The following is a 56776-nucleotide window of genomic DNA, read 5'->3' as shown; positions in this document are numbered from 1 at the left end:
GGCCGCTAGGCGACGGATCACGTCCAGCGGGTCGCCACCTCCCTGCAGGAAGCGGGCGATGTAGAGGAGGGCGGCGTCCGTCCGCGAGGAGCGTACCGACTTGTGGATCGCCGAGAGCAGGTCGTAGAAGTGGTCGCCCTGCTTGTCGAAGGCGCTGGCCTGGTGGCCAATGACGTCTTCCAGTGCCTGGCGAGGCAGTCGCTCGCCATCGCCCTTGGCCACGGTAAAGTCACAGGCAGTTTCCAGCAGGCCCAGGGCGCGGCGGGCATCGCCGGCGGCGGCCCGGGCCAGCAATTCCAGCACCCCCTCGTCGGCGCGGATATGTCGAGCTCCCAGGCCACGCGCCTCGTCGGCCAGTGCCCGTCGCATTACCTCCACGAGTTCTTCCTCGGAGAGCGACTTGAGCACGTGCACCCGTGCCCGGGAAAGCAGCGCCGAATTGACCTCGAAGGAGGGGTTCTCCGTCGTGGCGCCGATCAGCGTCAGCAGCCCCGATTCCACGTGGGGCAGCAGGGCGTCCTGCTGGCTCTTGTTGAGACGGTGGATCTCGTCGAGGAACAGCAGGGTGGGACGCTCGCGGGCCTGCATGTCGCGGGCGCGATCGACGGCGGCACGGATTTCCTTTACACCGGCCATCACCGCCGAAAGGTTTTCCAGATGCGCACCGGATACCTCGGCGAGGATCTCGGCCAGAGTCGTCTTGCCGGTCCCCGGGGGTCCCCAGAGGATCATGGAGCGCACCACGCCGCTTTCGGCCATGCGCGCCAGTGGCTTGCCAGGGCCGACCAGCGCCTGTTGCCCCACATAGTCCGCGAGCCGGCGTGGGCGCATCCGGAAGGCGAGCGGGGCGGAATCATCGGGCGTGTTGCGCTGGAAGAGATCCATTTCTGACTCCTTGGCTCACGCCTGATAGAGTGGTTGTGGCGCTGCAGGCAATAGGACCTTGGGTGACAGGCGGAATTCTTCCCGAGAGTCTAGCCTGAGACAGGCCTGCCTTGCCTGAGATGTCACGCCTCGCTGAACCCCACTTGCCGTAACGAAACTAATGAGACAGCCTTCTGCTGAAAAATCGCAACAGAGGAGACTCCCGTCATGCCCATGCTGAAACAGTTGCGCCAGGATCATGCCAACATGGCGCGCATGTTGCACGTCCTGCAGCTCAAGCAGAAGTCCTTGGCCGCTGGCGAGCGTCCCAACTTCCAGCTGGTTAGAGAAGTCGTCGACTACATTCTCGACTATCAGGAAGGCTTCACGCAGCCTCTTGAAAAGGTTTGCACCGAGCGCCTCAAGGAACTGGATCCTTCGAGTGTCGAGGTCACGGAGCGCCTATCCAAGGATTATCGTGCGCTGCAGTCGCGGCTCAAGCAGCTGTCCAACGACCTCGACATGATCCTGATGGATGCCGTGGTGCCCATGGATCGTTTTGCCGAAGACCTCAAGGCCTATCTCGAAGCCCACCGGGCCTACCTGAGAGACGAGCGTGAGCTGCTGTTCCCGCTGATCCGTGAGAACTTCAACGATCAGGACCTCGACGCGCTCGCCGCAGCGCTGCCCGAGGGAGCCCAGGCTCAGATGGAACGGCTGCAGGAAGCTTACCCCGAGCTTTATGCCGAACTGCGTGATGCCCCCGAACCGCTGACCTGACCGCAACACCTTCGATATCGGGGTGGCGCTTCGGCTCGGTCCCGGGTCTAGGGTAGAATGGCCGGCCTTCTGAGCGGCTAACTCCTCGTCATGTGCCATCTGTCCCGATTTCCCACCCTATCCACCTGCCCATGTCACCCGTCCCTGCGGTGTCGGGAGAAAGGCTGATGGCGGGTCCGATCCTGATCTTCGATTCCGGTGTCGGCGGGCTGTCGGTAGTCCAGGCGTTGCGCCGGCGCCTTCCCGAGGCCGCCTTGGCCTATGCCTGCGATAACGCCATGCTGCCCTATGGTCAGCGCGAGGATGCCTGGCTGGTGCAGCGGATCCGGGCCGTCTGCCAGGCCGCCGTGGCGGCCAGCGGCTGCAGCGCTCTGGTGGTGGCCTGCAACACCGCCAGCACCCTGGTGCTGGATACGTTGCGCGAGTGTCTGGCAATCCCCGTGGTCGGTACCGTGCCGGCCATCAAGCCGGCTGCCCAGATGAGCCTTACGCGCCATCTCGGGTTGCTGGCGACTAGTGCCACCGTGTCGCGTCCCTATACCCTGCAACTGATCCACGATTTCGCCGCCGACTGCTGGGTGACGCGCCTCGCTGCGGATGCCCTGGTCGCCGAGGCGGAGCGCCTGGTGGCCGGAGGGCTTCCCGACCGGGCGATACTACGCCAGGCCCTCGCCCCGCTGTGGGACGATCCCGAACTGGATACCGTGGTGCTCGGCTGTACTCACTTTCCGCTGCTGAGTCCATGGCTGGTTGATGCGGCGCCGCGGCGGGTGACCTGGATCGATTCCGGCGAGGCCATTGCCCGCAGAGTAGCCCAGGTAGTGACGGCTCCCGACGCTCGTCAGGGCGACGAACCGAGTTTCGTCACCGCACCCGACAAGCGCCTGAGCAGGGGGCTGGCTACCTTCGGTTTTGCCTCCCCGAGGCTGCTGCATCCGGCCTGAGCCGACCCCGAGTCCTGGCATCGCCGCTTTCTCCCCTTTATCTCCTTTCAATCTTGCCATCTTCAATCACAGGAGCCGCCGTGGCCATTCCCGTCGTCGATCCCGCCCGCTATGACCAGCAGCTCGAGGCCAAGCGCGAGCGCATCATTCGTGACTTCGCGCGCTTCGTACCGCCGGCGCTCGAGGTATTTCCCTCGCCGTCGAGTCATTACCGCCAGCGCTGCGAATTCCGCCTCTGGCATGAGGGGGATGATCTCTTCTATGCCATGTTCGAAATGCAGGGGTCCGAGGTCGATCCCGAGAATCCGCAACGCAAGACGGTGGTCCGCCTGGACAACTACCCGGTGGCCAGCCGGCAGATCAACGAGCTCATGCCGCGTCTGCTCGATGCCATCCGCGACAACGATCTGCTGCGCCGCCGGCTCTTCCAGGTGGAGTTCCTCACCACTCTCTCAGGCGAGGCGCTGGTCACTCTGATCTACCATCGTCGGCTCGACGAGGTATGGGAGGCCGAAGCCCGCGCCCTGCAGCAGGCGCTGGGCATCATGGTCATTGGCCGCGCCCGCAAGCAACGCCTGGTACTGTCGCGTGACCACGTATGGGAGCGCCTCCAGGTGGATGGCGAGACGCTGGTCTACCAGCAGGTGGAGAACAGCTTCACCCAGCCCAATGCCGAGATCTGTCGCTCGATGCTGGCCTGGGCCCGGGACGTCACCCGAGGCAGCCAGGACGGCGATCTGGTGGAACTCTACTGCGGCAACGGTAACTTCACCGTGGCGCTGGCCGGCAATTTCCGGAGAGTGCTGGCCACCGAGATCTCGCGGACCTCGGTAGCCAGTGCCCGGGTCAACCTGGAGGCAAACGGCATCGGCAACGCCGAGGTGGGTCGCATGTCCGCCGAGGAGTTCTCCCAGGCCCTGAAGGGCGAGAAGGGCGGGCGTCGGGTAGCCGAGATGGCCCTCGAGGATTACGCCTTCTCCACGGTGCTGGTCGACCCGCCTCGGGCGGGACTCGATGAGGAGAGTTGTCGCCAACTCAGCGACTACGCGCGTATCGTCTATATTTCATGTAACCCCGAGACCCTGGCCGACAACCTCGAGACGCTGACCCGCACCCACCACATCCGGCGTTTCGCGCTCTTCGATCAGTTTCCCTGGACGCACCACTGTGAATGTGGGGTCCTGCTGGAACGTCGTGACTGACGCGTCACTGGCTGACGTGGCCGACTCGATGTCAAGCAGCGATGCGCAACCGACATGCTCCATGAGCAAAGGGGCATCGGGCTAGGGTGGACTCGGGAAGTGACGTAAGCTGGAAGGCGATGCGGCCAGGAGGCCGCCACGTCAAGTTCTCCCGGCCGCATGCGGCGGCCGCTGGTAGCCGAGGTGATGGATGCAACACGTCGCACACGAGGAAACTCGTCAGGATCTGCTCAAGCAACTCGAGGAGCGGCTGAAAAGCCGTCTGGACGAGGACAAGGCCGCCCAGGTCGGTGCCTTCGCCCACCACTTCTATGCCACGGTACCGCTCGATGATCTGGCCGACCGCCGGCTCGACGACATCTATGGCGCCACCCTCTCCGTATGGCACTTCCTGCAGCAATTCGACCCCGCCGACCCCAAGGTGCGGGTATTCAACCCCGACTTCGAGCAGCATGGCTGGCAGTCCACGCACACCTTCATCGCCGTACTACATGAGGACATGCCCTTCCTGGTCGACTCGGTGCGTATCGAGCTCAATCGGCGTAGCATGACGGTTCATGCCATCCACAATGCCGTGCTGGCCACGGAGCGTGACAGTCAGCACCGGCTCAAGCGGGTCACGTCGACCCATCAGGACGATGCACCTGAGGCCCGGGAGTCGCTGATCGTCATCGAGGTCGACCGTCACTCGGATTCGGCGCTGCTCGAGGAGATAGAGGCTAGCCTGCAAGACGTGCTGGGCGACGTGCGCATCGCGGTGGCCGATTTCGAGCCGATGCGTGAAGAGGCTCGTGCAGCGCTTGCCGAGCTCAAGGCTTCACGCCCGGAGCAGGTCGATGCCGAGGACCACGAGGAAGCCATCGCCTTCGTCGAATGGCTGCTCCATGACAACTTTACCTTTCTCGGTTATGACGAATATGTCGTCCACGAGGACGGGGGACGACAGCGCCTGGATCGCGTCGACAAGAGTGTGCTGGGCGTGTTCCGTCTCGACCAGCCGCGCTATAGCGAGCGCATCCGTACCGACCAGGGGGTCGAGGGTGACCACTACGTGCTGGTGCCCGAGTTGTTGTCGTTTGCCAAGAGCGCCCACCATGCGCGGATCCATCGCCCTACCTATCCGGATTACATCTCGATCGACCGCTATGACGACCAGGGGCGGGTGATCGGTGAGCGTCGCTTCCTCGGCCTATTCACCGCCACCGTCTACAACGAGTCGCCGCGCAACGTGCCGATCCTTCGCCGCAAGATCAAGACGGTGATGGACAACTCCGGCTTCAATCCCAAGGGCCACAACGGCAAGCACTTGCTGCATATCCTCGAGGTCTATCCCCGCGACGACCTCTTCCAGATCGATACCGATGAACTTACTCAGACGGCCCTGGGTATCCTCGACATGCGCGAGCGGCGTCGGGTGCGGCTGTTCATCCGCGAGGACCGCTCCGGCAAGTTCTACTCCTGCCTGGCCTTCGTGCCACGCGATGTCTTCTCCACCGAGCTGCGCCTGCGCATCCAGAACATGCTGTGCGAGGAGCTCGATGCTCACTTCGGTGACTTCAATACGTACCTCTCGGAATCGGTGCTGGCCCGCATCCAGTTCATCCTGCGTTTCAAGGGGGATCAGCCGGCGGACTACGACCTGCGACGTCTGGAAGCCAAGCTGGCGACGCTGGCCCGCAACTGGCGTGACGACCTTCAGGTCGCTGCCATCGAAGGATTCGGCGAGGAGCAGGCCAACCTGCTGATGGACCGCTTCCGCGATGCCTTTCCCGCCAGCTATCGCGACGATTTCTCTGCACGTACCGCGGTCTACGACCTGCAACACATCAGCGAGCTGGATGACGGCTGGCCGTTGTCGCTGTCCCTTTACCGCCTGGTCGAGGAGGAGGGCAGCGGGGTCAATCTCAAGCTGTTCCACCGTGACCAGCCCATCCCGCTCTCCGACGTGCTGCCGATGATGGAAAACCTGGGGCTTCGGGTAATCGGCGAGCGCCCCTACGAGCTTCAGGCGACCGACGGTAGCTACTGGATCCATGACTTCGACCTGGAGCATCACACCAGCACCGAGGTCAACCTGCAGGAGATGCGTGGGCCCTTCGTCGAGGCCTTTCAGCGCATCTGGAACAGGGAAGCCGACAACGACCCCTTCAATCGGCTGATCATCGGGGCCAACCTGGACTGGCGCGAGGTGGCGATGCTGCGTGGCTATGCCCGCTACCTTAAGCAGATTCGCTTCGGCGTCTCCCAGGACTATATGGCCACCACCCTGGTCAACCATCCGGAAATCGCACGCGAACTGGTGACGCTCTTCGAACTCCGCTTCGATCCCGCCGAACGCCCGCCGGAAGGCGAGATCGAGGCCTGTACGGCGCGCATCATCCGGCTGCTCGACGATGTTGCCAGCCTCAATGATGACCAGTTGCTGCGCCGCTACGTGGAGCTGATCCAGGCGACACAGCGCACCAACTATTACCAGCCGGGGGCTGATGGTCGGCACAAGGATTACATCTCCTTCAAGTTGCAGCCTTCCCGTGTCACTGGCATGCCCAGGCCGCGGCCGGCCTACGAGATCTTCGTTTGTTCACCACGAGTAGAGGGGGTGCATCTGCGCGGTGGCAAGGTTGCGCGAGGCGGGTTGCGCTGGTCCGACCGTTTCGAGGACTTCCGTACCGAGGTGCTCGGCCTGGTCAAGGCGCAGCAGGTCAAGAACGCGGTGATCGTGCCGGTGGGTGCCAAGGGTGGCTTCGTGTGCAAGCGCCTTCCCGAGGGTGGTGACCGCGATGCCATTCAGCAGGAGGGTATCGCCTGCTACAAGATCTTCATCCGCGCCCTGCTCGACGTCACCGACAACCGTGTGGGGGGCGAGATCGTGCCACCCCGGGATGTGGTGCGCCATGACGACGACGACGCCTATTTGGTAGTCGCCGCCGACAAGGGCACCGCGACCTTTTCCGACATCGCCAACGAGATCTCTCTCGAGTACGGCCACTGGCTGGGCGATGCCTTTGCCTCGGGCGGGGCCAATGGCTACGACCACAAGAAGATGGGTATCACCGCCAAGGGGGCCTGGGAGTCGGTCAAGCGCCACTTCCGCGGCCTGGGGCTGAACACCCAGCAGGACGAGTTCACGGTGCTCGGTATCGGTGATATGGCGGGTGACGTCTTTGGCAACGGCATGCTGCTCTCCGACAAGATCCGCCTGGTGGGGGCCTTCAACCACCTGCATATCTTCATCGACCCGACCCCGGACGTGGCGGCGAGCTTCGACGAGCGCCAGCGTCTGTTCGACCTGCCGCGCTCGAGCTGGGAGGACTACGACACCGGCCTGATCTCGGAGGGTGGCGGAGTGTTCAAGCGCTCGGCCAAGACCATCCCCATCTCCAAGCAGATGAAATCGCTGTTCGATATCAAGGAGGACAAGCTCTCTCCCAACGAACTGATCCGCGCCATGCTCAAGTCACGGGTCGACCTGTTGTGGAACGGCGGTATCGGCACCTACGTGAAGAGCAGCGAGGAGACTGACGCCCAGGTGGGTGACAAGGCCAACGATAGCCTGCGGATCGATGGCCGCGAACTGCAGTGTCGTGTTATCGGCGAGGGCGGCAACCTCGGCTTCACCCAGCGCGGGCGCATGGAAGCGGCCGCACGGGGCGTCCGCGTCACCACCGACTTCATCGACAACGCCGGCGGGGTCAACTGCTCAGACCATGAGGTCAACATCAAGATCCTCATCGACGAGGTGGTCAAGCGTGGCGACATGACCGAAAAGCAGCGTAACAAGCTGCTTGCCGACATGACCGGCGAAGTCTCAGACCTCGTGCTGCTGGACAACTATCGCCAGACCCAGGCACTGGATCTCGCCGAGCTTCTCTCTCGTCAGGGCATCGGCCCCTTCCGGCGCTTCATCAGCGAACTGGAGGCGGTCGGCCAGATCGACCGCGAACTGGAGTTCCTGCCCGATGACGAGGTGCTCAAGGAGCGTGCCGCCAACGAACAGGGGATGCTGTTGCCGGAGCTCTCGGTGCTGATCTCCTACGCCAAGAGCACCCTCAAGGGCGACCTGATCACCTCGGACGTGCCCGACGACCCAATCATCGTCAAGTTCGTCGAGCGTATCTTCCCCGCGGTGCTGGTCGAGCGCTACAAGGAGGAGATGTACGATCACCGGCTGAAGCGCGAGATCGTCGCCACCCAGGTGGCCAACGACCTGGTCGACCATATGGGCATCGTCTTCGTGCGCCGGCTGATCGATTCCACCGGCGCCGACCGTGCCACCATCGCCCGAGCCTACGTGGTGGCGCGTGACAGCTTCCAGTTGCCACGCCTCTGGGAGCAGGTCGAGGCGCTGGATAACCAGGTGCCGAGTGCGGTGCAGTACAGCGTGATGCTCGACCTGATGCGTATGCTGCGCCGTGCTACCCGCTGGTTCCTGCGAAACCGCACCGGCATGAGCACCCGGGATGCCATCGATTTCTTCGCTCCACGCCTTGCAGAACTGCAAGAGAATATCGGCGAGCGCCTGCGTGGCGAGGAGCACGACGCCTGGGAGGCCCGTCGCAACGAGCTCACGGAGGCCGGTCTGCCGGAGTCGCTGGCCGCCACCGTGGCGGCCGCCGGGAGCCTCTATGCGGCTCTCGGCATCATCCAGACGGCTCGCCAGACCAACGAGGAACCCCAGCGCGTGGCCGAGGTGTACTACGGAATCGGCGATCGCCTGGAGCTGCCGTGGATGATCCAGCAGATCACCGAGCTCAAGGTGCGAGACAGCTGGCAGGCTCAGGCACGCGAGACCTTCCGTGACGACATCGATCGCCAGCAGCTGGCGCTGACCACCAGCGTGCTGGGCATGGAGGACGGACCGAGTGACTCCGCGGAGCGGGTGGAGCAGTGGCTCTCGCTCCACGAGGGCATGCACCGGCGCTGGTGCCGCTTGCTCGAGGAAGTCGGCAGTGGCAGCCATGGCGGCTTCCCGCTCTTTGCGGTAGCTGTGCGCGAGCTGGTCGATCTGGCCGAGAGCAACCGCGAAACCTGATCGGTTGGCGTGGTGCCCATGGTCAAGTAACACGAACCCCCGCCATCGGCGGGGGTTCGTGTTGCTGGAGCGGGTGTCAGGCGACTGGTGAGGCAGCGGTCACAGCAGGAACAGCGTGGCCAGTCCCAGGAAGGCCATGAATCCTACCACATCGGTCACCGTGGTTAGGATCACCGATCCCGAGAGCGCGGGATCGATGCCCGAGCGCTTTAGCATCAACGGGATGATGATACCGGCGACGCCGGCGGCCAGCATGTTGATCACCAGGGCGGTGGCGATGATGATGCCGATGCCGATGCTGCCGAACCAGAGCACCGCAAGCACGGCAACCACCAGCGACCAGAGCACACCGTTGAGGGCGGCGATGCCGATCTCCTTGCGCAGCAGCCAGCTGCTGTTGGTGCGACTGATCTGGCCCAGGGCAAGGCCGCGGATCGCCAGGGTGAGGGTCTGGCTGCCGGCGATGCCGCCCATGCTGGCAACGATGGGCATCAGCACCGCGAGGGCCACGATCTTGTCCAGGGCATCCTCGAAGCGGCCGATCACCCAGGCGGCCAGGAAGGCGGTGAGCAGGTTGATGCCCAGCCACACGGCGCGTCGCTTGGCGCTGGGCATCACCGGCGCGAAGAGGTCCTCTTCCTCGTCCAGACCGGCCATGTTCATCAGTGCTTGTTCGGAATTCTCGCGGATCACGTCGACGATGTCGTCGATGACGATGCGCCCGAGCAGCAGGCCGGCCTCATCGACCACCGGTGCGGAGACCAAGTCGTGAGTCTGGAAGAGAGTGGCTACCTCACGGGAATGCATGGTCACCTGGATGCCGTCCACCTCATCATCCATCAGATCGGCAACGGCCATCTCGGGGTCGTTTGACACCAGGCGGGCCAGCGGCAGCACCCCCACGAAGAAGCCATTACGGTCGACCACCATCAGCGAATGGGTGTTGTCGGGTACCGTCTCCTTCCAGCGCAGGAATCGCCTGACCGTCTCCAGGCTGACGTCGGCGCGCACGGCGATGGTATCGGTGCGCATCAGGCGACCGGCACTGTCCTCCTCGAACGAGAGGGTCTCCTGTAGCCGGTTGCGCTGCAGTTCGTCCATCGAGCGCAGCATGTCCTCGGCTACCTGCTGGGGCAGGTCCTCGAAGATCTCGGCGAGGTCCGTGGTGTCGAGACTGGACGTGGCGGCAACGATCTCGGCATGGTCCATGTCATCGAGCAGGGTGCTGCGCACCTCGTCGTGCACGTGCAACAGGACCTCACCGTCGACCTCGCCCGGTACCCGTTCCCACAGCTGGATGCGCGCTGCCGGTGGCAGAGACTCAAGCAGCAGGGCGATCTCCGCAGGTTCCAGGTCGCCCAGCACATCGTCGACGGCATCGAACTGCTCGTCACTCAGCGCCCGGTGGATGCGCGAGAGGCGGTCCTCGAGGGTTTCGGTGGTATCGGCCATATGGGTCTCCCTGGCTTCGGCTGCACGGCCCAATCGGCCGTGATCCTAACGACGTTGCCTACAGTAGACCACAGAACGGCTCCCGCCTGTCGCCATGGGGCTCCTCATCAGCGGTTGCCAGGTGGCTCGACGCCGTCGTTTCCCACCCGCGGCACTGCTATACTATCGCGCCCCATCGCCATCCTCGTCCGGAGTCGCCATGTATTCGCTCGCCCGTTCGCTGCTGTTTCGCCTGGACGCCGAGACCGCCCACGGGGTTGCCCTGAGGGGGCTCGACCTGGCCGGTCATCTGGGCCTGGCGGAGCGATTCGGCGGGCGGGTCGATGATCCGGTAGAGCTCATGGGGTTGCACTTCCCCAACCGAGTGGGCCTGGCCGCCGGGCTCGACAAGAATGCCGACCATCTCGATGCCCTGGGTGCACTGGGCTTTGGCTTCGTCGAGGTAGGCACCGTGACGCCCCGGCCTCAGGACGGTAATCCGCGGCCACGGTTGTTCCGCCTGCCCGACGCCGGTGCCATCATCAATCGCATGGGCTTCAACAACGCCGGGGTGGATCACCTTGTCGCCCGGGTTAGGGCGAGCCACTATGACGGCGTGATCGGCATCAACATCGGCAAGAATCTCAGCACACCGGTCGAGCAGGCGGTGGATGATTACCTGACCTGCTTGCGCCAGGTTCATGGCCATGCGCACTACATCACGGTGAACATCTCCTCGCCGAATACGCCGGGGCTGCGCAACCTGCAGTTCGGGGAGCACTTGGATTCGCTGCTCGGTGCCCTGCGCGACGAGGGAAACCGGCTCGATCGGGAGACAGGTCGCCGTGTGCCCCTGGCGGTGAAGATTGCCCCGGACATGGACCCCGAGGAGGTCGGGCTGGTGGCGCGCAGCCTCGAGGCCAATGCCATCGACGCGGTGATCGCCACTAACACCACGGTCTCCCGGGAGGCGGTGGCGGGGCTCGAGCATGCCGACGAGCAAGGGGGGCTCTCCGGGCGGCCGGTCTTCGAGCCGTCGAATACGGTGATCCGCGAACTGCGTCGCCGGCTTTCCGATATGCCGATCATCGGCGTAGGCGGCATCGACAGCGGCGAGGCAGCGGTGGCCAAGGTGGCGGCCGGTGCCGATCTGGTACAGCTCTATTCGGGTTTCATCTATCGCGGGCCGGGGCTGGTGGGGGAGTGTGCCCGGACATTGCAGGCCCGTTTCGCCGGCAAGTGAGGGTCCGGTGGGCGGCTACTAAAAAGCCCACGGCATGGCCGTGGGCTTGATATGTTCGTCAACACCTCTGACGATGGGTCACTGACTCGGACTATGTGGAAGTCACATCACCATGGGGTTCTTGTGAATGCCGGAGACTCCCGTCATGCCGGACCATTGATCCCCACGACCTTCACGCCAACCGCTCATCCAGTACTCGCGTAGATTGATATCCTGACTTGGACAGTCATCGCGGGAACGACCCGAGAGACCCGCCTTGTACCCATGAACATAGGCACGCTGGAAGCGATCACGTTTCTGTCGTTTCATTGGACTACCTCTTGATGAAGGTACCGATGAGAACCCAGCATATCGATGCCGGATTCATGTTGCCCGGGCGACATCGGTCTCTGCGGCAACTTCGTGCTGCACGACGACTCGAGGCCCGCTGACAGGAACGCATGCGTCATTCAGTAGCTACTCTCTCATTGATAGCCCAGGATGACGGCGATTGTCGACCGATGATTTGTAACAAGGCGTTCACTTGTCCTTCACGCCTTCACTCCGGCCAGGCACCGCGCCGATGGAACCTTCATGACTGACCTGCACTCCCCTGATTCACTGGATTTTTTGGCAACCTGCCCGCGGGGCCTCGAGCTGCTGCTGGCCGACGAGCTTGCCGCCTTGGGTGCCGTGCCCGGCAAGACCACGGTGGCCGGGGTTCACCTTCGCGCGAGCCTCGAGGGCGCTTACCGCATCTGCCTCTGGTCGCGCCTGGCCAATCGGCTGGTACTCTGCCTGGCGCAAGAGGAGGGCATCGAAACTCCCGAGTCGCTGCGTGCTGCTTCCGCGGCCATCGACTGGCGGCTCCACCTCGAATCGGGTGCGACCCTGGCAGTGGACTTCCATGGTCGTTCCGAGGCGATCCGCCACACCCGCTTCGGTGCCCAGACCGTTAAGGACGGCGTGGTGGATCGCCTCCATGCCGAGGGGCGGCCGCGTCCCGACGTCGATACCGACCAGCCGGACCTTCGCCTCTATGCCCATCTTCACCGCGGGCGGTTGATCTTGGGTGTGGATCTCTCGGGTGACAGTCTCCATCGCCGTGGCTATCGTCGCGACGTGGGTCATGCGCCGCTTAAGGAGAACCTGGCCGCCGCCTTGCTGGTGCGTGCCGGCTGGTCGGCGCTGGCCCGGGAGGGGGCGCCGTTGGTCGATCCGCTATGCGGTGCCGGCACCCTGCTGATCGAGGCCGCGATGATGGCTGCCGACATCGCGCCGGGCCTAGCCAGGGAGCGCTTCGGCTTCCACGGCTGGGCCGGTCATGACGAGCGCTGCTGGCGAGAACTGCGGCGTGAGGCCGAGGCGCGGGCCAGCATCGGTCGCAAGCGCTGCCGCTCGCCGCTGTTCGGCTTCGACGAGAGCCCCCCGGCGCTGGCCGCGGCGAAGGCCAACGCCATGCGTGCCGGTGTGCCGGCGTTGATCGAACTCGAAGGTGCCTCCCTGGCCGGGCTCGAACGTCCCGAGGGACTGCCCGACACGCCCCGCGGCCTGGTGATGACCAATCCGCCCTACGGCGAGCGCCTCGGTGAGCTTCCTGAACTGATACGGCTCTATGGCCAGCTCGGCGAGAGGGTCAAGAGGGCTTTCCCGGGCTGGCAGCTAGCGGTATTCACCGCCAACCCGGACCTCGGGCATCGCATCGGGCTGCGCGCCCACAAGCAGTACTCGCTACGCAACGGCCCCCTGGAGGCCAAGCTGCTGTTAATGGCCATTCCCGACGAAGACGTTTCGCCGTCCGTAAAGGCCACGTCCGCACGCTCGGAGGGGGCGCAGATGTTCGCCAACCGCCTGGAGAAGAACCGTCGGCGGCTGAAGAAGTGGCTCAAGAAGAGCGGCGAGAGTTGCTACCGTCTCTACGATGCCGACATGCCCGAGTATGCCCTGGCTATCGACATTTACGGCGACCGGGTGCACGTGCAGGAGTATGCCCCGCCCAGGTCCATCGATGCCGCCCAGGCCCAGAAGCGGCTGTTCGAGGCGCTGGGGGTGATCCCTGACGTGCTCGATGTCGATCCCGGCAAGGTCGTGGTCAAGCGCCGCGAGCGCCAGAGCGGCAAGGCGCAGTATCGCAAGCAGGCGGCCAGCGGTGAGCGTTTCGAGGTGCAGGAGGGCCGGGCGCGGCTGTGGGTCAACCTGCGCGACTACCTGGACACCGGCCTTTTCCTCGACCATCGCCCGGTGCGCCGCATGCTCGGTGAAATGGCCCCGGGCAAGCGTTTCCTCAACCTCTTCTGCTACACCGGCGCGGCCACGGTGCAGGCGGCCCTGGGAGCAGGGGAGCAGGGCGGGGCCAGTGAGAGCGTCAGTGTCGACCTTTCCAATACCTACCTGGAGTGGGCTCGGGACAACTTCGCCCTCAACCGGCTCGATCCGGCACGCCATCGGCTGGTTCGCGACGACTGCCTGCGCTGGCTGGAGACCGCCGGTGGCGAGTTCGACCTGATCTTCCTTGATCCGCCGACCTTCTCCAATTCCAAGAAGATGACCGATACCCTGGACGTCCAGCGAGACCATGGCCGGCTGGTGCACCTGACCATGGCACGGCTGGCGCCGGGGGGTACCCTGGTGTTCTCCAACAACCAGCGGCGCTTCACGTTGGATGCGGACCTCACCGAGCAGTTCCGGGTGGAGGACATCTCGTCGCGGACCTTCGATCCGGATTTCGTTCGCAAGCCCGACCTTCACCACGTTTTCCTGATTCGCCACCCGGAGGGCTTATGAGTCTTCAAGGGAAAGACGCATGATCCGGCTGAGGCTCTATACCACCCTGGGCTGCCATCTCTGCGAGCAGCTCGAGGCCCTGTTGGCGACCCTTTGCCATGAGCGGTACCGCCTGGAGAGGGTCGAGATCAGCGACGATGAGGCCCTGGTCGCACGTTACGGAATGCGCATCCCGGTCCTGGTCGACGAGGCGGGGGTCGAGCTGGATCGTGGTATGGAGCCTGAGCGGCTGGTCGCCTGGTTGGCATCACGGGGCTGGCTGGACGAGGCGGCCTGGGAGATGCTGCGACGCCAGCTGGCCGGCGAAGGCGAGCCACGTGAGGCGAAGGGCGCCGTGATGCGTGGCGGGCGGCGTTATCTGGGATGACCCGGCTTCGCCGGGTAGCGACAAGCCACAAGGCGCAAGCGACAAGGAAAACTCTTGCCTGTAGCTAGGCTAGCCGCATACTGCCTTGCAGCTTGCAGCTTGCAGCTTGCAGCTTGCAGCTTGCAGCTTGCAGCTTGCAGCTTGCAGCTTGCAGCTTGCAGCTTACGGCTCCAGCAGCGACAGCTGGCTGACGGCATCGCGCCCCTCGGTGCTCTCGTCCTCCACCTCCAGTACCTTGCGAAAGCCCCGGGAAGCCAGAATGGTGGTCTCATCGGCCAGCCACATCATCGCCTGGTCCTGGTCATCGGCCAGGCGATGCTTCAGCCCGCCGAACTGGGTGCCGATCTGCCCCCAGGCACGGCTGAAGATCCAGTCGCTGAACATGTCCTGATGGACATGTACCAGCACATAGTCATGGTCGGTTTCCCAGCGAACGATCACGGTAGCTCCCGAGGTGAAGGACGCCACAGGCCAGCGGCGCACGAATGGCATTTGGCGGTATTGTAAGGGCTTGGGCACACTGGACAAGTCGCATCATCCGCAAGTAGGAGTTAGCCATGAGAATCGTCGTCGACGCCAATGTGCCCGCCGCCCAGACGTGCTTCGGGGAACTGGGGGAGGTGGTCCGCCTGCCGGGGCGCGAGATCGATGCTGCCGCGCTTCGCGAGGTCGACGCTCTGGTGGTGCGCTCCATCACTCGCGTCGACGAGGCCTTGCTGGCCGAAGCCTCACGATTGCGCTTCGTCGGGACCTGCACTATCGGCACCGACCACGTGGACGAACATGTCCTGGCCGAGCGCGGTATCGCCTTCGCCAGCGCCCCCGGTTGCAACGCCGAAGCAGTAGTGGAATACGTGCTGGGCAGCCTGGCGACCCTGGCCGAACGCCAGGACTGGCAGCTGGCCGATCGCCGCGTGGGCATCGTCGGCGTTGGCAACGTGGGCGGGCGGCTTCTCGATCGCCTCTCGGCGATGAACATCGACTGCCTGGCCTGCGACCCACCCCGCGTGGAAGCGGAAGGCTTCGAGGAGGAGGGATTGCCAGGCTTCGTGGACCTGGAGTCGCTGATCGACGAATGCGACGTGCTCTGCCTGCATACCCCGCTGGTGACCGAAGGGCCCCACACAACGCGACACCTGCTCGACGCCCAGCGCATCGCGGCCTTGGCCCCTGGCTGTGTGCTACTCAACGCCGGTCGTGGCGATTGCGTGGATGGCCAGTCGCTGCGCCAGCGGCTGGCGGGGCAAGGCGATGTTACCGCGGTGCTCGATGTCTGGGAGCACGAGCCCGCCATCGACTCCGGTCTGGCGGATCTCGCTGACATCGCCACGCCACACGTCGCCGGCTACAGCCTGGATGGCAAGCTGTGTGGCACCCACCGAATCTATCGCGCCCTGGCCCAGCATGTCGGCCTGCCCGCGCGCCTGACACTGGCCGATCTCGCTCCCCCGCCCCCGGTCAGGCGTCTCGTCCTGGACGCCGGCCTCGGCGCCGAGGAGGCGCTTCGCCTGTGTTTGCGTGCCGTCTATGACGTACGGCGTGACCACGACAGCCTGCACCGCGAGGCACGCCGCCAGGGCATGGCGAAGGGCTTCGATGCTTGCCGAGCGGCCTACCCGCTGCGCCGTGAGTTCGCGACCCTCGAGATTGCGCTGGGTGAGGAGAGCCGGGAGCTGGCATCATTGTTGGGAGCCGTGGGCTTCCGGGTCGCCACCGGCTGACCCGGTGGGGCCAAACGTCAGCGGACCCGCCAATTGGCGGGTCCGTTGCGTAATGGGAAGGCTCCACTTCTAGCGGTAGGTGGCTTCCTTGAGGGCGCGGATGCGATCGTCGAGGGGCGGGTGACTGGCAAAGAACCGCTCCATCAGCGAACGCGTCTGGCCCTTGGTGATGGCCATGGCCCGCAGGGTATCCGGCATCTGGTCCGGCATCTCGGTCTCGGCCTTGAGGCGGGCCAAGGCGTTGATCATTGCCCCGCTGCCGGCGAGCTGGGCGCCGGCGCTGTCGGCGCGATACTCCCGGAAGCGCGAGAACCAGGCGACGATGGCCGAGGCGATCAGCCCGAAGACGATTTCGGCGACGATCACCACTGCGAAATAGCCCAGGAAGCCCAGGCCGCCTTCTCCATCGCGCCGCAGGAAGCTGTCAACCAGCTGTGCCACAACGCGGGCGAAGAACATCACGAAGGTGTTGAGCACGCCCTGGATCAGCGCCAGGGTGACCATGTCGCCGTTGGCGACGTGGCCGATCTCGTGGGCCAGCACCGCACGCACCTCCTCGGGGCGCATGCGGTTGAGCAGGCCGGCGGAGACCGCGACCAGGGCGTCGTCCTTTTTCCAGCCGGTGGCGAAGGCATTGGACTGCTGGGCTGGAAAGATCCCCACTTCCGGCGTCTTGATGCCGGCGTCGCGGGCCAGCTCCGCCACGGTATCGACCAGCCATTTCTCGGTGTCGTTCGATGGTTTCTCGATCACCACGGTGCCGGTGCTGCGCTTGGCCATCCACTTGGAGATGAACAGCGAGATCATCGAGCCGGCCATGCCGAAGATGAAGCAGAAGATCAGCAGTCCCGTCATGTTCATGCCGTGGGACTGCAGGTAGGACTCCAGACCCAGCAGGCGCAGGGTGATGCTGGCCACCACGATCACCGCCAGGTTGGTGCCCAGGAAGAGCAGGATTCGCATCATTGTCGGAAATCTCCGGTCGTCGGGAAGGGGGGCCGCGAACCGCGGCGTGCAGAAGCCGTTGCTTAGATACGGTCTTGCCCGCCGGGTTTCAAGCGGCGGGCAGATATAGCTTGCTCAGCTCTACTGGCGGTAGCGCGACAGGAAACGGGCGAAGCGGTCCAGGGCATCCTCGAGCTGATCGGCCCAGGGCAGGGTGACGATGCGCACATGGTCGGGTTCGGGCCAGTTGAAGGCCGTGCCCTGCACCAGCAGGATCTTCTCCTGGAGCAGCAGGTCGAGCACCAGTTGCTGGTCGTCCTTGATGTTGAACACCTTGGGATCGAGCCGCGGGAAGGCGTAGAGGGCCCCCTTGGGTCGGGTACAGCTGACCCCGGGGATGGCATTGAGCTTCTCAACGGTGATGTCGCGCTGGGCGAGCAGGCGCCCGCCGGGCAGGATCAGGTCGTTGATCGACTGGTAGCCGCCCAGTGCGGTCTGGATGGCGTGCTGGGCCGGCACGTTGGCGCACAGTCGCATCGAGGCCAGCATGGTTACCCCCTGGATGAAATCGCCCGCGCGCTGCTTGGCGACGTGGCCCGAGAAGATCATCCAGCCGGAGCGGAAGCCGGCACAGCGGTAGCTCTTGGAGAGCCCGTTCATGGTCACCACCAGCTGGTCCTCGCCGGCCAGTGCCCCGGTGGAGACATGCTCGACCCCGTCGTAGAGGATCTTGTCGTAGATCTCGTCGGAGAACACCACCAGGTCGTGCTCCCGGGCGATCTCCAGCAGCTCGCGCACCACTGCCGGGGGGTAGACGGCCCCGGTGGGGTTGTTGGGATTGATGATCACGATGGCCCGGGTGTGGGCGGTAACCTTGGCTCGGATGTCGTCCATGTCCGGCGCCCAGTCGGCCTGCTCGTCGCACAGGTAGTGCACGGCATGGCCGCCCGAGAGATTGGCCGCCGCGGTCCACAGCGGGTAGTCGGGGGCTGGAATCAGCACCTCATCGCCGTCGTTGAGCAGCGCCTGCATGGCCATCACGATCAGCTCGGAAACGCCGTTACCGATGTAGATATCCTCGATACCGACGCCGGGGATCTCCTTGCGCTGGCACTCCTGCATGATCGCCTTGCGCGCCGAGTAGAGCCCCTTGGAGTCGCAGTAGCCCTGGGCGGTGGGCAGGTTGCGCATCACATCCTGGAGGATCTCCTCCGGCGCCTCGAAGCCGAACGGCGCAGGGTTGCCGATGTTCAGCTTGAGGACGCGCTGGCCTTCCTCTTCCAGCCGCTTGGCGTGCTCGAGCACCGGGCCGCGGATGTCGTAGCAGACGTTCTCGAGCTTGTGCGATTTCCTGATGGGGGGAGTGTCCATGGCATTTCTATCCAGTGTCGTCCAGGAGTCTTGAGCTCCTGGTCTATCGGTCGGGGCTTTTTTTACTCGGCGCTCGTCATCATGTCGAATCGGCGTGCGGCGGATCATGTGGGCTGGTCGGCCGGCAGGCTCTCTTCTTCTGGCGTCGGCTCGGGTGGGATGTCCGCCGGAGTCTCCAGCGTCAACCGGCCCAGCTTGCCGTCCCGCAACTCGTGGAGCAGCACCTCGGCACCGCGGTGCAGGTCGACCTCGCCGCCGGGGCGCAGGCCGCCGCGCTTGCCGGCGATCTCGGTGAGTATCGCATGGCCGTCGAAGCCGGCCAGTGCGAGCAGGTCGATTCGTGCCGGTCCATCGGACTCGACCTGTTCGGCCTCGGGGTGGGGAGCGTACTCGGGCAGGGTCTTGAGCTTGTAGCGGGCCTTGAGGGCCTCGGGGTAGCGCCTGGCCAGTTCGGCGGCGGCGACCACGGCGACCTCCACGTAGTCGATGGCGGTGTCGCGGATGGCGCCGCTGGTGGCCAGCCGATGGGCGCTGGCCTGGTCCTCGATCTTGGGCCACAGCACGCCGGGGGTATCGGTCAACGCTACCCGGCCGCCGATGCGTACCCTCTGCTGGCGCTTGGTCACCGCCGGCTCGTTGCCGGTCTTGGCGATGGTGCGCCCGGCCAGGCCGTTGATCAGGGTCGACTTGCCTACGTTGGGAATGCCCATGACCATCACCCGCACGTCGCGGTCGGCGCGTACCTGGCCAGCCAGGTCGTGGCACAGCTTGGGGATGCGCTTGAGCTCCCGGGCATTGGTGGTGGTCACTGCCAGGGCGCGCATATCGTCCTGGGCGTCGAAGAAATCGACCCATTCCCGGGTACGCTCGGGGTCCGCGAGGTCGGCCCGTGAGAGGACCTTCAACACCGGCTTGTGGCGGGTCAGCTCGGCCAGCATGGGGTTGGCGCTGGAGTAGGGCAGGCGGGCGTCGAGCACCTCGATCACCACGTCGATCTCCGGCAGCGCCTCGAGGATCTGTCGGCGCGCCTTGTTCATGTGTCCCGGGTACCAGCCGAGCATCGAGCCTCTCCTGCATGAGCATAATGAAAACGGCCGCTCATCATAGCAGATGGCAGGCCGTGTCAGGGGAGGGCGTTGACGCGCCGGGACTACTCCCCGGCGTGGAACTGGATCGCCACCGAGTTGATGCAGTAGCGCAGCCCGGTGGTCTCCGGCGGGCCATCGGGGAAGACGTGGCCGAGATGGGCATCGCAGCGCGCACAGGTTACCTCGGTGCGCTGCATGCCTTGGCTGGTATCGGTCTGTTCCGTCACGCAGCCCGGGGTGAAGGGACGGTCGAAGCTCGGCCAGCCGCAGCCGGCATCGAACTTGTGCTCGTTTTCGAACAGCGGGGCGTTACAGCATACGCAGTGGTAGATGCCGTGCTCGTCACTCACGTGGTAGTGGCCGCTGAAGGGCGGTTCGGTACCTTTCTGGCGGGTGACACGGTACTGCTCGGGTGTCAGCTGCTGCTGCCATTCGGCATCGCTCTTCTGAATCTTGCTGCGCATGGCCTCTCTCCTTGTCATGGAGCCGGGTACGGCCCCGGCGCGTTCCCCCCTATTCTGACATCAACACGGGTGGGTGTTTCCAGTCGATGGGCAGCATCGGTCACGAGTTCTCAACGCCGGGCGAGACCCGCTTGACAGCCTTTCGGGTGCTGGGTAATATTCGCCGCACCTCGACGAGCCGAGACATTGCGTCCCATTCGTCTAGTGGTCCAGGACACCGCCCTTTCACGGCGGTAACAGGGGTTCGAACCCCCTATGGGACGCCACTCGACTCATCAGGTACCGGAGTGCGGGAATAGCTCAGTGGTAGAGCATCGCCTTGCCAAGGCGAGGGTCGCGAGTTCGAATCTCGTTTCCCGCTCCAAGCGTGAACAAGCGGTATCGAGCCAAGGCTCGGGTCACGATCCGATGTGACGGCCCAGTCGAATCTCGTTTCCCGCTCCAAGCTTAAATAGCTTATGCGTCCCATTCGTCTAGTGGTCCAGGACACCGCCCTTTCACGGCGGTAACAGGGGTTCGAACCCCCTATGGGACGCCACTCGACTCATCAGGTACCGGAGTGCGGGAATAGCTCAGTGGTAGAGCATCGCCTTGCCAAGGCGAGGGTCGCGAGTTCGAATCTCGTTTCCCGCTCCAAAAATTGAACGCGTTAGCGAGCCAAAGCTCGGGTCACGAGCTGGCACGCGAGTCCGATCGAATCTCGTTTCCCGCTTCATATCCCCCTTATTGTGTCCCATTCGTCTAGTGGCCTAGGACACCGCCCTTTCACGGCGGTAACAGGGGTTCGAACCCCCTATGGGACGCCACCCTTTCGTATCATCTTCGTACCCTCTCTGCTGTTTTCCCGACGCCTCTCTCCGCTTGGCGGCGGCTTGAAGTTCCCCCCTGTCACCCCCATCATTCGTGCTCTTCGCAGAGACTCTTCCTTTCCACTGGATCGCTCATGGCCGAACCGGCACTCTCCATCCGAGGCCTGACCAAGGTCTACGGCAATGGTTTCCATGCCCTGAAGGGCATCGACCTCGATGTCGCCGAGGGTGACTTCTATGCCCTGCTGGGGCCCAACGGCGCCGGCAAGTCGACCACCCTGGGCGTGGTCTGCTCGCTGGTGCAGAAGACTGCTGGCCATGTCTCGATCTTCGGCATCGACATCGACCGTGACTTCGCCCGTGCCAAGTACCATCTCGGCGTGGTGCCCCAGGAATTCAACTTCAACCAGTTCGAGAAGGTCATCGATATCGTGCTGGCCCAGGCAGGTTACTACGGCATGTCGCGGCGCGAGGCGTTGCCCCGCGCCGAGGAGCTGCTGCGCGATCTGGGTCTGTGGGACAAGCGCAACGGCAGCGCGAGGATGCTCTCAGGCGGCATGAAACGGCGCTTGATGATCGCCCGCGCCCTGATGCACCGGCCCAGGCTGCTGATCCTCGACGAGCCCACCGCCGGTGTGGACATCGAACTGCGGCGCAGCATGTGGGCCTACATGCGCCGTATCAATCGCGACGAGGGCACTACCATCATCCTCACCACCCACTACCTGGAGGAGGCCGAGAGCCTCTGTCGCAACGTGGGGATCATCAACCATGGCGAGATCATCCGGAACACCAGCGTGCGTGACCTGCTCGCCGAGCTCGATACCGAGACCTTCCTGCTCGACCTGGCGCACCCTATAGAGGCCACCCCCGAGGTGGTGGACTTCGAGGTGAGTCGGGTCGATGCCGCCCAATTGGCCGTGGTGGTGCGTCGCGGCCAGCGCCTCAACGATGTCTTCGAGGCGCTCAGCGCCCAAGGGCTGCAGGTGATGTCGATGCGCAACCGTGCCAACCGGCTCGAGGAGATGTTCGTCTCCATGGTGGAGCAGGGCAACAGTGACAAGGCGGCTGAAGCGGCGGAGGCGCGCGCATGAACTCGACCCAGATCGCCGTCGCCCTCTGGACCCTGGTGCACAAGGAGATCAAGCGCTTCACGCGGATCTGGCCGCAGACCCTGCTGCCGCCATCGATCACCATGACCATGTACTTCATCATCTTCGGCAACCTGATCGGCTCGCGGATCGGCGAGATGGATGGCTACAGCTACATGGATTTCATCGTTCCCGGGCTGATCATGATGGCGGTGATCACCAACAGCTACTCCAACGTGGCATCATCCTTCTTCTCCAACAAGTTCCAGCGCTCCATCGAGGAGATGATGGTCTCGCCCATGCCCAACTGGGTGATTCTCACCGGCTTCGTGCTGGGCGGCATGGCCCGCGGCCTGGGTGTGGGGCTGATCGTCACCCTGGTGTCGCTGTTCTTCACCCGGATCGAGGTGGCGCATCCGCTGCTGACGGTCTTCGTGGTGGTGCTCACCGCGGCGCTGTTCGCCATCGGCGGCTTCATCAACGCCCTGTTGGGCAAGAAGTTCGACGACATCTCGATCGTGCCAACCTTCGTGCTCACGCCGCTGACCTACCTCGGCGGGGTCTTCTATTCCATCTCGCTGCTGCCGGCCTTCTGGCAGGGCGTGTCGATGCTCAACCCCATCCTCTACATGGTCAATGTCTTCCGCTACGGTTTCCTAGGGGTCTCCGACATCCCCGTCGGCTGGGCACTGGCAGCCATTCTCGCTTTCATCACCATGCTCTTCGGTATGGCCCTTTGGATGCTGGAACGCGGCAAGGGCATCAGGAGCTGACATGACCCATCACCGACCCGACACCCTCGAGCATGCGCCCCTGGGGCGGCAATCCGTCTATCCCGAACACTACGACGCCGGCTTACTCTATCCCATTGTCCGCGATGCCAACCGCGCGCCCTTGGGCATCGAGGAGGGTGCCTTGCCCTTCGTTGGCGAGGACGAATGGCACGCCTTCGAGGTCTCCTGGCTCAATGCCCGCGGCAAGCCGCGGGTCGCTGTGGCGCGCTTCCGTCTGCCGGCGGACTCGCCGAATCTGATCGAGTCGAAATCCTGGAAGCTCTATCTCAATGGCTTCAACCAGACTCGCTTCGGGGGCCGTGAGCGGGTCATCGACACCCTTGTGTCCGACCTGTCCCGTGCCGCCGGGGCTGCGGTCTCCGTCGAGCTGTTCGACGTCGATCACGAGGCCCTGGCACCGCGTCGCCTACCCGGCGAATGCCTGGATGACCTGGACATCGAGATCACGGACTACACGCCCAGTGTCGAGCACCTGAGGGTGGGTGAAGCAATCGTCGAGGAGACACTGCACTCCCACCTGCTCAAGTCCAACTGTCCGGTTACCGGCCAGCCCGACTGGGGCAGCGTGCTGATCCGCTACCAGGGGCCCAAGCTTGATCGCGAGGGATTGCTTCGCTACCTGATCGGCTTTCGTCAGCACCAGGACTTCCACGAGCATTGCGTGGAACACATCTTCATGGACTTGATGGCCCGAGCTCGGCCGCAACGACTGCTGGTCCTGGCGCGCTATGTGCGACGCGGCGGGCTGGACATCAGCCCCTGGCGTGCCACTCTCGGCGAGTGTCCGCCCGAGCCACTGCGGCTGGCGCGCCAGTAGCCGCTTGGGTAGAGTGCTGACTTAACCTGAACAGGAGAGCGACATGGATGCGATGACGCTGCTGCACGAACGTAGCTCCATGGGCAAGTTGATAAGCCCGCCGCCGAGCTCCGAGCAGCTCGAGGCCATGTATCGGGCGGCCCTGCGCGCGCCTGATCACAAGGAGCTGCGTCCCTGGCGCTTCATCGAGTTTTCCGGCGAGGGCCTCTCCCGGCTTGGCGAGCTATTTGCAGAGGCCGAGTTTCGCGAGGATCCCCACGCGGGTGACGCTGTCCTCGACGCGGCGCGCAAGAAGCCGCTTCGTGCCCCCATGATCATCGCGGTGATCGCCAAGGTCACCCCCGACATCCCCAAGGTGCCGAAGATCGAACAGGTGATCTCTGCTGGCTGCGCGGCCCACGCTATCCTGCTTGCCGCCCATGCACAGGGGCTCGGTGCCATGTGGCGCAGCGGCAAGTACGTCTTCGATCCCGCAGTGCACAAGGGCCTGGGGCTTGCCGAGGACGATGAGATCGTGGCCTTCATCTACCTGGGTTCCCTGGGGGGGCGCCACAAGCCGGTGCCGGAACATGACATCGACGATTTTGTGGAGCACTGGGACTGAGCGATCGGTGTTTCCTCTTTCCTGGTCGCCCGGCAATACTGGGCGCGACTCCTTTATGCGGTGCACGCCTGCCTGGAAGCTTGCCATGACCCGTCGCCATCTCCTGACACTCATCTTTATACTGCTTGCCCTGAGTCTCTCGGGTTGCGCCACCTTGTCGGAGGGCGAATGCCGCACCGCCAATTGGCAAGAACTCGGACGCATCGATGGTACCCAGGGCCAGCCGCGCGCTCGGCTCTTCGAGCATGCCAAGGCCTGTGCCGACTATGGCATCCGGCCTGACGCCGAGGCTTACTACCGGGGAAGGGAGCGGGGGTTGCTTGACTACTGTACCCCGGCCAATGCCTATCGCGAGGGGCGTCGCGGGGCAACTTACCGGGGTGTCTGCCCGGCACTGCTCGAGGGCAATTTCCTGGAGAGCTACCGCCAGGGCCTGGCTATCCACGAGGTAGAGAGCGAGCTGGAGGGACTAGAACGCCAGATCCAGCGCGTCGAGCATCGGTTGGATGACGAGGAAGTCGCGAGCGACGAAATTCAGGAACTGCACCGGGAGCTGAGAAGCCTTTATCGCGACTATCGTTTTCGTCAGCAGGAACTGCTCCGCCTAGAGCAGTATCACGGACGTTACGGTCGTATGCTTCCCCGATAGCACCTACCCCATCACGCCTGGAGCCGAATCATGCGAGAGATAGGGATTCCTCATCCCCGCTTGCCACTGCCCGCTCCCGGCCAGGAGGACGATCTGGACCAGTTCCTCTCCTGGCTCGGCGAGGCGATCCCCATGGTCACCACGCTGGGCATCCGCGAGATGACTCGCGAGGGCGATAGCCTGGCCTGGGCGCTTTCGCTCACCCCCAGCCTGAACGACAAAGGCACTGGTTTCGGCGGTGCGCTTGTTGCACAGACCACCCTGCTGGGCTGGTGCTGGACTACCCTCTGGCTGCGACGTCACGGCCTCGCCCGGGACGTGGTGGTGGCCGAGGCCACTCAGCGCTTTCTGGCCCCCGTAACCGGCGACTATCACCTGGTCTGCATGCCTGCCACCGAGGATGCTACGGCACGGCTGGCGGAGCGTTTGGAACTGCGTGACAAGGGGCGGATTGCCCTGGTTCAGCGGCTTTGGTGCGGCGACACCCTCTGCCTGGAAGCTCGCGGTGATTACGCCGTGCTGCCCGCAAGCTGAGCCGGCTATCGAAGGAAAACCTGCTTGCAATCGCGGACTTAAGTCGATACCATGTTCGCCGTTCTGGAGAACAAGGCACGGCGCAAGCTAGGCTGCCCGACTCCAGAACCACAATGCGGAGGGGTGTCCGAGTGGTCGAAGGAGCACGCCTGGAAAGTGTGTAAGTCGAAAGGCTTCGAGGGTTCGAATCCCTCCCCCTCCGCCACAAATATCGATTAAGTCGCTGATTTCAGCGGCTTTTTCTTTGCCTGATAGCCAGAACACCCCATCTGGACCCCCTACTGATTTTCATTACTCAGCCATATCGTTGCTTGCTCCTGACCGAAAGCTGAGGGCCGAGTCGAACTGAGCTTTCCGCCGATCGACGCCGCAGCGTCGCTTGTGCCATGGTCATGTCTGACCATTGATCTGCAAGGAGGAGAGCCAAACCGCCATGGCTGAAGATTTTTTCTGGGTGGAACTACTGAGCAACCGTGTCGTGAGTTCGGTTGCGCTGGTGGCTTTTCTCGCCACCTTGCGCATCCTCGCGGTGCGCGTCATACGCGGCCGGAAAGAGATTCTGTCCGATTACCGCCGTGCGTGGCTGGCCCGCACCCGGAATGTCACCGTGGTCCTCGCCCTGGCCGGCCTGGTGCTGATCTGGCTGCCTTCCCTTCACGCCTTCGCGTTGTCCATCACTGCCTTCGCCGTCGCGTTGGTGATCGCGACCAAGGAACTGATTCTCTGTCTGTCGGGCACCGTCCTGCGCGTCGTCAACCAGCCTTTCGAGATCGGAGACTGGGTCGAGATAGGCAATCTGCGCGGCCAGGTGGTCGACGAGACCATGCTAGCAACGACCCTCCAGGAAATCGGCGGGCCCGTGGGACGCTTTGAATACTCAGGCAAGACCATCGTGGTGCCCAACAGTGTTTTCCTGACCACACCGGTCCAGAATCAGAACTTCTTCAAGAAGTGGGTATATCTCGAAGTCTGCGTCGTTCTGGAGTCCGACGTGGACATGCGATCTGTGCTGCCGGCTCTGGAGCACGAGATGGCGACGCTGCACGCCCCGCATGCCGAGTTGGCCCAACGCTACAGCGCGCAGATCAGGAAGCAAAGCGGCATCAATATCGCCGAACCCCACCCTCGTGTGACCCTTGCCACCACGGATATCGGCAAACAGCGTCTCGGTGTCACGCTGTTCTGCCCCACTCCTAGCGCCTTTGAGCAGGAGCGGACCATCAACGATGCCGTGCTGCGCCATTATTGGCATCTGCGCAATATGGCGAGCGCATCGCCGGGAGCTTGAGCAGAAAACCGCCAAGTCGCGCTGGCGCGGACTACACCATCAGGACCTGCCTACGACGCCTCGAAGGGCAGCAGCCAGATCATCCAGAGCGTGAGCGAGCGAGGCAGCGCCTTGAAGGCAAGCTGTCACGCTCTTGGCCTTGAAGGCCTGGCCTTGCGACAAAGGCGGCGGATCTCAACCTTGGGTGCTTGGGGTAGTTATGATGGGTAAGATCTGCCAGCCTTCCTCCCTGGCCTGCAAAACACTCAAGCAGCGCGGCAAGATACTCTTTCCCCCGGCCAGGCGCTTCAGCGTCGGGCCTGAGACCCTTTCGATGATCAGTTGGTCAGTGAAACATCGCCGAAGGCGGAAATCACCTCGCTTTCTTCGGTGTGGATGATAGGTGCCACTAACCCGAGCTGAGGAGAAATTCATGCGCATTGGCGACACGGTACGGGTCGGCGTTGCTGGCGCGGCTATCGCGGTCCTGGCCTCGCCGACAGCGGCTCAGGAGGTATCGAGCCAGTACTCCACCATCGAATGGAATTCGGAATGCTCTGTCCTCGACCGGTCGGCAGCTGACGAGCCTGGTGCATGGGCGCGTCTTGAATGCGCTGGTTATGGCACGAACAAGGTTCTTGTCGCCGACGACGACGGCCGCATGTCGCTCGACTACGGCCTCATGGATACGATGGGCCCATGGGAGAGCTTCGCCGGCTTCAACCAGGTGATCGACACCGTGGAATGGCGCCTCGCAGATGGGCAGGCGTTCGCGACAATCCACCGATGGTTGGTCTCCGGCGGCGGACAGGAGCGACAAGTGCTTGTGGTGAGCACTGTCGCGGCAAGCCCCGATGGCCAAAGCTGTATGGTGGGCTTCGTCGATGCAGGGGCCGCCCCCGAGGCCAACACCTTGGCCCGCGAGGTGGCGGACCGGCAAGCCCGCACCTTCCGCTGCGGCGAAAGCGACGCGGGATGGTACGGCGCAGTGGAGGAGCCGGCGCCGCGCCCGGTTCTTGTCGTAGCTGACGACGGTGGCCAGGCGGAGGACCCCGAGGCTATGTTGCGGCAGTATTGGTCCGCTCTAAGCGTCGGCGGGTCTGTCTCGCGTTTCCTGATGGATGGTGACGACGGTCCGGTGGGACTGGCCTCCGAATACGAGATCGGCAGGGTGGAGCCCCTGGTGGCGGCAGATGCGGAACGTCGTGTCCGTGTGACCTTGAAACTGCGCTCCGGAACTGGCGAAAGCTTGTCGGCCAAGGTAGGGCTGGTACGCCTCGAGGGGACGTGGCGGATCGCATCGGCACAGTGGCCGTAGGCCTGCTGCGAGCAGCGCTGGCGCCGGCCTGCCCATTGGGTGAGCGGGCTGGATGATGTCCGTCGCCGGTTCTATGCTGGCAACATATGCGCCCCACGAGTCGGTCGACTGTACGATGGCCGAGCCCGAGCCCGTAAGTGAGGTGCATAAGCGGCTGCTCGCCAGCCCTCGACGCGACCGATGTAAGGATCGGAAATCTCAGGAGGATACGGAAATGGTGACCTCTAAGAGAATCCCGCTGACGGGTATTGCCATTTTTGCGGCATTGTTCTTGTTCGCGTCACCGTCATGGGCGGAATTCTGTGCACCAGAAATCGTTAGTCCGGAGCAGGGGGAAGTCACGTCGATAACCCCGACCATACAGGCAACTGCAAAGGGAGGTTCCAACTGCAACCCGAACGTAAAGAGGATCGAGCTCGAGATAACGCACGTCGAGAGCGGAAACACCGTCTATACCTATGAGAAAACGCGCGGCAAGGGGCTGACCACCGGCAGGGGCTATGCGACCGGCATGCTGCTGCTCGAACACACCGTACCATCCGGAGAATTGAGTGAGGATGAGGAGTACAAGGTATACGTCGAGTACCCGAACACCGGTCCGCTGGCGGGTTTTGACGAGCATGCCGGCTGCTGCTGGATTACCTTCAGAACGTCCGGACCGGAAACCAGGCAATCAGCGCAGCGCGTCGAGCACACTATCGTCATCAGTGGCCGCGATACGTCCGGCGGTACGGGATATGCGATCTCGGGCGGCGGAAATCTCGAGCAGGTCAGCGGAACGCTTGATGGTCGCCAAGTTTCGATTCAGGGAAATGACACGGTCGAGGGTAATTTTGCGAAGGGCCATGTCGGCGGTGCCGCTGACGGCTTCCGCGTCTTCGGCGAGATGCCGGGGATACTGCTTCACGATCCTGGGAACGCCGATGTCTATGTCAACGGACAGCCATTCTACACAATCGTCATCAGCGGCCGCGACACCCGTGGCGGAACCGACTATACGATTTCAGACGGGGGAAGGCTGGAACAGGTAAGCGGACGCCTGGACGGGAAGGAAGTCTCGATACAGGCCAACGATAGCGTCAGCGGCAATCGCGCCGAGGGACGCGTCGTCGGAGCCGCAGACGGTTTTCGCGTCTACGGGAAGCGTCCACAAATCACGCTTGACCAACCGGCGAATGCGGACATCTACGTCAACGGCGAGCTTCAGTAATCCCTGAAGGACGAGCAACGACTCGCCGGCATGTCGCAACGCGTCAGGTGTGATTAATGAGTTGTTAGGGGAGGGGCGTTTCCTCCTTCGGTCAGGCGGGCTAGGCTAATCGGCTCGGTCCACCGACGAGAGGGAGGATGCGATGCGTCAAAGATTCCTGTTGCGCCTGTTGTTCATGCTGTCCCTGGTACCGCTGGCCGGTTGCGAGGAGACACCGACCGGGCGCTCCCAACTGGTTCTGGTGCCGGACACCCTGATGGCCCAGATGGGCGAGGACGCCTTCGACCAGCTGCGTCAGCGCCAGCCGGTTTCACGCGACGCGGCCGTCAACCGCCGGGTGCAGTGCGTGGCCCGGGAAGTGGTGGCTGCCGCCGAGGCGCGCTACCCGGACGCGGACCTGCCCGAGACATGGGAAGTCGCTGTCTTCGAGGATTCCTCCCCCAACGCCTTTGCCCTGCCGGGGGGGCGCATCGGTGTGCATGCCGGCCTGTTGCGCGTGGCCAAAACTCCGGCCCAACTTGCGGCGGTGATTGGCCATGAGGTCGCCCATGTGTTGGCCGACCACGGTAACGAGCGTCTCACCCAACAGCTCGGCATCAAGGCCGTGCTGCTGCTGGTGGGGCTGTTGGGCGAGGGAGAGCTGGGAGGACAGCAACTGATGCAGGCCCTGGGCCTCGGCGCCCGGCTCGGCATCAGTCTGCCGTTCAGCCGTGCCCACGAGGAGGAGGCCGACCTGATGGGTCTGGCGATCATGGCTCGGGCGGGGTTCGACCCGCAACAGAGTGTGGCGCTGTGGCGCAACATGGCAGCCGCCGGCGGTGGCCAGCCCCCCGAGTTCCTCTCTACTCACCCGGCCCACGGCTCGCGTATCAAGGCGTTGCAGCAGGCCATGGAAGAGGCCCTGGCGACCTATCGCGCCGCAAGCCCGGTGGATTGTTCCGGATAGTCTTGAGGTTGCGGGTAGTCAATCACCTGGCACTTTAAGTAGGTAATCCCTGGATTTGCGGGCGCTCCTGTCGGTCCAACTGGCACCTGGCATCCTGTGAACTGTGGCAGGCTGGTATACCCTTGAGTGAGATAGGTCGTATCAAGGCGAAAAGCCACCCGGAAACGCGAGGCCTCCATGGGGTTCACGCAAGAGCAAGGAATAGGAAGGGTGAGCAGGGCCTGCCTGCTGCTCCTCGGTCTGGTTGTGACCTCATCGGTGCCGCTCGCCGCTCAGATTCCGCCACCCCCGGCAAGCATCCCGGATCCGCTGGTATTCGCCGGCTCCGACGACTATCCCCCTTTCCAGTGGCGCGACGGCAGCGGTCAGGCGAGGGGCTTCGTGATCGACCTTCAGGATGCCATCGCCAGTCAGCAGGGCATCGAGGCCGAGCACCGGCTGATGGCGTGGGAACAAGCCCTCGAGGCCGTCGAAAACGGTGAGGCGGATGTGGTGGCGCTTTTCGTATCTGAGGAGCGAGAGGGGCGATTCGACTTCACCTCGCCGATCTATCACGTGGCACACGGCATCTTTGCGCCCTCTCCTGAATCGATCCCGAAAGGTCCCGATGATCTCGCCGGCAGGCGGGTGGCCGTCGTTGAGGGAGGTTATGCGCAAAATCGCCTGATCGAAAACCCGACCGACGGAGAGCTGATGCCTCAGGCGGATATTCGTAGCGCCCTGCTGGCCGTGGTGGAAGGTCGCGCGGATATTGCCCTCGTCGCCGCCCACACGGCGCGTCATGTCATTGCCGCGGCGGAGCTTGATATTCATCAAGTGAGCCCACCCTTCTGGCCCAGGGCCTACGCCTTCGCCGTCAGGCAGGGGCGTGATGTTCTGCATGCATGGCTCGAGGAGCAGGTGGGCCTGCTGCAGGCTAGCGGCACCTATTTCGAGGTTCACGGGGACTGGCTCTCCGAACTGGAGTGGCAGCCATCGACCTGGCGGGATCATCTGCACACCCTTGCCTGGATAGCGCTGCCGCTGTTGCTGCTGGGGGCCGCCGGCTACCTCTGGTCCTGGTCGCTGCACCGGCAGGTGGCTAGCAAGACTCGCCTGCTCTCCAGGGAGCTGGAATCTCGCCGTTCGCTGCAGGGCGAGCTTCAGTATCGGCTCGAACATGACATGCTCACCGGGCTCCCCGATCGCAGTGCCTTTATCAGCAAGCTCGACGGGTTGATCGAGGCTGATCCTGACTGGGCGCCCACCGTTGCCCTGATCCAACTGATCAATCTCGAGCAGTTGATCACTGCCTTCAGCTACCAGGTGGCGCTGGAATTGCAAAGAGCCTTTGCCAGGCTGCTGGAGACACAGGATGGTTACCTGGTCGGCCATTTCGGTTCGGGGCTCTTCGCCATTGCCACGCGAAAGGCGCTGGAAGGTAACGAACTCGTCGCGCGCTTGACCGAGCCGCTGAACCTCGGCTCTGTCGATCTCGACCCCGTCTACGTCGTCGGCATCGTCAACGAGGCAAGCCTCGACGAGGATGATGGCGGCGATGAACTGGTTCGCCGTGGCATCCTGGCCGTGGCGATGGCCCGAGATGCACACCGCCGGTGGGTGATCTACAGCGCCGATCTCGAGCCGGATATCGACGACCTGCTTCTGCTGCAGGACTTCCATCGCCACGGCACCCGCGACATGTTCCTCGAGTATCAGCCCAAGCTGGACCTCAAGACCGGGCGAGTGCGGGATGTCGAGGCGCTGATCCGCTGGCGTCATCCCACTCTGGGGCTAGTATCCCCGGGGCGTTTCATTCCCATGCTGGAACAGGCCGGGCTGACGCACTGGATCACGCGCTGGGTGATCGAGGAAGCCAGCGGCATGCTGTGGCGCACGGGCCTCGCTGCTTCGAGCTTTCGTGTCAGCATCAACCTGGCACCCCAGGATCTCATGGAGCCCGATCTGGTCGACTTCATCACCCTGAGCCTGGCGCCGCCGATGCCGGCACACAGCCTCTGGCTGGAAATCACCGAGACCGGCTTCATTCGTGATCCATCGCGCACGCGAGATGTGCTTTCCAACCTCCATGATGCCGGCGCCTGTATCTCGGTGGACGATTTCGGCACCGGTTACTCCTCGCTCTCCTACATGAGTGAGTTTCCCGTCGATGAGGTGAAGATAGACATGAGCTTCGTAGGCGACATGCTGATCAATGATCGCCATTTTCTCATCGTGCGCTCTACCATCGCCCTCGCCCACGAGCTGGGGCTGATAGTGACTGCAGAGGGCGTGGAGGACAGGGAGACCTTGAGGGCCCTCATCGCCATGAACTGCGACACCATCCAGGGCTTCTACCTTTCCCGGCCATTGGCAGAAGAAGATCTCCTCGTCTTCCTTGATCGAGACATGGAGGAGGTGTTGTCGAGAACGATCAACAGCGAAGAGTAAACATGAGGAGCAACCAATGCATGACGATGTCGAGAAAGTTGATGTGCCGCTGGATCGGGTGCGCCGCTACCTCGAGCCTGGCCCCATCGTTCTGGTCTCATCTGCCTGGAATGGTGAGCGCAATATCATGACCTTGGGCTGGCACACCGTGATGGCTTTCTCGCCCTCTCTGATCGGCTGTGTTATTTCCTCCGGCAATCACAGCTCCGAGCTGGTGCGCCGCAGTGGAACCTGCGTCATCAACCTGCCGACGACGGCCTTGACCGACGAGGTGATCGGGATCGGCAACAGCAGTGGCACCGGGCTCGACAAGTTCGAGCATTTCGGCCTGACCGCCTCGCCGTCGACGGCCGTGGAGGTGCCACGCGTAGAGGAGTGCCATGCCCACTTCGAGTGCCGACTCGTCGATGACAGCCTCGTTGACCGCCATGGCTTCTTCATCTGGGAGGTGGTGGCGGCCCAGGCCCGGATGACGCCTGCCTATCCCGAGACCCTTCACTACACCGGCGACGGTGTCTTCATGGTGGCCGGCGAGATCATCGACCGGCGCAGCCAGTTCCTGCCGCAGATGCTGTGAGAGGAACGGAACAGCCTGGGCACCCTCGGCGCTCGCCGGCTTTTTTGTGGAAGCACAGCTTGCTGCGCGATGCCTTCGCGACTGCAGGGGCCCGTCGGGGGCAATCGCTCATTGAATTGATCTTCCATAATGGGAGTTCGCCGTGCCGGATTGGGGGAGGGCGTCGATTGGGCTATGCTGGGCTCCATGCCGAGGGCATGGCATACCACCCATCACCAGAGAGAGTCTCTCCATGTTGTTCCGTCCCCTACTTGCTGGCCTGCTGCTGGCGTTGCCGCTGGCCGCTGTTGCCCAATCCCCCAATATCGAACCCGGCCAATGGGAGTTCACCAGCACCACGTCCGTTCAGGGAGACATGCCGATCCCCGACCAGACCGAGACCCATCAGGAATGTATCGCCCAGGGCGACATCGAGAACGAGGAGTTCAGCTTTATCGAGGAAGAAGAGGACTGCGAACTGCTCGAGCACGAGGTCACGGTGGACGGCCTGGACTACCGCATGGCCTGCCAGGGTGAGGGCGGCGAGGCCGATATCGTCGGCAGCATGGATTTCCTCGGCGAGACCACCGAGGGCCGAGTGGAGGTCTTCGTCCAGTCGCCGCAGGTGGGCGAGATGGAAATGGTCACGGAGATCGAGGGGCGGCGTATCGGCGACTGCTGATTCCTCTTCCCGACCTCCACGTAGAAGGCCACCCCGCGGGGTGGCCTTCTGCGTGGATGGGCACTGGGTCAGTAGCCGGCGGGCGTCTCGTCCATCTCTCGCTCCAGGCGGCGAGCCACGTCGCCCGGTGAGCCCGTGCGTTGCGCGAGCAGGTCGTAGGCTACCGGGACCACGAAGAGGGTGAAGAGGGTGGCGGCGGCCAGGCCACAGAGAATCACGGTGCCGATCACCAGCCGGGTCTCGGCCCCGGCACCGCTGGAGACGATCAGCGGCACGGCGCCCGCCATGGTGGTCACCGCGGTCATCACGATGGGACGCAGTCGCGTCACGGCGGCCTCCACCAAGGCTTCGTGGAAGGCCATCCCCTGGTCGCGCAGCTGGTTGGCGAACTCCACGATCAGGATGCCGTTCTTGGCGGCGAGCCCCACCAGCATCACCAGCCCTACCTGGCTGTAGATGTTCAGCGACTGCCCGGTGAGGTAGAGCCCGAGCAGGGCCCCACAGATGGCCAAGGGCACGGTGAGCATGATCACGAAGGGGTGAACGAAGCTCTCGAACTGACCAGCCAGCACCAGGAAGACCACCAGGATGCCCAACCCCAGCAGGAAGCCGGTTGCACCGCTTGCCTCCTGGTAGTCCCGCGAGGCGCCCTTGACGTCGGTCTGGGCCTCGGGCGGCAGGACCTCGGCCACCGTCGTCTCCAGGTATGCCAGCGCTTCGCCCAGCGGATAGCCATCGGCCAGGTCCGCTGAGAGGGTGATGGCGCGCAGGCGGTTGAAGCGGTTCAGGGTGCTGGGGCCGGCGAAGTCGCTGAGCGTCACCAGATTGGCCAGCGGGATCAGCTCGCCACTGCGCTGTGAGCGCACGCGCAGGCTCTCCAGCGAGGAGGGGCTCGGCCGTGCGCCGGGCTCGCCCTCGAGAATCACGTCGTACTCTTCGCCGTCGTCCACGTAGCGGGTCACGATGCGCCCGCCCAGCAGGGTCTCCAGGGTGCGGCCGATCTCGGTGACGGTGACCCCCAGCGCGGCAGCACGCGAGTAGTCGATATCAACCTGCAACTGGGGCTGGTTTTCCTCGTAGTCGCTGTCCAGCCCGGTGAGGCGCGGGTTGTTCTCGCGGATGTGCTCGATCAGGGTGTCGCGCCACTCGGCCAGCTGCTCGTAGGTGCCCCCACCAAGTACGAATTGTACCGGCTTCTCGACGCTCGAGCCGAAGCCCTGGCGCATCACCGGGAAGGCACGCACACCGGGCAGGTCGGCGAGCTTATCGCGAATCTCGTCCATGATAGCCCAGGCCGATCGGCGTTCTCCCCAATCGGCCAGGTTGACGATCACGAAACCGCTGTTGAAGTTCTCGATGTTGCCCCAGCCGCGCGGGGCGCGAACCACCACGCGCTCGACCTCACCGGTCTCGACCATCGGCAGCAGCCGGGCCTCGATCTCGTCCATGTAGTCGAGCATATAGTTGTAGGTGGCGCCGGGTGGGCCGTTGACCAGCACCCAGAAGTTGCCGCGATCCTCCTGGGGGGTGTATTCGTTGGGCAACTGGGTGTTTAGCCATACCATGCCGGCGATGATGCCGAGGAACAGCGCCAGGACCAGCAGGCGCAGCTTGAGCACTCGCTCCAGCAGGCTGCGGTAGATGCAGCGCGAGTGCTCAAGGGCCCATTGCACGGCCCTGGCCAGCCGGCCCTCGTGCATGCCGGCCTTGAGGATCTTGGAGGCCATCATCGGCGTCAGGGTCAGCGCCAGCAGGCTGGAGATGGCTACCGCGGCGGCGAGCGTCAGGGCGAACTCCGAGAACAGCCGGCCGATATCGCCCTGCAGGAAGCTCAGCGGCACGAACACAGCAATCAGCACCAGGGTGGTGGCGATGACGGCGAAGGCGATCTGGCGGGTGCCGCGGAAGGCAGCGACCAGGGGTGTCTCTCCGTGGTCGTGCATGCGCCGGTGGATGTTCTCGAGCACCACGATGGCATCGTCGACGATTAGCCCGATGGCCAGCACCAGGGCGAGCAGGGTCAGCAGATTGATGGTGAAGCCCATCACCGCCAGGGCAGCGAAGGCGCCAATCAGGGCGATGGGCACCGTGACCGCGGGAATCAGGGTGGTGCGCAGGTTGCCGAGGAACAGGAAGATCGCCACCACCACCAGGCCCATGGCGATGAACAGGGTCTGCACTACCTGGGAGATGGCGCCCTCCACGAATACCGACGAGTCGAAGTTGAGCGACAGGGTCATGCCCTCGGGTAGCCCCGGTTGCTGGCGCTCCATCTCGGCCTGTACTTCCTTGGAGATCTCCAGCACGTTGGCGGTGGACTGCTTGACCATGCCCAGCCCCACCATGGGGGTACCGTTGCCGCGGAAGATGGTGCGTTCCTCCACTGCCCCGATCTCCACCCGGGCCACGTCGCCCAGGCGCACCAGGTAACCGTCATCACCCTCATCGAGCACCAGGCGCCTGAAGTCGTCCGGCGTGGCGAAACCACGTGGCAGGCGGACGATGAGCTGGCGCGAATCGGATTCGATGGAGCCCCCCGGCAGCTCGACGTTCTCGGCACGCAGGGTATCCTCCACATCGCCGGCGGTGAGTTCACGAGCCGCCAAGGCATCGGCGTCGAGCCACACACGCATGGCATATTCGCGGCCACCGCCGATGATGACCCGCGACACGCCGGGCTGGATCGAGAAGCGATCTACCAGGTAGCGGTTGGCGTAGTCGGTGAGCTCGGCCATGGTGTAGCCCTCGCCGGTCAGCGACAGCCAGATCACCACCTCCGAGCTGGAGTCGGCCTTCTCGACCTCCGGCGGGTCGGCCTCATCGGGCAGGTTGCCGGCCGCGTCGGAGATGCGGTCGCGGATATCGTTGGCCGCGGAATCGATGTCCTGATCGAGGCCGAACTCCACGGTGATGCTGGAGCGTCCGTCCTGGCTGGAGGAGGAGATCACCTCGATGCCGGAGATGCCGGCGACGCGATCCTCGAGTACCTGGGTGATGCGGGTCTCGACCACACTGGCTGAGGCACCCGGATAGCGGGTATCGATGCTGACGATGGGCGGGTCGATGGAGGGATATTCCTGCAGCGGCAGGCGTTGCAGCGCGAGCAGGCCGAAGGCCACGATCAGCGCGGCCAGAACCGTGGCCAGCACCGGCCGCTGGACGGAGATATCGGAGAGGCGCATCAGCCGCTGGCCTCTGCCTCGTCACGACCGCGACGCAACAGTTCGGGCACGCTGGTGGTCTCGTCGAGGATGCCCAGCAGGCGAGTCGGCTGGCCGTCGCGCACCCGCTCGGTGCCGTGGGCCACCACCAGCTGGCCTTCGTTCAGCCCGTCGAGCACCTCCACCTCCCCCTCGCGGCGAGCACCGATCCGTATCTCGCGCCTGGTGACGCGATGCTCATCGGCGGGGTCCAGGGTCAGCACGAACTGGCGGTGCCCTTCGGGGATCAGCGCTGCTTCGGGGATCACCAGCGTCTGACGCGGGGCGCGGTTGACCACCACGCTGATCAGCATGCCGGGCCGCAGTCGGTCCTCGGTATTGTCGAGCAGGGCGCGCACCGTGACGCTGCGCGTGACCGGGTCGACACGGGTGCCGATGCTGTCGATTTCACCCTCAAAGCGGGTGTCCGGGTAGGCGGCACTGGTAGCGGTGAGCGGCAGGCCCGGCTCGAGCTGGCCCAGCGCCAGCTCGGGCAGCGTGAAGTCGAGTTTCATCACGTCGAGCTTGTCGAGGGTGACCAGTTCCGTGCCCGGGGAGACGAGAGCCCCGACGCTGACGTCCCGAAAGCCCACCTGGCCGGCGAAGGGGGCATGAATGCGGTAATCGGAGAGGCGTGCCTCCAGCGCCTGGATCTCGGCCTCTGCCTGGCGAAGCTGGGCCTGGGCGTCCTCCAGGTCGCCGCGCGGTGCCAGATTGCGACTCTGCAACTGGGCCAGGCGGTTCACGGTATTGCGCCGCTCATCGCGCAGTGCCTGGGCGGCCCGCAGGTCGGCCTGGGCCTCATTGTCGGAGAGGCGCACCAGCAGTTGGCCGGCCTCGACGCTTTCACCGTCGTGGAAATTCAGCTCGGCAATGGTGTCGGTGACGGTGGCCGAGAGCGTCACGCTCTCGTCGGCGCGTAGGGTGCCCAGGGCCTCCAGCGGGTCGTACCAGGATTCGAGGCTCGCCTCGGCGGCAATCACTGCAGTGGGCTGCTGGGCGTGTAGCGACGTTGGCAAGGCCAGTAACAGGCCGAGCAGCAGAGGCAGTGAGCGTGAGGCGAGGCGTATAGGCATGAGCGCGAATCTAGTCGATGAGCGTGAGCGGTGCGAAAGAGACGCTGGTGATGCTGCGGGCGCCCTGTACAGCCTAACCGGGCCGTATCCTGAAAGTGTGACAACAATTCACAACAACCATGCATGAGTTGCTGGTTTTCATAATGTACAAGACTTGTACATGATTGACCACTCTCGGCGCATTGATGTCCGGCTGCTAGAATGCGCGCCTCGCCGTTGGCAACGATGAATGGTCAGGAGGGCAGCAGGGTGACATACGATGTGGTGGTGATCGGTGCCGGTGCGGCGGGGCTGATGTGCGCACTGACCGCCGGCTACGCCGGCAGGCGGGTGCTGGTGGTCGACCATGCCAACAAGGCGGGCAAGAAGATCCTGATGTCCGGTGGGGGACGCTGCAACTTCACCCATCTGGCCTCGGGGCCGGCGAATTTCGCCTCGCAGAATCCCTCCTTCTGCATCTCGGCGCTCAAGCGCTACCGCCCCGAGCATTTCGTCGAGCTGCTGGAGCGCCATGGCGTGGCGTATGTGGAGAAAACGCCGGGGCAGCTGTTCTGTGCCGATTCCTCGAAGGAGATCCTCCGGGTGCTGCTTACCGAGTGTGACTGGGCGGGAGTGGACGTTCGCCTTAAGACCGCCGTGGAGGGCGTCGAACGGAGAGGGGAGGGCATGCGGTTGGCGACCTCATTGGGGGCCATCGACTGCGGGGCCTTGGTGGTGGCAACAGGTGGGCTGTCGATTCCCACCATGGGCGCCAGTGGCTTCGGCTATGACATTGCCCGCCAGTTCGGGCTGGCGGTCACCGAGACTCGAGCCGCCCTGGTGCCCTTCATCCTGACGTCGCAGTGGAAGGCACGGGCCGAGGAGCTGGCCGGTGTCAGCTGCGAAGTAGCAGTGAGTTGTCGCGGGAGACGCTACCGCGAGCCGATGCTCTTCACCCATCGCGGACTTTCGGGGCCTGCCATGCTGCAGATTTCCAGTGTCTGGGAGCCCGGGGATACGCTTTCCATTGACCTGCTGCCAGGGCTGGAGGCCTTCGAGGCGCTCTGTCGTGCCCGATGTGAGACACCGAAGCGGCGGCTTTCCACCTGGCTGGGGGAGCATCTGCCGAAGCGCCTGGCTCAGGCGTTGGTCGAGTGGCATGCTGACGACGGGCTGCTCGCCGAGTACAACAACGCCCGCTTGCAGGCCTGGGCTGAGGCCCTCCAGGCCTGGCGGCTCAAGCCCGCCGGCACGGAAGGCTGGCGAACCGCTGAGGTGACGATGGGAGGGGTGGACACCCGGGCCGTTTCGTCGAAGGACTTTTCGGTACAGGAGCTACCGCCGCTTCGCTTTATCGGTGAAGTGCTGGATGTCACCGGTGAGCTCGGCGGCCACAACTTCCAGTGGGCGTGGGCCTCCGGCGTGGCCTGCGGCAATTCGTTCTAGACGTTCTTCCCCAAAGCGATGCGGGGCTCCGGCCTAGGCAATGAGTTTGCCGCAACGCTCACCGTGATCAAAAGAAGCGCCCTCCGTAGGCGATGGTCACGGTGGCCAGCCCGAGGATCAGGTTGATACCGATCAGCCGGCGGATCTGCCCCAGTTGCTGGCCGCCCGCGGGCCAGTCCTCGCTGGCCACGGCTCGGCCCAGGCGCGGGTAGGGGGCGAACCAGATGTGCAGGAAGATCGCCATCATCGCCAGCCCCGCTACCAGCATCAGGTGGACATGGAAGCCGCTGCTGCCCATGCCACCGAAGACCCCGAAGAGCATCCATAGCCCCGTCGCCAGCAGTATGACGACGGCGGCCCAGACCCAGGGGAAGAAGCGCTGGAAGACGTGATACCAGAGCGTCAGGCGTTGAGGAGGTTCCAGTAAACTCCCGGCCACCGGCCTCAGGATCATCCAGGCGAAGAACATTCCGCCGACCCAGATCACGGCGGCCAGGACATGCAGGGTGATGGCAAGAGACATCGCTGGGCTCCTTCAAGCGGTGAGCGGCCTGGCCCGCGACACTGCGTTACCGCGTTCCGCTCAGCCCTGCAAGGGGCCGCGCGCGCAGCAGCAGTCGCTATAGCAACAGCCGGCGTGCCCGCTTGACGATCAATGCGCCAGTGGTCAGGCGGCCCGCCAGGCGCACAACGCCACCGGGGCGTCGCGCGCTGTGATAAAGCAGCATTCCGCCGGCTACCAGCAGCGGCACCTTGAAACGCACCAAGAGGTTCCATCCATGGTCGAGGGAACGGCCCGCCGATTGCCAGCGGCTGGTAGCCACCAGGAGGTCTACGCGTTGCTGCTCGATGGCGTGTTCCAGCTCGGCCTTGCGGGCCTGACGATCAGCGCGATTCACGTGACGTCTCCACCAGTTCACGGTCACTGGCCAGATGGCTCAGGGTGCCGGTCAGCAGGGTGCGACGGCGGGCCAGTTGCAGCACCCTCAGGGAGAGCAGCCCACCGCTGCCCAGCAGCACCAAGGCACTCACTCCAATGGCGGTCAGACGATGGGTCTCCCAGAAGGCGACAATCACCAGGGTAGTGAGAACGCCGAGACCCAACAGCAGCAGGATGAGGCTCAACCCGGCCAGCAGCAGCATGCCCATTAACCGGGCGCGCTCCTCCTCGAGCTCGAGCACGGCGAGGCGCAAGCGCGTCTCGCCGATGGCAAGCAGGCTGCCGAGCAGCCGCTTGCCGGCAACGAACAGGCGCTGAGCCGGTCCGTGGCTCGTCGACATCAGCGGCGTCCGATGAGCATGCCGATGACGATACCCACGCCGGCACCGATGCCGATGCTCGTCCAGGGATTGTCGTGGACATAGCGGTCGCAGGCGTCCGCCTGCTGGGTGACATTGTCGCGGGCCTCGTCGTAGATGCGTTCTCCGCGCGTCTCGAGTCGCTCCCGGGTATCCTTCAGACGCTTCTCGGCGCGCTCGCGCAGCTCCTTGATGTTGCTGCGGGAATCATCGGCGGTGGCGTTGACCAGTTCCTCGATGGTCTGGGTGAGCTGGTTCAGGTCTTCCCTGAGCTGCTGGGTCGATTCACTGGTGCGGGGGGCATGTTTGGCCATCGGGGTCTTCCTGTGACGATGAGTGACAGGTACAGCATAACAGGCGGCGAAATGAGTTCAACGTGCCCGACCCTGGCCTGGGCCAGGGTCAGGGCTCCAGGCTGCTGCCAGAAAACAGCGGATTGAGGCTGAATCCCAGGCTCAGACGGTGGCTGCGCTGGTCGTAGTCGATCAGGCTCTCACCGTAGCCGTAATAGTACTGCACATGGCCACGGATGCTACCGAACAGGGGCCATGAGTAATCCACCTGGCTGCCCAGGTGGCTGTCGCTGGGATTGCCACGCAGCATCAGGCTGAGTTCATTGTCACCATTGAGACGATGGGCCAGGGTGATGTCGCCATAGCCGAGGTACTTATGGATATCGGGATTGTCGTCCTCCTCCGAGGACTCCGGGATGCGCCAATGAGGCGCCAGGGTCAGGGCCCAGTCGTCGTTGACGATGGTGGACTCGAGAAACAGCCGGTTCCAACTGCGTGACAGCGGGTCGGAGCGGCCGTTGGATTGATGGCTGAATGCCAGGCGATTATTGGTGTTGGTCCAGCCAAGCAGCGACATGTTGTTCTCGAAGTCGACGAAGACTTCCGGCTCGTAGTTGGTCTCGCGAAAGGGTGAGGAGGCATCCGTGTTGAAGGCCTGCCACCAGCTGCGCTGGGTGTAGGCGAAGTGCAGGTCGCCGCCGTAGTCGCCGAACAGGTCTTCCATCAGGTTGAACTTGGCGCTGAACTGGAACTTCATCTCCGCCCGGTCCGGTGCGCTGCGATTAGTGATGTTCTGAAAGGCCTCGTCGTTCGGATTGGTGTTGTAGCTCAGCGGGAACCAGTAGTTACGCCGGTGGGTGGTGATGGCGTAGGGGTTCTGAGCCGATTCGCGTTCGAATTGGCGTCGCTCGCTCAACCCCTTATCGCGCCCCCGGTCTGTCGTCCGCTCGACCAGGGTGGTGGCTCGAGGGCGCTTGCCATCGCCGTCGGCCAGTTGTCGGCGCAACTCCCCCATCTCCTCCTGCAGGGCCGCGAGACGGGCCTCGATGACCGCGCGCTCGGTTTCGCTCAACGGCCCGGCGGCCATGGCAGTTGCATTCAGACCCGCCACTGTCAGGGCGGCGACGAGCAGGGGAAATCGGACAGACAACATGATCAGATACCTGGTGGAGGCCAGAAGGGTGGTTCTATCACGCCGGTGCGGCAAGTCAACTCTACCACCGAGCCAACAGGGCGCCATTGCCATGCCGCCCCGGCGGGTCGAGAATCATGCACGGGTCCATCATAACCGAGGCCGCCCATTGAATGCCTATCAACATCACTGCTTCTTGAGCGCTGCCTTCCCGCGTGCCTTGATGCTCACCCTCCTGTGCTGTTTGGCGTGGCTGGTGATTGCCACGCCGACGCTGGCCCAGGACGTCGTATCCCGGGAGGACACGCGACAGGCCCTGCCCACAGGTGAGGAGATCGAGTCGCGCCTGGCCGAGCGCCAGCCGGCGGAGGGCGAGACGGCCAGCGAAGGGGCAAAGCGTGATATCGATGCGCTGAATGCGGCGCTCGCGGCTATCCAGCGGCTGGCGGCGGTCAGGGAGGAGTTGTCCCGTCTCGAGACGCGCGTCCAGGAGGCGCCCGAGGAACTCGAACGCGTGCAGCGGGAGCTACGCCGGCTAGAGCGGACGGGCCAGGAGGAGACCTTCGATGAATTGGAGGCTCTCTCACTCGAGGCCCTGGAGGAGCGCCGCCAGGAGGCCCAGGAGGCCTTGTCGGGTTTCCAGGACCGCCTTGCCCAGGTCTCGGCGCGATTGCTGAGTGCCCAGACCCTGCCGGAGCGTGCCCAGCAGGCCATCGGCGAGGCCATGCAGAAAGCCGAGGAGAGTCGACGTCGGCTGGAGGAGCTTGCCGATGGCCAGGTGGCCGAAGACGACCCGCGGCGCTGGCAGCTGCGCATCGAACGTGAGCTGGCCGAGCAGACCCTGCGACTTCATGAACGTCAACTGGCCACCAACACCCTGCTGCGGGAGCTGGACCAGGAATATCGTGAACTTCTCGAGCGCCAGGTGGCCAGCCAGGAGGCTCGGCTAGCCATGCTTCAGGCTATCATCGACCGGCGCCGCCGTGAGGAGTCTCAGCAGGCCATCGACGAGGTGGTCGGCGACGTGGATGAGGGTGTCATCGGACATCCGGTGGTGCGCCAGGCCCGGGAAGTCAACAACGCCTTGAGTCTGGAGCTGCTGCGCGCCACCGAGCGGGCCAATACCCTGGTCCGGGAAGGTCTTGAGGTGCGTCGCCAGTTCGATCGGGTACGCCAGCTGCAGAGCAGCCTCAACGAACAGATCGACGCCATTCGCGGCAGCATCCTCCTGGCACGCATCCTGCGCGAGCAACGTCAGACGCTGCCTCGGGTAGGGGTACAGCGCGGCCTGCAGGAGGAGATCGCCGACTTGCGGCTCAAGCAATTCGATCTCGGACGAAGACGTGACCAGTTGCGTGAGGGAGAGAAACTGGCGCGCCAACGGATCGAGGAGGCCGACGCCGAGGCCTCGCCGGCCCTGATCGATTCGCTGCTCGACGTCTACCAGGCCCGTCGCGAGTTGGTGAATCAGTTGGAACAGGTCTACGGCGAGATCCTCAGCGCGGCCATCGACCTGCAGCTCAACCAGCAGCAGCTGCTGGCCACCAGCCAGGAGCTGCGTGCCACCATCGATGAGCAGCTCTTCTGGATAGCCAACACCCGGCCTCTGGGGCTGGCCTGGCTGGGCAAGCTGCCGGAAAACCTCACCAAGGAGTGGCGAGAGGGGGAGTGGCGCGCCGCACTGCCGGTGAACTGGCGGCTGCCGGATGCCAGGGCCCTGCTAGGCCTGCCGGTGCTGCTGGTGGCCATGGGGCTGGTTGTCTTTCGGCGCAAGATCCGCACTCGTCTGGCGCGCCTGCACCAGGAGGTCGGCCATCTCAAGCGTGACTCCCAGAAGCACACGCCCCTGGCCATGGCTCTCAATGCCCTGCTGGCGCTATTCGGTCCACTTTGCCTGCTGGCCGGTGGCTTGGCGCTGGTGGCGGGTTTCGAGGGGGTTGCGCGGGGCCTCGGGCATGCATTACTGCACTTGGCCCTGGCCTGGGCCGTGATCGCCTGGGCGCGTAACCTGCTGTTCCAGGGCGGGGTGGCCACTCGCCACTTTTCCTGGCCTCCCCGCTATACGGCGGCCCTGCGCCGTTGGCTGCGGTGGCTGGGGGTGGCCCTGGTGCCGGTGCTGTTGATTGGCCCGCTGGCCCGGGATGTATCGATAGAGCTGAACCAGCGGCCGGTGGCCTTGGGCCTGTTGCTGAGTGGCCTTGTGGCCATGAGCCTGGTGCTGACCAGACTGATTCTGGCCCATATCCCCTTCTTTGGGGTCAAGCTGTTCCGGTTGGTGCTGGGCCTAGTGATCGCCATGGTGCCGCTGGCGCTAGCCGGGCTGATTATCTATGGCTACGAGTACACGGCACTCAGCCTGTTGGGCCGTTTCGTGATCACCCTCTACCTGTTGGGGCTGTGGATTCTGGTGGAAGCCACGGTGATCCGTGGCCTGGCCCTGGCGGCCCGGCGGCTCGCTTATCGCCGGGCCCTGGCGCGGCGCAGGGCCCGTGCCCAGGAAAGCGTTGAGGGTGGCCTGGAGGTAGTCGAAGAGCCTCCCCTGGACATGGAGCAGGTCAACCAGCAGTCGCTGCGCCTCTCAAAACTGTTCCTGCTGATCGGCTTCATCCTGGTGCTCTACCTGGTGTGGGCCGACCTGCTTTCCGTCTTCAGCTACCTGGAGCGGGTCACCCTGACCGAGCCGGGGGAGGGGCAGACGGTTGCCAGCATGCTCTCGGTGGCCGACATCATCACGGCGCTGCTGGTGGTGGTGCTGACCTTTATGCTGGCGCGAAACCTGCCGGGTCTGCTCGAGGTGAGCGTGCTCTCCCGCTTGGAACTCAAGCAGGGCAGCGCCTATGCCATCAGCTCGCTGCTCGCCTATGTGATCGTTGGCGGGGGGGTGGTGTCCGCTTTGGGAACCCTCGGTGTCTCCTGGGGCAAGCTGCAGTGGCTGGTGGCGGCGCTGGGTGTCGGTCTGGGCTTCGGCCTGCAAGAGATCTTCGCCAACTTCGTCTCGGGGTTGATCATCCTCTTCGAGCGGCCGGTGCGCATCGGCGACACCATCACTCTGGGTAACCTCACCGGTACGGTGAGCAAGATCCGTATCCGTGCTACGACGGTGATCGACTTCGACCGCAAGGAGATCATCATTCCCAACAAGACCTTCATCACCGACCAGTTGATCAACTGGTCGCTCTCCGACACGATCACCCGCGTTGTGCTCAGCTACGGAGTCGCCTACGGTTCGGATCATCGTCTGGTTCATCGCTTGCTGAATCAGGCCGCCGACGAGAACCCACGAGTGCTGGCCGACCCCGAGCCCCAGGTGTTCTTCATGAGCTACGGCGATAGCACCCTGGATTTCGAGCTGCGTATCTTCGTCAATAGCCTCGGCGACCGGCTCTTCGCTACTGACGAGATCAACTGCCGGGTCGGCGAGCTGTTCGCCGAGCACGACCTCGATATCGCCTTCAACCAGCTCGACGTCTGGCTGCATCGTGCCGGCAGCGAGGCGAATCGTGTCCAGAGCGTTTCCACTGGCCCAGTGATTCCCCCCGAGCATCCCTCGCCCGGCGCAGTCGGTGATCCAGGCGACTTCGATGATGGTGGTGGTGGGGGTGACGCCGGGCGTTAGTGCCAAGTGTCGGGCATGAAGAAGCTGAGCGAAGGGGTGAAGTGCCGTCAGCGTTTTACGGCGTGGAGCAGGAATTCCCGGTTGCCGTCACCGCCTAGCAGGGGGCTCGGTTGCCAGTGCAGGATATCGAGACCCAGCGCGGCGCAGCAGCGGCGCAATCGCGCTTCCACCTCGGTGTAGCGGCTGGTGTCGGTCACCAGGCCGCGGGCGTTGACGCCGCCCGGGCCGATCTCGAACTGTGGCTTTACCAGGCTCAGCAGCTTGCCGCCTGCCGGCAGCAGGGCGGCGAGGTCGGGCAGGATCAGCGTCTGGGAGATGAAAGAGACATCCATCACGACGAGGTCGGGGCCAGTAGCCGTCAGGGCATCGAAAGCCGCATGCAGTCTGGGCTCGCCGGCCATGGCACGTGCATTGAGCCCTTCCAGGCAGGTCACGCGGAGCTCGTCGCGCAGTGCGGGGTCGAGCTGGTCATGGCCTACTTCCACGCCGATTACGTGGCGGGCGCCGAAGTGCAGGGCACAGTCGGTGAAGCCGCCGGTGGACTGGCCGACGTCGAGCACTAGCTTGCCGGTGAGATCCAGGCTCAGAGCCTCGATCAGTGCCTCCAGCTTGAGCCCCGCCCGGGACACATAGCGCTCCTCGGGATCTTCGTCCACCTCAAGGGGCGTCGTCTCGGGGAGTTTCTCGCCGGGCTTCTTCAATGGCGTGTTGCTATCGGCCAGCCTTACCCTGCCATGGCGGATCAGTCGCTGGGCGCGGGTGCGTGAGCGGGCCAGACCCTGGATGACGAGCAACTGGTCGAGGCGAGGCATGATTTCCTATAACCCTGCATCGGCCTGCAGGTCCTCGGCTGGAACGCGGTCGGCACCCCAGCTGCGGTGGATATAACCGGTCACCCGGTCGAGCTCTTCCTGGCTGATCCTGGCCAGCTCCCCCCGTTCCAACGGGTCGTAGTGGAAGATGTAGAGCCTCGAGGCGAACTGCTCGAAGGGCAGCGAGGATTCGCCGAAGCGCTCCCCATTGCCCGAGGTGCTCACCTCGATGCCGTCGCCCCAGTCCTGGCCGCTGTCGTTGTTGGGATTGTAGAAGTAGATCCGCATGGTATCGCTGGGGTCGAGAGTGACGCGCAGCATCGTGATGGCATGCCAGCCGATGAAGCGGGCCGCGCTGTCGGTCACGGCGATGCCGGCCGGCTGGGGGTGAATCAGCGGCTGGTTGCCGTTGTAGTAGGGGTGATAGCTGGCATAGAAGTGGCGCAGGAAGTCGTCCAGCTCATGAAGCTGGCCGGTGGCCACATCGACGTTGATGCGAAAGCCGCGTCCCGACCACCAGCCGTGGAATTCCGGATTGACCCAGCGGTGGGGGTCGCCCTCGCGGTCGATGCAGCGCCGGCCCATCTCGGCGTAGATGCGGTCCAGATGCGGCACCACGATCAACGATACCGGGTCGAGGTCCATGGGTAGATTCTGGGCCACGCCGCCACTGCTCTCCATCGAGGAGATCGGCTGACCCTCGAAATGCATGATGATCTCGTCGTCACGCGCCGCCCAGGTCACCATCTGCAGCAGATAGTCTGGATCGTTGTAGGCCCACATGGAAAGTGCTCGGGCGGACTGGCAGGTGGGGTTGTTGCCTTGTCCCACGCCCAGTGGCAGGCCGAGCATGCACAGCACTCCTTCCAGCAGCCGGGCGCGAGGCGAGGTGCTGTCACCGTAGGCCAGGTTGAGCCGCGCCTCCGACCAGTCCGACAGGCTCAGTCCCAGTTGGCGCCACATGGCCGGGGCCACCGGCGGCTGATAGAGGATGCCACGCTCGAGCATCTGAGCCAGCCCGTAGACCGCCTGGGGCGTGGTCGGATACACCGCACCGCGGATCAGGGCGTGGACCAGTTCGCGATAACACAGCAGGCAGTCTCGCCCGGTTGACGACAGTCCCAGGGCCTCGGCCAGCAAGTGGTCACCGTGATCGAGGAGGTAGCGCAACATGACAGCGTGATAGGGCGAGACCAGGCTGGTGTCGTGCATGGCCCGGGCGAAGCCGGTGGCCTCGTACTGCAGGGCGCCGCTGTCCATGCTCGACAGGCGCTCGCGGTAGATGTCGATTCCAGGATCCTCGCGGCACGCATGCGTCGGGCCGTACAGGGAGCTGACCAGGCGGTCGGCGCCATGGCCGCTGGTTCCCAGGTCGATCTCCGGATTGGCCTGGCAGATGGCGATCTGGGTGATCATCTGCTTGATCGTGGCCACCTGGATCGGCCGCTGTTGCAGGATCCGCCAGATCTCGTCGATCAGGCGGTCGATGACATGCTCATAACCGATGCGCTCGGCCAGATGGTGGAACAGATGACGGGGAATCTGCGCCAGAGGCCCCTGGGTCTCCCGCTCGGCCTCGGTGGGCGCGCCGAACAGTAGCCAGAGGTTGAGCGCCATCACCTGGGTCAGGTAATGGTGGGCCTGCTCTTCGGAAAGCAACGGATGGAGATACTCTCCCTTGGCGACGGCGAGGATGCGCAGCTCGCTGATCGACTCGATCACCACCAGATTGGGATCGGGACTCTTCAGCGCATGGGTGGTGAGGGACGGTACCAGATATTGGGGGGTCTCCCAGTCGGAGCCGCGAAATACCCCCGCCTCCTCGAGCACCCGGGCCCGCTGCTCAATGGCCTGACAGCCGCCTTCCTGCAACATGACCTGTCGGGCGGTATCGAAAACCCTGGCCAGGTTGGCCGGCTTGGCGAACTCGGGTGCCTCGGCCAGCAGGGTGATTGCTTCGTCGAGCTTCTCGAGCAGGCCAGCAAGCTTGTTGCTGGCCAGTGGCGGCGTACTGGCGTCTTGCATATGTCGAGGCGTGGTCACGCCGACTCCTTGTCGTCAGGTTTTCACCATTCCATGACGCCTGTATCAGGCTTAGAAATCAAGCTCTCCCACGTTCTTGAGTCGCTCATTCAACACGTGGCGTTTCATACATGCTGCTTTGTCGTCCCTGAAGCAGATCAGGCCCCAATGGGACCGCGGGCGGTCCCATTGGGGCCTGCCAGCCGGGCTGAGCGCCTCGGCTCTTGTGGCCTGGGTCGGGCATTGATATAGTGCGTCCCGCTCGATGATAGCTGTAATCGACGTCGAGCGAGCGATGCCTTCGGCATCCTGCTGTGGTGGCCCCGTCGGTCCTCCCGCAACGCTAGACCGCAAACCCCGCCAGGCCCGGAAGGGAGCAACGGTAGTGGTGGACGCGTGTGCCGGGATGTGGCTGTCGGGGCCGCCTCCATTTCCGCACCATCAATCCCACCTGCCCCTCTTGGTTCTCAGCTTGTCACTCGTCGGTCGATTCTTCTTCTGCTTAGCCAGCGATCAAGGTGCATAGTGCATCGCGAAGTTCATCGGCGCTCATCTGGTTCCTCCTTCGCGACGCGGGGTGCTAATCTCGCCTGACGAGATATTGATGTCACCGGGAGCGAACTACCATGAACGCGAGTCGTATTCTCGACCAGATCATGAAGCAGGCCGGCAGTAGCCGACAGGGCAGCGGCCAGTCGGGCGGCGGCCTGGATGTTCAGGGGGTGATCGATAGCCTCTCCTCGCAGTTCGGCGGCAGCGGCCGAGAAACCGGAAAAGGGAAAGGGAGCGGTGTCGATGTGAAGAGCCTGCTCGGCGGCGGCGCCTTGGGGCTGCTGGTCGGTTCGAAGCGTGGCCGCAAGCTGGGCGGCAAGGCCCTTAAGTATGGCGCCATTGCCGGCGTGGGTGCGCTGGCCTGGAAGGCCTGGCAGAACTCCCGCAGCGGCGACCAGGCCGATATCGCACGGGAGGGCCAGGCCATGGAGCAGCTGGAAGGCAAGGCGCAGGAGCAGCGTAGTCTGGAGCTGCTCCAGGCGGTGATCATGGCGGCGCGGGCAGATGGACACATCGATGATCGCGAACGAGCCCTGATCAGCGAGCAGATCGACGACCTGGGCGCGGATGCCGAGCTGCACGACTGGGTGCAGCGCCAGCTCGAGGCGCCGCTGGATGCCGAGGCGCTGGCCCGTCAAGCGGACTCTCCCCAGGCCGCCCGCGAGATGTATCTGATCAGCGTGGCGGTAGTCGATGACCAGAACCCGATGGAGCGGGCCTGGCTCGACCAGTTGGGTGGCGCGCTGGGCCTCGACGAGAGCCTGAGGCAGGAAATCGAACGCCAGGCGCTGGGGGCTTGAGCCGGGCGTCGCTTCCCGCGGGGCGCCCCGGTCGCTAGAATGATCGGTTGAAGTCGGGCATCGGGCCCGGTTGCTGCTGTTCGCTTTACCGTAAGGATCCCGCGCTGCATGAGCTATCAGGTTCTGGCCCGCAAGTGGCGACCGCGTACCTTCCATGAACTGGTCGGCCAGGAGCATGTCCAGCGCGCGTTGGTCAATGCCCTGGACCAGGGGCGGCTGCACCACGCCTACCTGTTTACCGGGACCCGTGGGGTGGGCAAGACCACCCTGGCGCGTATCCTGGCCAAATGCCTGAACTGCACGGCGAACGGCCAGGGCGACGAAGGCGTGACCTCGACGCCTTGCGGTAAGTGCGACAGCTGCCGCTCCATCGACGAGGGGCGCTTCGTCGACCTGATCGAGGTCGATGCTGCCTCGCGCACCAAGGTGGAAGATACCCGCGAGCTGCTCGACAATGTCCAATACGCGCCCACCCAGGGGCGCTACAAGGTGTACCTCATCGACGAGGTGCACATGCTCTCCACCAGCAGCTTCAATGCCCTGCTAAAGACCCTGGAAGAGCCGCCACCCCATGTGAAGTTCCTGCTGGCGACCACCGACCCGCAGAAACTGCCACCTACAGTCCTCTCTCGCTGCCTGCAGTTCACCCTCAAGCACATGCCGCCCGAGCGTATCGTCGGCCACCTGGCCAAGGTGCTCGAGGCTGAGGGGGTGCCCTTCGAGGAGAGTGCCCTTTGGCTGCTGGGCAAGGCCGCCGAGGGCTCCATGCGCGATGCCATGAGCCTCACCGACCAGGCGATCGCCTTCGGTCAGGGCGAGGTGCATCATGCCGACGTGGCGGCGATGCTCGGTACCCTCGACCATCGTCATGTCCTGGCGCTGGCCGAGGCGCTGGCCGAGGTGGATGCCCCCCGGCTGCTTGCCGAGGTGGCCACCCTGGCCGAGCATGGACCGGACTTCGCCGCGGTGCTCGACGACATCAGCGGTGTGCTGCACCGCCTGGCTATCGCCCAGATGGTGCCCGATGCCGTGGATAACGGCCACGGCGATCGCGAGGCGCTGCTCGCGTTGGCTGCGCGCTTCACCGCCGAGGACATCCAGCTCTACTACCAGATCGGTATCCAGGGTCGTGGCGACATGGAGCATGCTCCGGACCTGCGCACCGCCCTGGAGATGACCCTGCTGCGCATGCTGGCCTTTCGCCCTCAAGGCGCGCCCCGCCCCGCGCAGACGCCGCTGCCCCTGCGCAGCCAGGGTGCTGCCGGTGGTGCGGCGCCGGCTGATGAAACGCCAGCACAAGGCGGGTCGGTTCCCGAGGCGAACTCCTCATCCCGGCCCGCTCAGGCCTCTACCGAGGAACGCAGGTTCGCCGAGGAGGCTCCGCCGGCCACTTCCCCGCCTGTCGATCACGAGCCAACCGAGAAGGCTGCACCGGCCCTGCCGCCGGACGAAGAGACTCCCCCCTGGATCGCTCAGGAAGGACAGGAAGGAGAAGAGGTAGAGGCCCAATCGGAACCCGCGACGCCGGAGGCGCAGGCAGTAGCGTCATCGACGACCTCAGAGGCACAGGCTCCCGACCCTTCGGCTTCTTCCCCGGCCCCCTTGGAAGGCCACTTTGGCCACGCCGACTGGCTGGCCTGTTTCGATTCGCTGGGGCTGGGTGGGCTGACCCGTAATCTGGCGGCCCACTGTGTAGTCGAGGCCGACGACGGCGAGCAGCTGACGCTGCGTCTCGACCCGTCCCAGGAAGCGATGCAGGCCGAGGTCCATGTGACACGCATTCGCGAGGCGCTGGCGGCCATCGGAATCGAGCGCCGCCTGGTGCTGGCACCGGGAGCGTTGCCGGCGGAGGTGGAAACCCCCAAGCAGCAGACTGACCGCCTGGCCGCCCAGCGGCATACCGAGGCAATTGAAGCCTTGAACCGTGACCCCCATGTACAGAAACTGCAGCAGGCCTTCGGTGCGCGCCTGATCGAATCCACGGTCAAGCCTACCGATACAGAGGCGCGCGGTTGAGCCACGCCACTACCGTCGATCACCAACCACGAGAGGAATCCGCCATGATGAAGGGTGGAATGGGTAACCTGATGAAACAGGCCCAGGAAATGCAGGAAAAGGTGCAGCGCGCCCAGGAAGAAGTCGCCAAGACCGAGGTCCAGGGCGAGGCAGGAGCCGGCATGGTCAAGGTGACCATGAACGGACGCCATGACGTGAGCAAGGTCGATATCGACCCCACCGTCATGGAAGAGGACAAGGAACTGCTCGAAGACCTGTTGGGCGCGGCCGTGAACGACGCCGTGCGCAAGGTCGAGGCCAGTTCCAAGGCCAAGATGGAGGAGGCCACCGCCGGTCTCGATCTGCCGCCCGGCTTCAAGATGCCCTTCTGAGCGACTCCGAGATGGACCACCGATGAGCTTTTCCCCGCTGGTCGAGAGACTGATGGATTCGCTGCGCGTGCTACCGGGTGTCGGGCCCAAGACGGCCCAGCGCATGGCCATGCACCTGCTCGAGCGTGATCGCGACGGCGGCCGGCGCCTGGTGGAGGCGCTAGATGTGGCGCTGGAGCGAGTCGGCTATTGTCGACGCTGCCGTACGCTCACCGAGGAAGACGTCTGCAGCATCTGCATGAGTGCGCGTCGCGATGATGATCTTCTCTGTGTGGTGGAATCCCCTGCCGACCAGCTCGCCATCGAGGAGGCCGGTGGCTACCGTGGTCGCTACTTCGTGTTGCATGGCCACCTCTCGCCGCTGGACGGTATCGGCCCCGAGGACATCGGCCTCGACCAGCTCGAGGAACGCGTCGCCGAGGGCGCCGTGGAGGAGGTGGTGCTTGCCACCAACCCGACCGTGGAGGGCGAGGCGACCGCCCACTACATAGCCGCCCAGCTCTCTTCCCTGGGCGTTAGGCTCTCGCGGCTAGCCTATGGTGTCCCCATGGGCGGTGAGCTTGAGTACGTCGACGGCGGCACGCTGAGCCGCGCCTTCAATGGACGACTGCCCTTCCGGGGCGAGTGACGCCCCTTTCCCTGCTGGAACCCTGCATGCCTCTAACCCCCGAGATTCGCTGGATCGATACGCCCGAGGCCCTGGATGCCGCCTGTGCCGAGGTGGCGTCGGCCGAGGTGATCGCCCTGGACACCGAGTTCTTCCGCGAGAGCACCTTTCATCCGGTGCCGGCGCTGATCCAGTTTGCCGCGGGCGGCCCCGCCTACCTCGTGGATCCGCTGGAAGTGGCCTGTACCGAGACCTTCCGACGTCTGCTCTCGGCGGGATCGCTCAAGCTGCTGCATGCTTCCAGCGAGGATCTGGAGGTCTTCGCTCACTGGGCCGGGGTGCCGGTCGCGCCGCTGGTGGATACCCAGATTGCTCAGTCTCTGCTCGGCGAGGTGCCGTCCATGGGTTACCAGAAGCTGGTGGAATACTGGGTCGGCGAGACCCTGCCCAAGGACGAGACCCGTTCCGACTGGCTCAAGCGCCCACTCAGCGAGACCCAGCGGCTCTATGCCGCCCTCGACGTGGTCTATCTGCTGGAAGTGTGGCAACACCAGCGCGAGGTCCTGGAGCGCCAGGGTCGGCTCTCCTGGGTCGAGGCGGACTGTGCCGACCTGGTCGCCCAGTCGGCGCGCAGCGATGCTGCCGATGGCCAGTGGTACCTTCGTCATCGCCAGCTGTGGCGTTTCTCGCCGCGTCAGGTGGAGGCCTATCGACGCCTGACCCGCTGGCGTGAGGGAGAGGCCAGGCGCCGCGATGTGCCCCGCGGCTGGCTGGTGCCTGACCGGTTGCTCTACGCCATCGCCGAGCAACTGCCGGAGAATCGTTTCGAGCTGGGCCGGGTAGAAGACATCAAGCCGCCGCTGGTCAAGCGTGAGGGTAACGAGCTGCTCAGGTTGGTACGCGAGGCGTTGCACGTCGACGAAAGCGAGCTACCGCCGGTACCGCTCTCGCCGATGGCTCCCGAGTTCAAGCAGCGACTCAAGGCGCTGAAGAAAGTGGTCAATGCCGAGGCTGAGGCGCTCGGGGTGGCGCCGGAGGTGCTGCTGAAACGCCGTGACCTGGAAGCATTGGTTGGCGCCGACCTCATGGGCCAGCCCCTGCCGCTGCCCGAGGGCTGGCGTGGCGACCGACTGAATGCGTGCCTGACAGCGGCGCTCGAGGAGGTGTCTCGATGAGCGATGATCGCATGCGCGGTGACAAGCTGCTGTGCGAGGTCTTCAAGAGCTCGCGCAAGGAGCAGATGTATCTCTACGTGGACAAGCGGCAGGGCGTCGAGGAGGTCCCCGAGGCCCTGCTCGAGCGGTTCGGCAAGCCGCTACCGGCCATGACCCTGATCCTCACCCCCGAGAAATCGCTGGGGCGAGCCAAGGCCGCTGACGTCATGGCCGCTATCCGTGAGAAGGGCTATTACCTGCAGATGCCGCCGGCCAAGGAAGATTACCTGCTGGACCTCCATCGCACCTCCACCGAGGCACGGTACTAGCCTCGCGCGGCGTCGGGCGCGATAAACTAGTATCGTGCCCGAGCCGCGCGAAACTTGCTTTTATAGCGCCCGACGCCGAGTCGTGTCCGTCGCACAGGAGAGACCATGAGAGAGCGGTTCTGGGAACGCTTCGACCTGGAAGAGCTCACCGACGAGGAGTGGGAGGCGCTCTGCGACGGCTGCGGCCAGTGCTGCCTGCTCAAGTTCCAGGACGAGGAATCCGGCGACCTGGCGGTACTCAACGTCGCCTGCGAGCTGCTGGATATCCACAGCTGTCGCTGCAGTGACTACGCCAATCGCTTTGCCAGGGTGCCCGACTGCACGCAACTGACCCCCGAGCGCATCGACGATTTCCGCTGGCTGCCGAAATCCTGCGCCTATCGGCGGGTGGCGGAAGGGCGCAAGCTTGCCGCCTGGCACCCGCTGATCGCCGGTGGGCCGGATCGTATGCACCGAAAGGGTATCAGCGTGCGCAGCTTCGCCGTCTCGCAGCGCGAGGTCCCCGAGGAGGAACTTGAGGAGCATATTATCGCTATCCTGCCCATCGACGGCTGATTTTTTTCATCGCACTTTTCTGGGAATTGTGGCACGGATCTTCAGGAAGAAGTACGCCCTGTCACGGTGCCCGTAAGCCTTCCACTTGATGGCCTTGATGCGGTTGTTCATGCCTTCCAGCACGCTTTTTTTCAGCGGTGCCGTGCACTGGACAAGATTTCCTCCCGATAGGAAGTCAGCCGCTTGGCAAAACATCTCAGGTCTTCGATGCCGCTGCTGATTTTCATGTCGAACCGCTCCTGCCGGGGCTTCGTGCGATTGCCTCGTCGCCGGCAGGCCACAAGGTCTTGAACTGGTGCTTGAGCGGCTACCTTGTGGTCAGCAAAGTGTTGGCAGCCAGCGGTTCTTCCAGCATCACAGCCTGATCAGGTTTGAGGTTGTCGGCATTGTGCAGAGCAGCCAGCGGCTGCCTTTGATCACCTTGCGGGCGGCCTTGTCGTCGCACAGCTGGTTGGAATGATCGACGCGCGGACCCGGTCCATCAACTCGCGTTCGTACTTGTCCACCACAGTGATGCGCTCGTAGACCACTTCGGCGTTGGGGCACTGGGCCTTCACCTCGAGATCGAAGCAACGGTGTCGGGTACGGTGCCGGCCGATCAGGTTGCAGGCGCTGATTGTCGATGGCCTTGACGGTATACCAATGGAAGCCAACCGGGTCCGCGATATGCTGAATCGGCAGCAACGTGAACACGCGCTCGACCTACTGGCGCACGTCGAGCGCTCCGGCAGCCAGCCGATATACATCCTGCATCAGGAAATAGGCATTATCCACAGCCGCTGCTGACAGGAAGAATCTGGTCATCGGGCTTCAGCTGAAGCCTTAGCGTTTGAAGGATCCAAGAACTTTTGATGGCTAAAGGTGAAACCTTTCCAGAACAGGCAGATCGGGGTGGCAAACATGGCAACGACGGTGTCCGTAGTCTGTCGTCTGTCGTTTTGCCGAATACCAACTTGCTAGGATTTATCGCCGTTTCTCTATCCCGCCCCGACTCAATCTTTGCCTGTTTCACGCCGATCTGCGAAGCACTATTTTTTCTCATACTCCGTTTCATTCTTTTATTCCATGGTGAGGGTTTAAGAGTATTGCTATGCTTGGTAGCGAAATGTAACAAAATGTTTGGTTGTGGCTGACGTGGCTGTAGACCCGGTGAGGAAGGACTGGGCAAAGGGGGGGGGGATGAAAAATTTCAAGAAACTTGCTTTGGGGGTTGCCATCGCAGCCTTGGTTTCGTCAACGGCTTGGGGACAGTCGAAGTCGCGAGCGTCTATCTGTGACGAGCCATTTAGCGAAGATGATGAGATGGCGATGATGTTCGATGATTTGATGAATAATGGGGCCGTCTTGAACACGGAGGAGTTGCGGCTGGTGAATGACTGGTTGGCTACCCGCATCAGTCTGGAGAAATTTGTTCTGCTTTGTCCGCCCGCAGCAGGTGAAAGCGAGGAGGTGACTGAGGATTTCGGTAATGGCGGGGGTGGTGGACTGGTAGCCGGTGTCAATGATCCTTCGAGCGGTGGCACTGGCGGCGGTGATTCCGGCGGTGGCACTGGTGGCGGTGATTCCGGCGGTGGCACTGGCGGCGGTGATTCCGG

General features: G+C 64.0%; 49 protein-coding genes, 6 tRNA genes and 1 other RNA gene (1 of these 56 only partly in view). 38 read left to right on the top strand and 18 right to left on the bottom strand.

Annotated elements, in window-relative coordinates; genetic code table 11:
* Positions 1 to 885, bottom strand: the 5' portion of a protein-coding gene (locus BMY30_RS05675; protein ID WP_089711470.1) for a replication-associated recombination protein A. Its footprint begins 456 nt before the window's first position; only the first 885 of its 1341 coding nucleotides appear in the window; its start codon is at positions 883 to 885; the stop codon falls past the left edge of the window.
* Positions 886 to 1098: 213 nt separating this feature from the next.
* On the opposite strand from BMY30_RS05675, the gene BMY30_RS05670 reads away from it, so the two are divergent.
* From BMY30_RS05670 to BMY30_RS05655, 4 genes are all read left to right on the top strand, one after another.
* Complete coding sequence (locus tag BMY30_RS05670; protein ID WP_089711578.1) at positions 1099 to 1644, top strand: hemerythrin domain-containing protein; 546 nt, start codon at positions 1099 to 1101, stop codon at positions 1642 to 1644.
* Positions 1645 to 1811: 167 nt separating this feature from the next.
* Positions 1812 to 2588 carry a glutamate racemase gene (murI, locus tag BMY30_RS05665; RefSeq protein ID WP_089711468.1) on the top strand — a complete coding sequence of 259 codons (777 nt, stop codon included), beginning with the start codon at positions 1812 to 1814 and terminating at the stop codon, positions 2586 to 2588.
* A gap of 80 nt (positions 2589 to 2668) precedes the next feature.
* Positions 2669 to 3790, top strand: coding sequence for a tRNA (uridine(54)-C5)-methyltransferase TrmA (gene trmA / locus BMY30_RS05660; RefSeq protein ID WP_089711466.1), 1122 nt, complete (start codon positions 2669 to 2671; stop codon positions 3788 to 3790).
* Positions 3791 to 3980: 190 nt separating this feature from the next.
* Complete coding sequence (locus BMY30_RS05655) at positions 3981 to 8822, top strand: NAD-glutamate dehydrogenase (protein ID WP_089711465.1); 4842 nt, start codon at positions 3981 to 3983, stop codon at positions 8820 to 8822.
* 99 nt (positions 8823 to 8921) lie between these two features.
* On the opposite strand, the gene mgtE is transcribed toward BMY30_RS05655, so the two are convergent.
* On the bottom strand, positions 8922 to 10274 hold the full coding sequence (gene mgtE / locus BMY30_RS05650; RefSeq protein ID WP_089711463.1) for a magnesium transporter: 1353 nt from the start codon (positions 10272 to 10274) through the stop codon (positions 8922 to 8924).
* A gap of 199 nt (positions 10275 to 10473) precedes the next feature.
* On the opposite strand from mgtE, the gene BMY30_RS05645 reads away from it, so the two are divergent.
* Positions 10474 to 11496, top strand: a complete 1023-nt coding sequence (locus BMY30_RS05645; RefSeq protein ID WP_089711461.1) for a quinone-dependent dihydroorotate dehydrogenase — start codon at positions 10474 to 10476, stop codon at positions 11494 to 11496.
* A 102-nt stretch (positions 11497 to 11598) separates the two neighbouring features.
* Here the strand turns inward: BMY30_RS05645 and rmf are convergent, their stop codons facing one another.
* On the bottom strand, positions 11599 to 11805 hold the full coding sequence (gene rmf / locus BMY30_RS05640; protein WP_082042631.1) for a ribosome modulation factor: 207 nt from the start codon (positions 11803 to 11805) through the stop codon (positions 11599 to 11601).
* 264 nt (positions 11806 to 12069) lie between these two features.
* On the opposite strand from rmf, the gene rlmKL reads away from it, so the two are divergent.
* Both rlmKL and BMY30_RS05630 read left to right on the top strand, forming a co-directional pair.
* Positions 12070 to 14259 carry a bifunctional 23S rRNA (guanine(2069)-N(7))-methyltransferase RlmK/23S rRNA (guanine(2445)-N(2))-methyltransferase RlmL gene (gene rlmKL / locus BMY30_RS05635; protein ID WP_089711459.1) on the top strand — a complete coding sequence of 730 codons (2190 nt, stop codon included), beginning with the start codon at positions 12070 to 12072 and terminating at the stop codon, positions 14257 to 14259.
* A gap of 19 nt (positions 14260 to 14278) precedes the next feature.
* Positions 14279 to 14626 carry a glutaredoxin family protein gene (locus BMY30_RS05630; protein ID WP_089711457.1) on the top strand — a complete coding sequence of 116 codons (348 nt, stop codon included), beginning with the start codon at positions 14279 to 14281 and terminating at the stop codon, positions 14624 to 14626.
* Positions 14627 to 14788: 162 nt separating this feature from the next.
* Here BMY30_RS05630 and BMY30_RS05625 read toward each other — a convergent pair whose 3' ends face one another.
* Positions 14789 to 15067 carry a hypothetical protein gene (locus BMY30_RS05625; protein ID WP_089711455.1) on the bottom strand — a complete coding sequence of 93 codons (279 nt, stop codon included), beginning with the start codon at positions 15065 to 15067 and terminating at the stop codon, positions 14789 to 14791.
* Positions 15068 to 15183: 116 nt separating this feature from the next.
* On the opposite strand from BMY30_RS05625, the gene pdxB reads away from it, so the two are divergent.
* Positions 15184 to 16347, top strand: a complete 1164-nt coding sequence (gene pdxB / locus BMY30_RS05620) for a 4-phosphoerythronate dehydrogenase PdxB (RefSeq protein WP_089711453.1) — start codon at positions 15184 to 15186, stop codon at positions 16345 to 16347.
* A gap of 69 nt (positions 16348 to 16416) precedes the next feature.
* On the opposite strand, the gene htpX is transcribed toward pdxB, so the two are convergent.
* The 4 genes from htpX to msrB form a co-directional block, all read right to left on the bottom strand.
* Entirely contained in the window at positions 16417 to 17313 is an 897-nt protein-coding gene (gene htpX / locus BMY30_RS05615) for a protease HtpX (RefSeq protein ID WP_089711451.1), read from the bottom strand.
* Between the two features lie 120 nt (positions 17314 to 17433).
* Positions 17434 to 18663, bottom strand: coding sequence for a pyridoxal phosphate-dependent aminotransferase (locus BMY30_RS05610; protein ID WP_089711449.1), 1230 nt, complete (start codon positions 18661 to 18663; stop codon positions 17434 to 17436).
* A 104-nt stretch (positions 18664 to 18767) separates the two neighbouring features.
* Complete coding sequence (gene ylqF / locus BMY30_RS05605) at positions 18768 to 19724, bottom strand: ribosome biogenesis GTPase YlqF (protein ID WP_089711447.1); 957 nt, start codon at positions 19722 to 19724, stop codon at positions 18768 to 18770.
* An 89-nt stretch (positions 19725 to 19813) separates the two neighbouring features.
* On the bottom strand, positions 19814 to 20215 hold the full coding sequence (gene msrB / locus BMY30_RS05600; RefSeq protein ID WP_089711445.1) for a peptide-methionine (R)-S-oxide reductase MsrB: 402 nt from the start codon (positions 20213 to 20215) through the stop codon (positions 19814 to 19816).
* Between the two features lie 190 nt (positions 20216 to 20405).
* Between msrB and BMY30_RS05595 the strand changes: the two genes are divergently transcribed.
* The 19 genes from BMY30_RS05595 (at position 20406) to BMY30_RS05505 (ending at position 33922) form a co-directional block, all read left to right on the top strand.
* A tRNA-Glu gene (locus BMY30_RS05595) sits at positions 20406 to 20481 on the top strand.
* Between the two features lie 23 nt (positions 20482 to 20504).
* Positions 20505 to 20579, top strand: a tRNA-Gly gene (locus BMY30_RS05590).
* 98 nt (positions 20580 to 20677) lie between these two features.
* Positions 20678 to 20753 (top strand) — tRNA-Glu (locus BMY30_RS05585).
* 23 nt (positions 20754 to 20776) lie between these two features.
* A tRNA-Gly gene (locus BMY30_RS05580) sits at positions 20777 to 20851 on the top strand.
* A gap of 94 nt (positions 20852 to 20945) precedes the next feature.
* Positions 20946 to 21021, top strand: a tRNA-Glu gene (locus BMY30_RS05575).
* Between the two features lie 137 nt (positions 21022 to 21158).
* Positions 21159 to 22118: an ABC transporter ATP-binding protein gene (locus tag BMY30_RS05570; protein ID WP_089711443.1), complete on the top strand. Its 960-nt coding sequence runs from the start codon at positions 21159 to 21161 to the stop codon at positions 22116 to 22118.
* Positions 22115 to 22888: an ABC transporter permease gene (locus tag BMY30_RS05565; protein WP_089711441.1), complete on the top strand. Its 774-nt coding sequence runs from the start codon at positions 22115 to 22117 to the stop codon at positions 22886 to 22888. Before BMY30_RS05570 ends, BMY30_RS05565 begins: the two co-directional genes overlap by 4 nt.
* A gap of 1 nt (position 22889) precedes the next feature.
* Positions 22890 to 23726, top strand: a complete 837-nt coding sequence (queF, locus tag BMY30_RS05560) for an NADPH-dependent 7-cyano-7-deazaguanine reductase QueF (RefSeq protein WP_089711439.1) — start codon at positions 22890 to 22892, stop codon at positions 23724 to 23726.
* A 43-nt stretch (positions 23727 to 23769) separates the two neighbouring features.
* Entirely contained in the window at positions 23770 to 24330 is a 561-nt protein-coding gene (locus BMY30_RS05555) for a nitroreductase family protein (protein WP_089711437.1), read from the top strand.
* 85 nt (positions 24331 to 24415) lie between these two features.
* Complete coding sequence (locus tag BMY30_RS05550) at positions 24416 to 24979, top strand: DUF2799 domain-containing protein (protein ID WP_170840080.1); 564 nt, start codon at positions 24416 to 24418, stop codon at positions 24977 to 24979.
* 30 nt (positions 24980 to 25009) lie between these two features.
* Positions 25010 to 25513: a YiiD C-terminal domain-containing protein gene (locus BMY30_RS05545; protein ID WP_089711433.1), complete on the top strand. Its 504-nt coding sequence runs from the start codon at positions 25010 to 25012 to the stop codon at positions 25511 to 25513.
* Positions 25514 to 25630: 117 nt separating this feature from the next.
* Positions 25631 to 25718: transfer RNA gene (locus BMY30_RS05540), tRNA-Ser, on the top strand.
* A gap of 228 nt (positions 25719 to 25946) precedes the next feature.
* Complete coding sequence (locus BMY30_RS05535; RefSeq protein ID WP_089711431.1) at positions 25947 to 26801, top strand: mechanosensitive ion channel family protein; 855 nt, start codon at positions 25947 to 25949, stop codon at positions 26799 to 26801.
* A 412-nt stretch (positions 26802 to 27213) separates the two neighbouring features.
* Positions 27214 to 28098, top strand: a complete 885-nt coding sequence (locus tag BMY30_RS05530; protein ID WP_089711429.1) for a hypothetical protein — start codon at positions 27214 to 27216, stop codon at positions 28096 to 28098.
* A gap of 214 nt (positions 28099 to 28312) precedes the next feature.
* Positions 28313 to 29308: a hypothetical protein gene (locus BMY30_RS05525; protein ID WP_089711427.1), complete on the top strand. Its 996-nt coding sequence runs from the start codon at positions 28313 to 28315 to the stop codon at positions 29306 to 29308.
* A 142-nt stretch (positions 29309 to 29450) separates the two neighbouring features.
* Positions 29451 to 30254, top strand: a complete 804-nt coding sequence (locus tag BMY30_RS05520) for a M48 family metallopeptidase (RefSeq protein WP_089711425.1) — start codon at positions 29451 to 29453, stop codon at positions 30252 to 30254.
* Positions 30255 to 30464: 210 nt separating this feature from the next.
* On the top strand, positions 30465 to 32684 hold the full coding sequence (locus BMY30_RS05515) for a putative bifunctional diguanylate cyclase/phosphodiesterase (protein ID WP_170840079.1): 2220 nt from the start codon (positions 30465 to 30467) through the stop codon (positions 32682 to 32684).
* 16 nt (positions 32685 to 32700) lie between these two features.
* The gene (locus BMY30_RS05510; protein WP_089711421.1) at positions 32701 to 33261 is read left to right on the top strand and encodes a flavin reductase family protein; all 561 of its coding nucleotides are present in this window, start codon (positions 32701 to 32703) and stop codon (positions 33259 to 33261) included.
* A 232-nt stretch (positions 33262 to 33493) separates the two neighbouring features.
* Complete coding sequence (locus BMY30_RS05505) at positions 33494 to 33922, top strand: DUF3617 domain-containing protein (protein ID WP_089711419.1); 429 nt, start codon at positions 33494 to 33496, stop codon at positions 33920 to 33922.
* A 68-nt stretch (positions 33923 to 33990) separates the two neighbouring features.
* On the opposite strand, the gene BMY30_RS05500 is transcribed toward BMY30_RS05505, so the two are convergent.
* A complete protein-coding gene (locus BMY30_RS05500) occupies positions 33991 to 37104 on the bottom strand; it encodes an efflux RND transporter permease subunit (protein ID WP_089711417.1) in 3114 nt (1037 codons plus the stop codon).
* Positions 37104 to 38198: an efflux RND transporter periplasmic adaptor subunit gene (locus tag BMY30_RS05495; protein ID WP_089711415.1), complete on the bottom strand. Its 1095-nt coding sequence runs from the start codon at positions 38196 to 38198 to the stop codon at positions 37104 to 37106. Before BMY30_RS05495 ends, BMY30_RS05500 begins: the two co-directional genes overlap by 1 nt.
* Before the next feature lie 249 nt (positions 38199 to 38447).
* Between BMY30_RS05495 and BMY30_RS05490 the strand changes: the two genes are divergently transcribed.
* On the top strand, positions 38448 to 39623 hold the full coding sequence (locus tag BMY30_RS05490) for a BaiN/RdsA family NAD(P)/FAD-dependent oxidoreductase (RefSeq protein ID WP_244516128.1): 1176 nt from the start codon (positions 38448 to 38450) through the stop codon (positions 39621 to 39623).
* A gap of 67 nt (positions 39624 to 39690) precedes the next feature.
* Here BMY30_RS05490 and BMY30_RS05485 read toward each other — a convergent pair whose 3' ends face one another.
* The 5 genes from BMY30_RS05485 to BMY30_RS05465 all read right to left on the bottom strand — a co-directional run bounded on the left by BMY30_RS05485 (position 39691) and on the right by BMY30_RS05465 (position 42368).
* Positions 39691 to 40146, bottom strand: coding sequence for a CopD family protein (locus BMY30_RS05485; RefSeq protein ID WP_089711411.1), 456 nt, complete (start codon positions 40144 to 40146; stop codon positions 39691 to 39693).
* Between the two features lie 97 nt (positions 40147 to 40243).
* Positions 40244 to 40522 (bottom strand): YqjK family protein, encoded by a 279-nt coding sequence (locus BMY30_RS05480; RefSeq protein WP_170840078.1) that lies wholly within the window; start codon positions 40520 to 40522, stop codon positions 40244 to 40246.
* Positions 40509 to 40904, bottom strand: coding sequence for a phage holin family protein (locus BMY30_RS05475; protein WP_089711406.1), 396 nt, complete (start codon positions 40902 to 40904; stop codon positions 40509 to 40511). Before BMY30_RS05475 ends, BMY30_RS05480 begins: the two co-directional genes overlap by 14 nt.
* Entirely contained in the window at positions 40904 to 41236 is a 333-nt protein-coding gene (locus BMY30_RS05470; RefSeq protein ID WP_089711404.1) for an ElaB/YgaM/YqjD family protein, read from the bottom strand. The genes BMY30_RS05475 and BMY30_RS05470 overlap by 1 nt, the downstream gene beginning before the upstream one ends.
* Positions 41237 to 41324: 88 nt before the next feature.
* Entirely contained in the window at positions 41325 to 42368 is a 1044-nt protein-coding gene (locus BMY30_RS05465; protein ID WP_089711402.1) for a phospholipase A, read from the bottom strand.
* 202 nt (positions 42369 to 42570) lie between these two features.
* Between BMY30_RS05465 and mscK the strand changes: the two genes are divergently transcribed.
* The gene (gene mscK, locus BMY30_RS05460) at positions 42571 to 45963 is read left to right on the top strand and encodes a mechanosensitive channel MscK (protein WP_089711576.1); all 3393 of its coding nucleotides are present in this window, start codon (positions 42571 to 42573) and stop codon (positions 45961 to 45963) included.
* A gap of 47 nt (positions 45964 to 46010) precedes the next feature.
* Here the strand turns inward: mscK and BMY30_RS05455 are convergent, their stop codons facing one another.
* Entirely contained in the window at positions 46011 to 46775 is a 765-nt protein-coding gene (locus tag BMY30_RS05455) for a TlyA family RNA methyltransferase (RefSeq protein WP_089711400.1), read from the bottom strand.
* Between the two features lie 6 nt (positions 46776 to 46781).
* Complete coding sequence (locus tag BMY30_RS05450; RefSeq protein ID WP_089711397.1) at positions 46782 to 48800, bottom strand: hypothetical protein; 2019 nt, start codon at positions 48798 to 48800, stop codon at positions 46782 to 46784.
* A 321-nt stretch (positions 48801 to 49121) separates the two neighbouring features.
* Here BMY30_RS05450 and ffs point away from each other — a divergent pair.
* The 8 genes from ffs to BMY30_RS05410 all read left to right on the top strand — a co-directional run bounded on the left by ffs (position 49122) and on the right by BMY30_RS05410 (position 55181).
* An RNA gene (gene ffs, locus BMY30_RS05445) (signal recognition particle sRNA small type) lies at positions 49122 to 49218 on the top strand.
* Between the two features lie 205 nt (positions 49219 to 49423).
* On the top strand, positions 49424 to 50149 hold the full coding sequence (locus BMY30_RS05440) for a tellurite resistance TerB family protein (protein ID WP_089711395.1): 726 nt from the start codon (positions 49424 to 49426) through the stop codon (positions 50147 to 50149).
* A 108-nt stretch (positions 50150 to 50257) separates the two neighbouring features.
* The gene (dnaX, locus tag BMY30_RS05435; protein WP_089711394.1) at positions 50258 to 52165 is read left to right on the top strand and encodes a DNA polymerase III subunit gamma/tau; all 1908 of its coding nucleotides are present in this window, start codon (positions 50258 to 50260) and stop codon (positions 52163 to 52165) included.
* Between the two features lie 44 nt (positions 52166 to 52209).
* Positions 52210 to 52536, top strand: a complete 327-nt coding sequence (locus BMY30_RS05430; protein ID WP_089711392.1) for a YbaB/EbfC family nucleoid-associated protein — start codon at positions 52210 to 52212, stop codon at positions 52534 to 52536.
* A gap of 22 nt (positions 52537 to 52558) precedes the next feature.
* Complete coding sequence (gene recR, locus BMY30_RS05425; protein WP_089711390.1) at positions 52559 to 53164, top strand: recombination mediator RecR; 606 nt, start codon at positions 52559 to 52561, stop codon at positions 53162 to 53164.
* Between the two features lie 26 nt (positions 53165 to 53190).
* Positions 53191 to 54318 carry a ribonuclease D gene (gene rnd, locus BMY30_RS05420; RefSeq protein WP_089711388.1) on the top strand — a complete coding sequence of 376 codons (1128 nt, stop codon included), beginning with the start codon at positions 53191 to 53193 and terminating at the stop codon, positions 54316 to 54318.
* Positions 54315 to 54626 (top strand): YcgL domain-containing protein, encoded by a 312-nt coding sequence (locus tag BMY30_RS05415; protein WP_089711387.1) that lies wholly within the window; start codon positions 54315 to 54317, stop codon positions 54624 to 54626. Before rnd ends, BMY30_RS05415 begins: the two co-directional genes overlap by 4 nt.
* A 105-nt stretch (positions 54627 to 54731) precedes the next feature.
* Positions 54732 to 55181, top strand: a complete 450-nt coding sequence (locus BMY30_RS05410) for a YcgN family cysteine cluster protein (RefSeq protein WP_089711385.1) — start codon at positions 54732 to 54734, stop codon at positions 55179 to 55181.
* A 6-nt stretch (positions 55182 to 55187) separates the two neighbouring features.
* Here BMY30_RS05410 and BMY30_RS18455 read toward each other — a convergent pair whose 3' ends face one another.
* The gene (locus BMY30_RS18455; RefSeq protein ID WP_139195479.1) at positions 55188 to 55376 is read right to left on the bottom strand and encodes a transposase; all 189 of its coding nucleotides are present in this window, start codon (positions 55374 to 55376) and stop codon (positions 55188 to 55190) included.
* 984 nt (positions 55377 to 56360) lie between these two features.
* On the opposite strand from BMY30_RS18455, the gene BMY30_RS17955 reads away from it, so the two are divergent.
* On the top strand, positions 56361 to 56776 hold a 416-nt coding region (locus BMY30_RS17955), incomplete at its 3' end, for a hypothetical protein (RefSeq protein WP_211607252.1).

This window comes from Halomonas daqiaonensis, from assembly GCF_900109725.1.
Classification (GTDB): domain Bacteria; phylum Pseudomonadota; class Gammaproteobacteria; order Pseudomonadales; family Halomonadaceae; genus Halomonas; species Halomonas daqiaonensis.
The sequence above is the reverse complement of the archived record's forward strand: the minus strand, read 5'-3'. Positions and strand labels throughout refer to the sequence as shown.

Excerpts from the sequence above, each read along its gene's own strand:
- BMY30_RS05565 (WP_089711441.1), top strand. The coding sequence starts at position 22,115 with ATGAACTCGACCCAGATCGCCGTCGCCCTCTGGACCCTGGTGCACAAG.
- BMY30_RS05520 (WP_089711425.1), top strand. The coding sequence starts at position 29,451 with ATGCGTCAAAGATTCCTGTTGCGCCTGTTGTTCATGCTGTCCCTGGTA.
- rmf (WP_082042631.1), bottom strand. The coding sequence starts at position 11,805 with ATGAAACGACAGAAACGTGATCGCTTCCAGCGTGCCTATGTTCATGGG.
- BMY30_RS05570 (WP_089711443.1), top strand. The coding sequence starts at position 21,159 with ATGGCCGAACCGGCACTCTCCATCCGAGGCCTGACCAAGGTCTACGGC.
- BMY30_RS05630 (WP_089711457.1), top strand. The coding sequence starts at position 14,279 with ATGATCCGGCTGAGGCTCTATACCACCCTGGGCTGCCATCTCTGCGAG.
- BMY30_RS05525 (WP_089711427.1), top strand. The coding sequence starts at position 28,313 with ATGGTGACCTCTAAGAGAATCCCGCTGACGGGTATTGCCATTTTTGCG.
- BMY30_RS05500 (WP_089711417.1), bottom strand. The coding sequence starts at position 37,104 with ATGCGCCTCTCCGATATCTCCGTCCAGCGGCCGGTGCTGGCCACGGTT.
- BMY30_RS05510 (WP_089711421.1), top strand. The coding sequence starts at position 32,701 with ATGCATGACGATGTCGAGAAAGTTGATGTGCCGCTGGATCGGGTGCGC.
- ylqF (WP_089711447.1), bottom strand. The coding sequence starts at position 19,724 with ATGCTCGGCTGGTACCCGGGACACATGAACAAGGCGCGCCGACAGATC.
- BMY30_RS05410 (WP_089711385.1), top strand. The coding sequence starts at position 54,732 with ATGAGAGAGCGGTTCTGGGAACGCTTCGACCTGGAAGAGCTCACCGAC.
- BMY30_RS05555 (WP_089711437.1), top strand. The coding sequence starts at position 23,770 with ATGGATGCGATGACGCTGCTGCACGAACGTAGCTCCATGGGCAAGTTG.
- BMY30_RS05530 (WP_089711429.1), top strand. The coding sequence starts at position 27,214 with ATGCGCATTGGCGACACGGTACGGGTCGGCGTTGCTGGCGCGGCTATC.
- msrB (WP_089711445.1), bottom strand. The coding sequence starts at position 20,215 with ATGCGCAGCAAGATTCAGAAGAGCGATGCCGAATGGCAGCAGCAGCTG.
- htpX (WP_089711451.1), bottom strand. The coding sequence starts at position 17,313 with ATGATGCGAATCCTGCTCTTCCTGGGCACCAACCTGGCGGTGATCGTG.
- BMY30_RS05505 (WP_089711419.1), top strand. The coding sequence starts at position 33,494 with ATGTTGTTCCGTCCCCTACTTGCTGGCCTGCTGCTGGCGTTGCCGCTG.
- BMY30_RS05465 (WP_089711402.1), bottom strand. The coding sequence starts at position 42,368 with ATGTTGTCTGTCCGATTTCCCCTGCTCGTCGCCGCCCTGACAGTGGCG.
- BMY30_RS05645 (WP_089711461.1), top strand. The coding sequence starts at position 10,474 with ATGTATTCGCTCGCCCGTTCGCTGCTGTTTCGCCTGGACGCCGAGACC.
- mscK (WP_089711576.1), top strand. The coding sequence starts at position 42,571 with ATGCTCACCCTCCTGTGCTGTTTGGCGTGGCTGGTGATTGCCACGCCG.
- dnaX (WP_089711394.1), top strand. The coding sequence starts at position 50,258 with ATGAGCTATCAGGTTCTGGCCCGCAAGTGGCGACCGCGTACCTTCCAT.
- BMY30_RS05550 (WP_170840080.1), top strand. The coding sequence starts at position 24,416 with ATGACCCGTCGCCATCTCCTGACACTCATCTTTATACTGCTTGCCCTG.
- BMY30_RS05450 (WP_089711397.1), bottom strand. The coding sequence starts at position 48,800 with ATGCAAGACGCCAGTACGCCGCCACTGGCCAGCAACAAGCTTGCTGGC.
- recR (WP_089711390.1), top strand. The coding sequence starts at position 52,559 with ATGAGCTTTTCCCCGCTGGTCGAGAGACTGATGGATTCGCTGCGCGTG.
- BMY30_RS05545 (WP_089711433.1), top strand. The coding sequence starts at position 25,010 with ATGCGAGAGATAGGGATTCCTCATCCCCGCTTGCCACTGCCCGCTCCC.
- BMY30_RS05670 (WP_089711578.1), top strand. The coding sequence starts at position 1,099 with ATGCTGAAACAGTTGCGCCAGGATCATGCCAACATGGCGCGCATGTTG.
- rlmKL (WP_089711459.1), top strand. The coding sequence starts at position 12,070 with ATGACTGACCTGCACTCCCCTGATTCACTGGATTTTTTGGCAACCTGC.
- BMY30_RS05535 (WP_089711431.1), top strand. The coding sequence starts at position 25,947 with ATGGCTGAAGATTTTTTCTGGGTGGAACTACTGAGCAACCGTGTCGTG.
- BMY30_RS05415 (WP_089711387.1), top strand. The coding sequence starts at position 54,315 with ATGAGCGATGATCGCATGCGCGGTGACAAGCTGCTGTGCGAGGTCTTC.
- rnd (WP_089711388.1), top strand. The coding sequence starts at position 53,191 with ATGCCTCTAACCCCCGAGATTCGCTGGATCGATACGCCCGAGGCCCTG.
- murI (WP_089711468.1), top strand. The coding sequence starts at position 1,812 with ATGGCGGGTCCGATCCTGATCTTCGATTCCGGTGTCGGCGGGCTGTCG.
- BMY30_RS05655 (WP_089711465.1), top strand. The coding sequence starts at position 3,981 with ATGCAACACGTCGCACACGAGGAAACTCGTCAGGATCTGCTCAAGCAA.
- mgtE (WP_089711463.1), bottom strand. The coding sequence starts at position 10,274 with ATGGCCGATACCACCGAAACCCTCGAGGACCGCCTCTCGCGCATCCAC.
- BMY30_RS05475 (WP_089711406.1), bottom strand. The coding sequence starts at position 40,904 with ATGTCGACGAGCCACGGACCGGCTCAGCGCCTGTTCGTTGCCGGCAAG.
- BMY30_RS05470 (WP_089711404.1), bottom strand. The coding sequence starts at position 41,236 with ATGGCCAAACATGCCCCCCGCACCAGTGAATCGACCCAGCAGCTCAGG.
- queF (WP_089711439.1), top strand. The coding sequence starts at position 22,890 with ATGACCCATCACCGACCCGACACCCTCGAGCATGCGCCCCTGGGGCGG.
- BMY30_RS05495 (WP_089711415.1), bottom strand. The coding sequence starts at position 38,198 with ATGCCTATACGCCTCGCCTCACGCTCACTGCCTCTGCTGCTCGGCCTG.
- BMY30_RS05430 (WP_089711392.1), top strand. The coding sequence starts at position 52,210 with ATGATGAAGGGTGGAATGGGTAACCTGATGAAACAGGCCCAGGAAATG.
- pdxB (WP_089711453.1), top strand. The coding sequence starts at position 15,184 with ATGAGAATCGTCGTCGACGCCAATGTGCCCGCCGCCCAGACGTGCTTC.
- BMY30_RS18455 (WP_139195479.1), bottom strand. The coding sequence starts at position 55,376 with ATGTTTTGCCAAGCGGCTGACTTCCTATCGGGAGGAAATCTTGTCCAG.
- BMY30_RS05485 (WP_089711411.1), bottom strand. The coding sequence starts at position 40,146 with ATGTCTCTTGCCATCACCCTGCATGTCCTGGCCGCCGTGATCTGGGTC.
- BMY30_RS05610 (WP_089711449.1), bottom strand. The coding sequence starts at position 18,663 with ATGGACACTCCCCCCATCAGGAAATCGCACAAGCTCGAGAACGTCTGC.
- BMY30_RS05455 (WP_089711400.1), bottom strand. The coding sequence starts at position 46,775 with ATGCCTCGCCTCGACCAGTTGCTCGTCATCCAGGGTCTGGCCCGCTCA.
- BMY30_RS05440 (WP_089711395.1), top strand. The coding sequence starts at position 49,424 with ATGAACGCGAGTCGTATTCTCGACCAGATCATGAAGCAGGCCGGCAGT.